This is a genomic window from Paracoccus isoporae (assembly GCF_900101865.1).
Lineage (GTDB): Bacteria > Pseudomonadota > Alphaproteobacteria > Rhodobacterales > Rhodobacteraceae > Paracoccus > Paracoccus isoporae.
This window is the reverse complement of sequence record NZ_FNAH01000009.1, coordinates 1-55,735: the sequence shown is the minus strand read 5'-3', so window position 1 is coordinate 55,735 and position 55,735 is coordinate 1. Positions and strand designations below refer to the sequence as shown.

General features: G+C 67.3%; 53 protein-coding genes, 1 tRNA gene, 1 other RNA gene, 1 pseudogene and 1 other annotated feature (1 of these 57 cut by a window edge). Of the genes and pseudogenes, 27 read left to right on the top strand and 29 right to left on the bottom strand.

Annotation, left to right across the window (positions count from 1 at the left end; genetic code table 11):
• Positions 1-158, bottom strand: partial view of an FkbM family methyltransferase gene (locus BLT73_RS13500; RefSeq protein ID WP_090524651.1) — the 5' end (the start) only. The gene continues 1,303 nt to the left of window position 1, outside the view; 158 of the gene's 1,461 nt are visible here — the first part of the coding sequence; it begins with the start codon at positions 156-158; its stop codon lies beyond the left edge, outside the window.
• 375 nt (positions 159-533) lie between these two features.
• Between BLT73_RS13500 and rnpB the strand changes: the two genes are divergently transcribed.
• Positions 534-908: RNase P RNA component class A (gene rnpB / locus BLT73_RS13495), an RNA gene on the top strand.
• A gap of 134 nt (positions 909-1,042) precedes the next feature.
• Positions 1,043-1,210, top strand: coding sequence for a 50S ribosomal protein L33 (gene rpmG, locus BLT73_RS13490; protein ID WP_011750518.1), 168 nt, complete (start codon positions 1,043-1,045; stop codon positions 1,208-1,210).
• A gap of 103 nt (positions 1,211-1,313) precedes the next feature.
• Here rpmG and lnt read toward each other — a convergent pair whose 3' ends face one another.
• Both lnt and BLT73_RS13480 read right to left on the bottom strand, forming a co-directional pair.
• Complete coding sequence (lnt, locus tag BLT73_RS13485) at positions 1,314-2,864, bottom strand: apolipoprotein N-acyltransferase (protein ID WP_090524649.1); 1,551 nt, start codon at positions 2,862-2,864, stop codon at positions 1,314-1,316.
• 645 nt (positions 2,865-3,509) lie between these two features.
• Positions 3,510-5,117 (bottom strand): annotated as a pseudogene (locus BLT73_RS13480) (DEAD/DEAH box helicase); the annotation flags it as partial.
• 210 nt (positions 5,118-5,327) lie between these two features.
• On the opposite strand from BLT73_RS13480, the gene BLT73_RS13475 reads away from it, so the two are divergent.
• Both BLT73_RS13475 and BLT73_RS13470 read left to right on the top strand, forming a co-directional pair.
• Positions 5,328-7,460: a sodium:proton antiporter gene (locus BLT73_RS13475; protein ID WP_090524776.1), complete on the top strand. Its 2,133-nt coding sequence runs from the start codon at positions 5,328-5,330 to the stop codon at positions 7,458-7,460.
• A gap of 121 nt (positions 7,461-7,581) precedes the next feature.
• Positions 7,582-9,210: a DUF4139 domain-containing protein gene (locus tag BLT73_RS13470; RefSeq protein ID WP_090524645.1), complete on the top strand. Its 1,629-nt coding sequence runs from the start codon at positions 7,582-7,584 to the stop codon at positions 9,208-9,210.
• Here the strand turns inward: BLT73_RS13470 and BLT73_RS13465 are convergent, their stop codons facing one another.
• From BLT73_RS13465 to tkt, 3 genes are all read right to left on the bottom strand, one after another.
• Complete coding sequence (locus BLT73_RS13465) at positions 9,211-10,119, bottom strand: lysophospholipid acyltransferase family protein (RefSeq protein ID WP_090524643.1); 909 nt, start codon at positions 10,117-10,119, stop codon at positions 9,211-9,213.
• Complete coding sequence (locus BLT73_RS13460; protein WP_090524641.1) at positions 10,103-11,032, bottom strand: DMT family transporter; 930 nt, start codon at positions 11,030-11,032, stop codon at positions 10,103-10,105. Before BLT73_RS13460 ends, BLT73_RS13465 begins: the two co-directional genes overlap by 17 nt.
• A gap of 68 nt (positions 11,033-11,100) precedes the next feature.
• Positions 11,101-13,119, bottom strand: coding sequence for a transketolase (gene tkt / locus BLT73_RS13455; protein WP_090524639.1), 2,019 nt, complete (start codon positions 13,117-13,119; stop codon positions 11,101-11,103).
• 338 nt (positions 13,120-13,457) lie between these two features.
• Between tkt and BLT73_RS13450 the strand changes: the two genes are divergently transcribed.
• The 6 genes from BLT73_RS13450 (at position 13,458) to glpK (ending at position 18,352) form a co-directional block, all read left to right on the top strand.
• Positions 13,458-14,165 (top strand): 50S ribosomal protein L21, encoded by a 708-nt coding sequence (locus BLT73_RS13450; RefSeq protein ID WP_090524774.1) that lies wholly within the window; start codon positions 13,458-13,460, stop codon positions 14,163-14,165.
• 3 nt (positions 14,166-14,168) lie between these two features.
• On the top strand, positions 14,169-14,441 hold the full coding sequence (rpmA, locus tag BLT73_RS13445; RefSeq protein ID WP_090524637.1) for a 50S ribosomal protein L27: 273 nt from the start codon (positions 14,169-14,171) through the stop codon (positions 14,439-14,441).
• A 107-nt stretch (positions 14,442-14,548) separates the two neighbouring features.
• Positions 14,549-15,103, top strand: coding sequence for a GNAT family N-acetyltransferase (locus BLT73_RS13440; RefSeq protein ID WP_090524772.1), 555 nt, complete (start codon positions 14,549-14,551; stop codon positions 15,101-15,103).
• A gap of 277 nt (positions 15,104-15,380) precedes the next feature.
• Positions 15,381-16,274 carry an aldo/keto reductase gene (locus tag BLT73_RS13430; protein WP_090524770.1) on the top strand — a complete coding sequence of 298 codons (894 nt, stop codon included), beginning with the start codon at positions 15,381-15,383 and terminating at the stop codon, positions 16,272-16,274.
• Complete coding sequence (locus BLT73_RS13425; protein WP_090524635.1) at positions 16,271-16,762, top strand: flavin reductase family protein; 492 nt, start codon at positions 16,271-16,273, stop codon at positions 16,760-16,762. Before BLT73_RS13430 ends, BLT73_RS13425 begins: the two co-directional genes overlap by 4 nt.
• A 93-nt stretch (positions 16,763-16,855) precedes the next feature.
• Positions 16,856-18,352, top strand: coding sequence for a glycerol kinase GlpK (gene glpK, locus BLT73_RS13420; RefSeq protein WP_090524633.1), 1,497 nt, complete (start codon positions 16,856-16,858; stop codon positions 18,350-18,352).
• Here the strand turns inward: glpK and BLT73_RS13415 are convergent.
• The 4 genes from BLT73_RS13415 to BLT73_RS13400 are packed head-to-tail and all read right to left on the bottom strand — an operon-like array spanning position 18,340 to position 22,097.
• Positions 18,340-19,818, bottom strand: coding sequence for a carboxypeptidase M32 (locus tag BLT73_RS13415; RefSeq protein WP_090524631.1), 1,479 nt, complete (start codon positions 19,816-19,818; stop codon positions 18,340-18,342). The two genes, glpK and BLT73_RS13415, sit on opposite strands and share 13 nt — an antisense overlap.
• Positions 19,815-20,963, bottom strand: a complete 1,149-nt coding sequence (ctaA, locus tag BLT73_RS13410) for a heme A synthase (protein WP_090524627.1) — start codon at positions 20,961-20,963, stop codon at positions 19,815-19,817. Before ctaA ends, BLT73_RS13415 begins: the two co-directional genes overlap by 4 nt.
• A gap of 41 nt (positions 20,964-21,004) precedes the next feature.
• On the bottom strand, positions 21,005-21,487 hold the full coding sequence (locus tag BLT73_RS13405; protein ID WP_090524625.1) for a hypothetical protein: 483 nt from the start codon (positions 21,485-21,487) through the stop codon (positions 21,005-21,007).
• Complete coding sequence (locus BLT73_RS13400) at positions 21,480-22,097, bottom strand: DUF5671 domain-containing protein (RefSeq protein ID WP_090524623.1); 618 nt, start codon at positions 22,095-22,097, stop codon at positions 21,480-21,482. Before BLT73_RS13400 ends, BLT73_RS13405 begins: the two co-directional genes overlap by 8 nt.
• Positions 22,098-22,251: 154 nt before the next feature.
• On the opposite strand from BLT73_RS13400, the gene BLT73_RS13395 reads away from it, so the two are divergent.
• A tRNA-Gly gene (locus BLT73_RS13395) sits at positions 22,252-22,326 on the top strand.
• A 94-nt stretch (positions 22,327-22,420) separates the two neighbouring features.
• On the opposite strand, the gene BLT73_RS13390 is transcribed toward BLT73_RS13395, so the two are convergent.
• On the bottom strand, positions 22,421-22,669 hold the full coding sequence (locus BLT73_RS13390; protein ID WP_090524620.1) for a BolA family protein: 249 nt from the start codon (positions 22,667-22,669) through the stop codon (positions 22,421-22,423).
• Between the two features lie 70 nt (positions 22,670-22,739).
• Between BLT73_RS13390 and BLT73_RS13385 the strand changes: the two genes are divergently transcribed.
• A complete protein-coding gene (locus tag BLT73_RS13385; protein WP_090524618.1) occupies positions 22,740-23,369 on the top strand; it encodes a J domain-containing protein in 630 nt (209 codons plus the stop codon).
• 72 nt (positions 23,370-23,441) lie between these two features.
• Here BLT73_RS13385 and BLT73_RS13380 read toward each other — a convergent pair whose 3' ends face one another.
• The 4 genes from BLT73_RS13380 to BLT73_RS13365 form a co-directional block, all read right to left on the bottom strand.
• Positions 23,442-24,542, bottom strand: a complete 1,101-nt coding sequence (locus BLT73_RS13380) for an AI-2E family transporter (RefSeq protein ID WP_090524616.1) — start codon at positions 24,540-24,542, stop codon at positions 23,442-23,444.
• Positions 24,543-24,553: 11 nt separating this feature from the next.
• Positions 24,554-27,265, bottom strand: coding sequence for a DNA gyrase subunit A (gene gyrA, locus BLT73_RS13375; protein WP_176805106.1), 2,712 nt, complete (start codon positions 27,263-27,265; stop codon positions 24,554-24,556).
• Between the two features lie 133 nt (positions 27,266-27,398).
• Complete coding sequence (locus tag BLT73_RS13370; protein ID WP_342705173.1) at positions 27,399-27,881, bottom strand: disulfide bond formation protein B; 483 nt, start codon at positions 27,879-27,881, stop codon at positions 27,399-27,401.
• Between the two features lie 69 nt (positions 27,882-27,950).
• Positions 27,951-28,547 carry a DedA family protein gene (locus BLT73_RS13365; RefSeq protein ID WP_090524614.1) on the bottom strand — a complete coding sequence of 199 codons (597 nt, stop codon included), beginning with the start codon at positions 28,545-28,547 and terminating at the stop codon, positions 27,951-27,953.
• Positions 28,548-28,678: 131 nt separating this feature from the next.
• On the opposite strand from BLT73_RS13365, the gene ypfJ reads away from it, so the two are divergent.
• The gene (gene ypfJ, locus BLT73_RS13360; RefSeq protein ID WP_090524612.1) at positions 28,679-29,521 is read left to right on the top strand and encodes a KPN_02809 family neutral zinc metallopeptidase; all 843 of its coding nucleotides are present in this window, start codon (positions 28,679-28,681) and stop codon (positions 29,519-29,521) included.
• Between the two features lie 21 nt (positions 29,522-29,542).
• On the opposite strand, the gene BLT73_RS13355 is transcribed toward ypfJ, so the two are convergent.
• Positions 29,543-29,728, bottom strand: coding sequence for a hypothetical protein (locus BLT73_RS13355; protein WP_090524610.1), 186 nt, complete (start codon positions 29,726-29,728; stop codon positions 29,543-29,545).
• Positions 29,729-29,775: 47 nt separating this feature from the next.
• Here BLT73_RS13355 and BLT73_RS13350 point away from each other — a divergent pair, with 47 nt between their 5' ends.
• Positions 29,776-30,225, top strand: coding sequence for a type II toxin-antitoxin system RatA family toxin (locus BLT73_RS13350; protein WP_090524608.1), 450 nt, complete (start codon positions 29,776-29,778; stop codon positions 30,223-30,225).
• Here BLT73_RS13350 and BLT73_RS13345 read toward each other — a convergent pair.
• Positions 30,216-30,776: a carboxymuconolactone decarboxylase family protein gene (locus BLT73_RS13345; RefSeq protein WP_090524764.1), complete on the bottom strand. Its 561-nt coding sequence runs from the start codon at positions 30,774-30,776 to the stop codon at positions 30,216-30,218. The genes BLT73_RS13350 and BLT73_RS13345 overlap by 10 nt on opposite strands.
• Positions 30,777-31,066: 290 nt before the next feature.
• Here BLT73_RS13345 and BLT73_RS13340 point away from each other — a divergent pair, with 290 nt between their 5' ends.
• The 3 genes from BLT73_RS13340 (at position 31,067) to BLT73_RS13330 (ending at position 35,457) form a co-directional block, all read left to right on the top strand.
• Positions 31,067-32,038 (top strand): TAXI family TRAP transporter solute-binding subunit, encoded by a 972-nt coding sequence (locus BLT73_RS13340; RefSeq protein WP_090524606.1) that lies wholly within the window; start codon positions 31,067-31,069, stop codon positions 32,036-32,038.
• A gap of 138 nt (positions 32,039-32,176) precedes the next feature.
• Positions 32,177-35,017: a TRAP transporter permease gene (locus BLT73_RS13335; RefSeq protein ID WP_090524603.1), complete on the top strand. Its 2,841-nt coding sequence runs from the start codon at positions 32,177-32,179 to the stop codon at positions 35,015-35,017.
• A gap of 14 nt (positions 35,018-35,031) precedes the next feature.
• Positions 35,032-35,457, top strand: coding sequence for a universal stress protein (locus BLT73_RS13330; protein ID WP_143025682.1), 426 nt, complete (start codon positions 35,032-35,034; stop codon positions 35,455-35,457).
• Positions 35,458-35,658: 201 nt separating this feature from the next.
• On the opposite strand, the gene BLT73_RS13325 is transcribed toward BLT73_RS13330, so the two are convergent.
• The 4 genes from BLT73_RS13325 to trpA form a co-directional block, all read right to left on the bottom strand.
• On the bottom strand, positions 35,659-36,144 hold the full coding sequence (locus BLT73_RS13325) for a hypothetical protein (RefSeq protein ID WP_090524600.1): 486 nt from the start codon (positions 36,142-36,144) through the stop codon (positions 35,659-35,661).
• Positions 36,145-36,212: 68 nt separating this feature from the next.
• Positions 36,213-36,929, bottom strand: coding sequence for a TerB family tellurite resistance protein (locus tag BLT73_RS13320; RefSeq protein WP_090524598.1), 717 nt, complete (start codon positions 36,927-36,929; stop codon positions 36,213-36,215).
• A gap of 81 nt (positions 36,930-37,010) precedes the next feature.
• Positions 37,011-37,502, bottom strand: a complete 492-nt coding sequence (locus BLT73_RS13315) for a GNAT family N-acetyltransferase (RefSeq protein WP_090524596.1) — start codon at positions 37,500-37,502, stop codon at positions 37,011-37,013.
• Between the two features lie 42 nt (positions 37,503-37,544).
• A complete protein-coding gene (trpA, locus tag BLT73_RS13310) occupies positions 37,545-38,342 on the bottom strand; it encodes a tryptophan synthase subunit alpha (RefSeq protein WP_090524594.1) in 798 nt (265 codons plus the stop codon).
• Positions 38,343-38,458: 116 nt separating this feature from the next.
• Between trpA and BLT73_RS13305 the strand changes: the two genes are divergently transcribed.
• Positions 38,459-39,778, top strand: coding sequence for a GH1 family beta-glucosidase (locus BLT73_RS13305; protein WP_090524592.1), 1,320 nt, complete (start codon positions 38,459-38,461; stop codon positions 39,776-39,778).
• Here BLT73_RS13305 and BLT73_RS13300 read toward each other — a convergent pair.
• A complete protein-coding gene (locus tag BLT73_RS13300; RefSeq protein WP_245727333.1) occupies positions 39,768-40,964 on the bottom strand; it encodes an amidohydrolase in 1,197 nt (398 codons plus the stop codon). The genes BLT73_RS13305 and BLT73_RS13300 overlap by 11 nt on opposite strands.
• Here BLT73_RS13300 and BLT73_RS13295 point away from each other — a divergent pair.
• From BLT73_RS13295 to BLT73_RS13285, 3 genes are read left to right on the top strand one after another with little or no spacing between them, the layout of a single operon-like run.
• Positions 40,952-41,521: a DUF4202 domain-containing protein gene (locus BLT73_RS13295; protein ID WP_090524588.1), complete on the top strand. Its 570-nt coding sequence runs from the start codon at positions 40,952-40,954 to the stop codon at positions 41,519-41,521. The genes BLT73_RS13300 and BLT73_RS13295 overlap by 13 nt on opposite strands.
• Before the next feature lie 39 nt (positions 41,522-41,560).
• Entirely contained in the window at positions 41,561-42,535 is a 975-nt protein-coding gene (locus BLT73_RS13290; RefSeq protein ID WP_090524587.1) for a DnaJ C-terminal domain-containing protein, read from the top strand.
• Between the two features lie 4 nt (positions 42,536-42,539).
• Positions 42,540-42,875, top strand: coding sequence for a hypothetical protein (locus tag BLT73_RS13285; protein ID WP_090524585.1), 336 nt, complete (start codon positions 42,540-42,542; stop codon positions 42,873-42,875).
• Between the two features lie 330 nt (positions 42,876-43,205).
• Here the strand turns inward: BLT73_RS13285 and smpB are convergent, their stop codons facing one another.
• On the bottom strand, positions 43,206-43,679 hold the full coding sequence (smpB, locus tag BLT73_RS13280) for an SsrA-binding protein SmpB (RefSeq protein WP_090524583.1): 474 nt from the start codon (positions 43,677-43,679) through the stop codon (positions 43,206-43,208).
• 138 nt (positions 43,680-43,817) lie between these two features.
• On the opposite strand from smpB, the gene sseA reads away from it, so the two are divergent.
• Positions 43,818-44,672 carry a 3-mercaptopyruvate sulfurtransferase gene (gene sseA, locus BLT73_RS13275; protein WP_090524763.1) on the top strand — a complete coding sequence of 285 codons (855 nt, stop codon included), beginning with the start codon at positions 43,818-43,820 and terminating at the stop codon, positions 44,670-44,672.
• A complete protein-coding gene (locus tag BLT73_RS13270; RefSeq protein WP_090524761.1) occupies positions 44,672-45,853 on the top strand; it encodes an amino acid aminotransferase in 1,182 nt (393 codons plus the stop codon). The genes sseA and BLT73_RS13270 overlap by 1 nt, the downstream gene beginning before the upstream one ends.
• Positions 45,854-45,965: 112 nt before the next feature.
• Here the strand turns inward: BLT73_RS13270 and BLT73_RS13265 are convergent, their stop codons facing one another.
• From BLT73_RS13265 to ubiA, 3 genes are read right to left on the bottom strand one after another with little or no spacing between them, the layout of a single operon-like run.
• Entirely contained in the window at positions 45,966-46,298 is a 333-nt protein-coding gene (locus tag BLT73_RS13265; RefSeq protein WP_090524581.1) for a hypothetical protein, read from the bottom strand.
• Entirely contained in the window at positions 46,295-48,424 is a 2,130-nt protein-coding gene (locus BLT73_RS13260; RefSeq protein ID WP_090524578.1) for an OmpA family protein, read from the bottom strand. Before BLT73_RS13260 ends, BLT73_RS13265 begins: the two co-directional genes overlap by 4 nt.
• A gap of 45 nt (positions 48,425-48,469) precedes the next feature.
• Positions 48,470-49,417: a 4-hydroxybenzoate octaprenyltransferase gene (ubiA, locus tag BLT73_RS13255; RefSeq protein ID WP_090524577.1), complete on the bottom strand. Its 948-nt coding sequence runs from the start codon at positions 49,415-49,417 to the stop codon at positions 48,470-48,472.
• An 11-nt stretch (positions 49,418-49,428) separates the two neighbouring features.
• Here ubiA and BLT73_RS13250 point away from each other — a divergent pair, with 11 nt between their 5' ends.
• The 4 genes from BLT73_RS13250 to BLT73_RS13235 all read left to right on the top strand — a co-directional run bounded on the left by BLT73_RS13250 (position 49,429) and on the right by BLT73_RS13235 (position 52,239).
• Positions 49,429-50,145: a 16S rRNA (uracil(1498)-N(3))-methyltransferase gene (locus BLT73_RS13250; protein WP_090524575.1), complete on the top strand. Its 717-nt coding sequence runs from the start codon at positions 49,429-49,431 to the stop codon at positions 50,143-50,145.
• 220 nt (positions 50,146-50,365) lie between these two features.
• Positions 50,366-50,551: a DUF1127 domain-containing protein gene (locus BLT73_RS13245; RefSeq protein ID WP_143025681.1), complete on the top strand. Its 186-nt coding sequence runs from the start codon at positions 50,366-50,368 to the stop codon at positions 50,549-50,551.
• 237 nt (positions 50,552-50,788) lie between these two features.
• Entirely contained in the window at positions 50,789-51,370 is a 582-nt protein-coding gene (gene msrA / locus BLT73_RS13240; protein WP_090524572.1) for a peptide-methionine (S)-S-oxide reductase MsrA, read from the top strand.
• Positions 51,370-52,239, top strand: a complete 870-nt coding sequence (locus tag BLT73_RS13235) for a 50S ribosomal protein L11 methyltransferase (protein WP_090524570.1) — start codon at positions 51,370-51,372, stop codon at positions 52,237-52,239. Before msrA ends, BLT73_RS13235 begins: the two co-directional genes overlap by 1 nt.
• Before the next feature lie 241 nt (positions 52,240-52,480).
• Here the strand turns inward: BLT73_RS13235 and BLT73_RS13230 are convergent, their stop codons facing one another.
• The 3 genes from BLT73_RS13230 to BLT73_RS13220 all read right to left on the bottom strand — a co-directional run.
• Positions 52,481-53,326 (bottom strand): universal stress protein, encoded by an 846-nt coding sequence (locus BLT73_RS13230; protein ID WP_090524567.1) that lies wholly within the window; start codon positions 53,324-53,326, stop codon positions 52,481-52,483.
• 13 nt (positions 53,327-53,339) lie between these two features.
• Entirely contained in the window at positions 53,340-54,830 is a 1,491-nt protein-coding gene (locus tag BLT73_RS13225; RefSeq protein ID WP_090524565.1) for a SulP family inorganic anion transporter, read from the bottom strand.
• A 59-nt stretch (positions 54,831-54,889) separates the two neighbouring features.
• Positions 54,890-54,947, bottom strand: a sequence feature (sul1 is cis-regulatory element that is thought to sense ions involved in sulfur or methionine metabolism; They are found in Alphaproteobacteria).
• Between the two features lie 405 nt (positions 54,948-55,352).
• Positions 55,353-55,735: hypothetical protein (locus BLT73_RS13220; protein WP_143025680.1), on the bottom strand; the 383-nt coding region annotated here is incomplete at its 5' end.

Genomic DNA, 55,735 nt, shown 5'->3' with positions numbered 1-55,735 from the left:
GGAATAATTTTCTCTATTTCCTTCAGCGTCCAGCCCGGATTGCTCGCCAATTCTCGGTCGGTGAAACAGATATAGTCGGCTTTGGTCGGGAATTTTATTTCCGGGAGTGGGTAATCCCTCCCGACTGCCATCGTGTAGACGACCAGACGTTGCGTCATCCATTTTTCCTTACAACAAGATAAACGAATCTGCTCAACACGCTACAGGATTGAAGCTCAGTTATGCAGCTCTCGTAACAAGGATCGCGTTGCAATGATAGAACAAATAAGTCCGGGTCGACCCTATTTATTATCGTGGCAACAGGGCCGATTTAGTCCGCTCACACGACGTCAATTCGGATCGTTCTGCGCCCTCTTCAGCCCGACCGCTTTCGATGTCGTGGCGGAAGCGCGCCTGCGGGTGCAAGTCCGGCGTATGGCCGGCCTGTGGCCGGTGTACAGACTGTGTACGCCCCGTGCACTGGCGCTGCTCAGAATATGCGGCCCGCCCCGCTCCCTTGACCCACCCCGGAAAACCCCTCATATCCCGCTCACGCGGATGGCCGGATGACCGCGGGGGTGCGCCTTCGAGGAAAGTCCGGACTCCATGAGGCAACGGTGCCGGGTAACGCCCGGCGGGGGCGACCCCAGGGAAAGCGCCACAGAGAACAGACCGCCCAGCCGACGCGGCCGGGCAAGGGTGAAACGGTGGGGTAAGAGCCCACCGGGGGGCTGGCAACATACCCCGCATGGCAAGCCCCACCGGGAGCAATGCCGAATAGGGACCTCGTGCCGGCAACGGCAGCGCCGCCTTGCGCCAGACGGTCCGGGTAGGCAGCTTGACGCACGCAGTAATGCGCTGCGCAGAGGAATGGTCATCCAGGGGGGGCAACCCCCGGACAGAATCCGGCTTACAGGCCATCCGCGTGTCATCTCCGCCCGGCCGCCCGGTATTCTCGGTCTGGCCGTGTTTTGCGGTTGACACGGGCCGGGTGATCGCTAAATAGCGGGCTTCACGAATTTCCACGGTGGCCGCTCGGCGCCGCCGCAGCAGGAGAACCACGATGGCGAAGCCGACGACGATCAAGATCCGTCTGAACTCGACGGCCGGGACCGGGCATTTCTATGTCACCAAGAAGAATGCCCGCACCATGACCGAAAAGATGACGGTCAACAAATACGACCCGGTTGTGCGCAAGCATGTCGAATACAAGGAAGGCAAGATCAAGTAAGATCGCCTGACCTGTCCGACACCGAACGAACCGCGCCCCCGGCGCGGTTTTTTCATGCAAGCTGCCGTGCGTGTCGCATCGCGAGGTGCCGGGAAATGCGGGTTCAGACCCGGCGGACACGCCGCAGCGCGCCGAAGCCCAGCACGATCAGCGCCGCGAAAAGCACCGGCAGCGGCCCGACCCGCATCCAGACCGTGCGCGGCAGCGGCGCGGGCAACTCGGCGTCGATGTGACCCACCGCACCGAGCGGCAGGCTGTCGGTGATGCGCCCGTAGGGATCGATGGCGGCGGTGATGCCGGTATTGGCGGCGCGCATCAGCGGCAGACCCGATTCGATGGCGCGAAGCTGGGCCTGCGCGAGATGCTGATACGGGCCGGAGACGGTGCCGAACCACGCGTCATTGGTGATCTGCAACAGCCATTCCGCCCCCTCGACCGTCCTGAGATGCTGCGGGAAGATCGCCTCGTAGCAGATCAGCGGCTGCACGGGCGGCAGGGATTGCGGGCTCAGCACGTCGGGCCCCTGTCCGGGCACATAGCCGAAACCCTGCTGCGCCGCGAAGGCCCCGATGCCGAAGCGCGACAGCGCCTCGCCCCAGGGCATGTATTCGCCGAAGGGGACGAGGTGGAACTTGTCATAGATGCTGCGGATGCCGCCGCCGGGGGCGATCTCGACCAGCGAGTTGTAATAGCGCGTCTGCTCGGCGCGCTGAATGCCCATCAGCACCGGGGCACCGGCGACATCGCTCAGCACCGGCAGGGCGTCGCCGGCATGGTTCAGCAGGAAGCTGACGGCGGTTTCGGGCCAGATCACCGCGTCGGGGCGGGGCGCGCCGGGGCTGGCGGCGCTTTCGGTCAGCAGGCGGTCCCAGAAGACCTGGTTCCAGTCCGGGTCCCATTTCAGCGCCTGTTCGGCATTGGGCTGCACCAGCCGCAGCAGCTTCCCGGTGCCGGCCACATCCTGCGCCGCAGGCGAGGACAGGCGGAGACTGCCGACGGCCCAGACCGCGGCGATCAGAAGCAGGGCGGCGGCCGCGCCGGGCAGCAGCCCGCGCCAGCCCGCCGGGCGGTTGGCGGCCAAGAGAGCGGGCAGGGCGGCGGCGCAAAGGCTGATCGCGCTCAGCCCGATTGCGCCCACGACGGACGCGGCCTGTGCGACCGGCGTCTCGATCCAGACGTGACCCAGCAGCGCCCAGGGAAAGCCGGTGAAGATCCAGCCCCGCAGCCAGTCCGACAGAAGCAGCGCCGCGGCCAGCATGGCGGCCCGGACAGCGGGTTCGGGCGGGCCGATCCGCAGCGCCGCCCAGCAGGGCAGCGCCCAGAACAGCGCCCCGCCGAGCGCCATCAGCAGAATCGCGAAGGGGGCCATCCAGCCATAGATCTCTGGCTGCACCAGGAACGGCTCGACGATCCAGCTCAGCGACAAGGCGAAATACCCGGCGCCTGCGGCCAGAAACTGCCGGAAGCCTTGGCGGGCAGTCGGCTGATGCGCGCCGCGCAGCAGGATGAGGGACAGCGCAACGAGGCTGAGCGGCCACAGCCCCCACGGCGCCTGCCCGGACGCCACGGCCAGCCCGAGCGCCAGATCGGCAGCCAGGGATATCAGCGCCCGGCGGCGCGATCCGGCGCTGCGGGGCGTTGGGTGCGGCGTCATGCCGGGGGCTCAGCCGTCCGTGGAACCGGGGTCGCCCCCGTCACCGGCCGGCTGTGCCGCGCCATCGCCGGCCGTGCTGTCCGCCCCGGCGTCGTCGGCCGCGGGCTTCTTGCGGCTACGCGTGGTGGCGGCGCGACGGCGCGGCTTGGGCGCAGCATCGGCCGCCTCATCGCTGTCTGCTTTGGTCTCTGCCGCAGCCTCGTCCGTCTTGGCCGCAGGCTTCTTGCGCGGGGCGCGGCTGCGCTTTGGCTTGGGTTCCGCCTCGGGCTGATCCGCTCCGGCCTCGGTCTCGGCTGCGCTGCCGTCCTCGCCCGCCGCTTCGGCCTCCTTGGCCTTGGCGCGGCTGCTGCGGCGCGGGCGCTTGGCGGGTTTCGGCTGCTCCTCGGCGGGGTCGGCCGGCGTGTCGGCGGGGGCCGCGTCCTCCGCTTGCGCTGCCTCGGCTTCGGCCTTCTTGCTGCGCCGACGCCGGGCGGGTTTCTTTTCCTCGGGCTGGGCCGCTTCAGCGGCCTCTGCCTCGCTCGGCGCCTTGCCCGATTCGCCCTCGGCGCCATCCGCAGGCGTCGCCGCCTGATCCGGCGACACCGAGTCCGCCTTGCGGCTTCTGCTGCGGCGCGCGCGGGGTTTCGGGCCCGAATTGTCGCCGCCCGTCTCGCCATCCGCACCCGATTGCTGCGGCGCGTCATCGGTGCTGTCGGCGCGGTCGATCGCCGCCTCGGTTGCGGCAAGCGCGACGGAGAAGCTCTGCTTGAGGAATTCCGGGACGTGATCGCCCATTCCGGTCACGGCGGGACCGTGATCGCGGCGGCGATTGTCGCCGCGGCCGGATCTGCGGTTGTCGCCCCGGCTCTCGGCGCGGTTGTCGCCGCGGCGATCCTCCTGCCGCTCGCCCCGGCCGCCACGATCATGGCGACGCTCCTCGCGCGCGGGGGGGGCGGTGTCGTCGGCCGGCCGCGCGGGCTCGGCGGTCGCATTGCTCACATTGGCATCGGGGCCGCTGTCCTGCGCCGCGCGCTCGCCCCGGCGGCTGCGGCTGCGCGACCGGCCGCCCTTCGCGTCACGGTCATTGCCGCGCGGGGCCGAGCGGGCGTTCTCCGAGAGCGAGAACCCGTCCGGCGGGTCCATCCGCGGCAGGGCGTGCTTCACCAGGTTCTCGATGCCGGAGAGATATTTCTCATCCGCGGGCGTGGCGATGGAATAGGCCGTGCCCTGCCGCCCGGCGCGGCCGGTGCGCCCGATCCGGTGGACGTAATCCTCGGCATGAGAGGGCAGGTCGAAATTGAACACATGGCTCACCGCCGGAATGTCCAGCCCCCGTGCGGCCACGTCGGACGCCACCAGGAAGCGCAGCGAGCCGTCGCGGAAGGATTCCAGCGTGCGGGTGCGCTGCGACTGATCCAGATCGCCGTGGATCGGGGCCGCGTCCAGCCCGTGCTTCTTCAGCGACTTGGCCACGATATCGACTTCGGTCTTGCGGTTGCAGAAGATGATGGCGTTTTTCAGCCCCTCGCCCTCGGCCTCGATCAGCGCACGCAGCAACTCGCGCTTCTGCTTGGCGGTCTGGTCGCGGCGGGTGGGGGTGATCTCCACCAGCTTCTGGGTGATGGTTTCGGACGTCGTGGCCTGGCGCGCCACCTCGATCCGCTCGGGCGAGTGCAGGAAGGTGTTGGTGATCCGCTCGATCTCGGGCGCCATTGTGGCACTGAAGAACAGCGTCTGGCGGGTGAAGGGGGTGAGCTGGAAGATGCGCTCGATATCGGGGATGAAGCCCATATCCAGCATCCGGTCGGCCTCGTCCACGACCATCACCTCGACCCCGGTGAGCAGCAGCTTGCCGCGCTCGAAATGATCCAGCAGCCGTCCCGGCGTCGCGATCAGCACATCGACGCCGCGGTCGATCAGCTTGTCCTGTTCACCGAAGGAGACGCCGCCGATCAGCAGCGCCTTGGTCAGCCGGGTATGCTTGGCGTAGATGTCGAAATTCTCGGCCACCTGGGCGGCCAGTTCCCGCGTCGGGCACAGCACCAGCGACCGCGGCATCCGCGCCCGCGCCCGGCCCCGCGACAGCCGCGTGATCATCGGCAGGGTGAAGCTGGCGGTCTTGCCGGTGCCGGTCTGGGCAATACCCAGCACGTCGCGGCCTTCAAGCGCCACGGGGATGGCGCCCGCCTGAATCGGAGTGGGATTGTCATAGCCCGCTTCGGCAATCGCCTTGAGGACTTTCGGGTCGAGCTTGAGGTCGGAAAACTTTGTCATTCGCGTCCATACGCTGCGCTGTTCGGCACAGATGAAAAAATGGGACGCAATTTCACGCCCCTCGTCTGCCCGCCGGATGCGGACAGGTTTGCCCTAGCCGAATAGGCGTCGGTCGTCAATATTGGCAGAAAATCGGGCCGTCGCTGCGACATCTCTGGAACAGAATCGCAGGTTTGGCGGTTGCGCCGCAGAAAATCGGGGGACATGCAGATGGCAACAGAGATATCCGGCGGGTTGGGCCCGGTCGAGGCATTCGCGCTCGTGGGCGTCGTGGGCGTCGGCGCGCAATGGCTGGCGTGGAAGTTCCGGCTGCCGGGCATCGTGGTGCTGTTGCTGGCCGGGCTGATCCTGGGGCCGTTCACCGGCATCTTCATCCCCGAACGCGATATCGGCGATCTGGTCAGCCCGATGATCTCGCTGGCCGTGGCGGTGATCCTGTTCGAGGGCGGGCTGACGCTGAACTTCAAGCAACTGGCCGATGCCGCACCGGGCGTGCGCCGTCTGGTGCTGATCGGCGCGCCGCTCGGCTGGCTGCTGTCCTCGCTGGCGCTCGCATATATCGCCGGGCTGAGCTGGCAGTCGGCAATCGTGTTCGGCGGCGTGATGATCGTGACCGGCCCGACTGTGATTGCCCCGCTGCTGCGCACCGCTCGGCTGTTCAACCGCCCCGCCCAGCTTCTGCAATGGGAAGGCATCGTGAATGACGCGGTGGGCGCGCTCGTTGCGGTCATAGCACTTGAGGTGGTCCTCGTCCGCCAGCAGGAGCTGAGCGCCGCCGATGCGATCTGGACCGTGGTGTCGGGCGTGGTCTTCGCCTGCCTGGTGGGCTTTGCGGCGGCCATGGCGGTGGTCAAGGCGTTCCGGGAATCGCTGGTGCCGGAATACATGAAGGTGCCACTGCTGTTCGTTCTGGTGCTGGCGGCGTTTGCCATGGCGAACATGGTGCTGCACGAATCCGGGCTGCTGGCGGTCACGGTGATGGGGCTGATCATCGCAAACGCCAACCTGCCCTCCTATGCCGAGATCTACCGCTTCAAGGAGCAGGCGACGACGCTGCTTCTGTCGGGGGTGTTCATTCTGCTGGCGGCGGGCGTGAATTTCGAGATGCTGGGCCTGCTGAACTGGCGCAGTGCGCTGTTCATCGTGGCGGTGATCCTGCTGGTGCGCCCGGCCACCGTCATGGCCTCGCTGGCCGGCACGCCGATCCCGTGGAAGGAACGGCTGCTGGTGGCCTTCACCGGGCCGCGCGGGGTGGTGCTGCTGGCGATCTCCGGCATCTTTGCGGAACGGCTGGTGGCCGAGGGCGTCTCGGACGGCGCGGTGCTGCAGCCGCTGGCCTTCGTGCTGGTGCTCAGCACGGTGGTGCTGCACGGGTTCAGCCTGAAGCCGCTGGCGCAGAAACTCGAACTCAGCTCGGGCGAGACGCCCGGCATGATCGTGGTCGGCGGCTCGGCCTTCTCCACCGGGCTGGCCACGGCGCTCATCAACGCCGATGTGAAGGTGCTGATCACCGATCCCAATCGCGGCATGCTGCGCTCGGCGCGCGAGGGCGGGGTGCCGACCTATTACGGCGACATCCTGTCGGAGGCGGCGGATCACGGGGTGGAGTTCATCTCCTATTCCACCATCCTCGCCGCGTCGGACAACGACGCCTACAACACGCTGGTGGCGACCGACCTTGCACCGGAATTCGGCCGCGATTCGATCTGGCAGATCTCGCGCGCCAAGGAAGACCGCGCCCGCCATTCCCTGCCCAACCAGCTTGGCGGGCAGGGCATCAATGGCGGCCGGACGCTGGCGCAATATCTGGAACTGCTGGCCGAGGGCTGGATTTTCCGCACCACGCGGCTGACCGAGGAATACACCTATGACGACTGGAAGGAATTGCGCGAGGGCGCGATCCCGCTGGCCATCGTCGAGGACAACACGGTCCGCTTCGTCGGCCGCGACGAGGAGATCGAGGGCGCGCCGGAGATGCGAATCATCTCGCTGATCCCGCCCGAGATCGCCGAAAAGATCCGCCGCGAATCCAACGACGTGTCCAAAGAACGCCAGCAGGCGCGCGAGGAGGCCGAGGCGGTCCGCAAGGGCGCGGGCTCCGGCAGCCAGAGCGCGGAGACGGCGCGCGACCCCGCCGATGCCTCCGATGACGAAGTGCTGGACGAGACCGGCGCGGAACCCGATGACGATGGCGGCTCCGAGGCCGAGGCCGAGGCCGGGAACGGGCATGGCAGCGAGATGGCCCGGGACCGCGGCGCCTATTTCGGCGGCACCGACAACGGCGAAGGGGCCGAAGACACGGCGCGGCCGACCGAAACCGACAAGGAAAGCGACCGGGGCTGACATCTGGCTCCGGTGCTGCGCGCGGGGCGGCGCACACGGTGACGTGACCGCGCGTGGCCGCTCGTCAATTGCCAGACCCGGCTTGCGCACGGCATGCTTCCGTCAAAAGCGGAGGAAAATCATGCGGCTTGCCATTCTCGTGCTCACCGGGCTGACCGCCTCACCCGTGCTGGCGGAGCGCATGGAACTGTCCGCGCCGGTGCGGGAGGCCACGCTCTATCCGCAGGGGGCGAGCGTGACGCGCCTGGCCCAGACTGACCTGCCGCAAGGCAGCCATGAGATCGTCATACCCGGACTGCCCGACGGTATCCGGCCCGACAGCCTGCGCATCACCGCAGATGGCGCGCGGCTGGGGGCGGTCAGCCTGCAGCGCGGCCGCGCGCTGCCCGGAACGGCGCCGGACAGCGCGTCGGTGCAGGAGGCGCGCGACGAGGTAGCGCGGCTGGAACGCGCGCTGCGCGAACGCGATGCGCGGGTGGCGGCGATCCGGGCCGAGGCCGAGGCGGCGGAGGATCTGATCGGCTTCCTGCGCGGGCTGGCCCAGTCCGACAGCGCCGCCGAAGGCGACGTGGCCGCCCTGGCCGATACGGTGGGCGCGCGGATGCTGGCGGCGCGGCGCGACGCGATCGCCGCTGAGACCCGCGCCCAGGCCGCAGCCCAGGGGCGCGAGGCCGATGTGCAGGCGCTCGATCGCGCACGCGCGCGGCTCGACGCGCTGCAACAGCCCGAGCAGACGCCGCGCAGCACGCTGGTCATGGCGGTGGAGGGGCAGGGCGGGCCCGCCCGCTTCCGCATCACGGCCGAGGTCGATCAGGCCGGATGGGAGCCGGTCTATGATCTGCGGCTCGATCAGCCCGCGCGCCGCCTGACGCTGGAACGCGGGCTGATGCTGCATCAGGCCAGCGGCGAGGACTGGGACGATGTCTCGGTGATCCTGTCGACGGCGCGGCCGTCCGGGCAATCGGCGCCCAGCGAACTGCATCCCCGCCATGTGCGCATCATCGACCCCGCGGACCCCGTCTTCTCCGCACGCGCCATGCCGCAGGCGGAGATGGCGATGGCCGGGGCGGCTGCGTCGGACATGGCGATGCCCATGCCGGTGCCTGAGACGGCGAAGCTGGACCATCTGGGGGCGACTGCGATCTATCGCTATGACGCGCCGGTCGATCTGCGCGACGGGGTTGACGCGCTGCGGCTGGTGCTCGACCGGCGCGATCTGCCGGTGGAGGCTCTGGTAGCGGAGGCGGTCCCGGCGCGGGATTCAAGCGCTTATCTGGTGGTGGACAGCGAGAATGCGCTCGACGAGGTGATCCTGCCCGGCCCGGTCACGCTTTACGCCGATGGCGCGATGGTCGGGCAAGGCGACCTGCCACTGACCGCGGCGGGCGACGACATGAAGCTGGGCTTTGGTGCCATTGACGGCATCGTTCTGGAACGCCGCGTGCCCGACCGCGAGAGCGGCGGGCGAGGGGTGATCCGCCGCTCCTCCGGGCTGGCTGAATCGGTGCTGCTGACGGCGCGCAACCTGACCGGCCGGGAATACGATCTGCGGCTGATCGACCGGGTGCCGGTCTCCGAACAGACCGATCTCAAGATCGATTGGCAGGCCAGCATCCCGCCCGGCGAAACCGACCCGGAGGGGCGGCGCGGCCTGCTGGTCTGGGATCTGGATTTGCCCGCGGGCGAGACGCAGGAGATCAGGCTGGACATCTCGATGAGTTGGCCCGAGGAGATGGAACTGATCGAGTAATCAGCCGCGCCGCCGCTTCTTCCAGCGGCGATGCACCCAGAACCACTGGCCGGGACGGGCGCGGATCCGCGCCTCCAGATCGTCGTTCAGCGCCTGCATCATCTGCTGCGCGGTGGTGTGATCGACCGGCCTGCCGACCTCGACCACGAAGCTCAGCCCGTCCGGTTGCCTGATGCCGTAGATCGGCACCAGCAGCGCGTCATAGCGCAGGGCAAGCTCCGCCGGGGTCAGCACGGTGCGGGACGGCAGGCCGAAGAATTGCAGCTCGGTGCCGTCCTGCACGAACTGGTCGAAGCCGAGCGCCAGCATCCCGCCGCCGCGCAGGAATTTCAGCATCGCCGCGAAACCGGCGCGGCCGCGCGGAAAGACCGGCTCGGAAATTGCCCGGATGGCCGGGATGTAATGGGCATTGAAGGCGTCGTTGTTCATCGGCCGGTAAAGCGCACCGACCGGCCAGCCCCGCGCCGACAGCGCCGCGCGCATCGCGTCGTAATTGCCGAAATGCGCGCAGGCGAGGATGACCGGCCGTTCCGCCTGCGCCGCGTCGGCGAGCGCATCCAGCCCCGGTCCGGTCAGCGGATCGGCGGCGGCAATGCGGTCGGTGAAGGCGCGGCCGCTGTAGATTTCGGCCATGGAGCGGCCGGCATTGTCCAGCACGTCGCGCGCGATCTGGCGGCGTTGCGGCGCGTCGAGCTCCGGCATGGCTAGCGACAGATTGGCCCGCGCCCGCGCCGTCCAGCCCGCCAGCGGCCCGAGGGTGCGCGAGAAGAACCAGCCGACCAGCCCGATCCGCTGGCGATAGGGCAGCAGCCGCGCCAGCCCCATCACCGCCAGAAAGGCGGCATTGCCCAGACGGTCGGTCGCGCTGACCCGCTCCTCGCTCTCCGTATCTTCACCCGTGTTCGGCAAGCTTCTTCTCTCGCGACCAGATATAGATCCCGGCGCCTACGATCAGCACCGCGCCGAAGATTGTCCAGAGATCGGGCAGCACCCCCCAGAACAGCCAGCCCCAGACCCCGGCCCAGATCACCCCGGTATAGCCGAAGGGCGCGATGGCCCCGGCCTCGGCCAGCGAGAAGGCGCGGATCAGCAGCGCCTGCGACGCCGCGCCGAACAGGCCGATCAGCCCGTACGCCCACAGATGCTCGGTCTGGATCGCATCCCAAAAAAATGGCACGGCGGCGCTGCTGGCGATGGCCCCGACCACCACCGACCAGATCAGCGATGTGCCAAGCGCGTCATGGCGCACCATCCGGGTCAGCAGCGCACCCGCCGCAAAGGTGAACGCCCCGATCAGCGGCAGAAGCGCGGCGGGGTGGAACACGCCCAGCCCCGGCCGGATGATGATGAGCGCCCCGATCATCGCCGCTACGATCCCCGCGATGCGCCGCCAGCCGATCCTCTCGCCCAGAAACAGCGCCCCGCCAAGCGTGATGAGGACCGGGTTGAGGTCCATGATCGCCGTCGCCTCGGCAATGCCGATATATTGCAGCGAGGTGAAGAACAGCGAGACCGAGGCCAGCTGCGTCATCGCCCGCCAGAACTGGAACATCGGCCGGCGCGCGCGCAGCAGCGGAAAGAAACGGGCGCGATAGACCAGCAGGACCACCGCGAGATTGCCCATGAACCGGGCCCAGACAACCTGCGGGGCAGAGTAATACTGACCCAGATACTTGGCCGTCGCATCCATCAGCGTGAACAGGAAGATGGCCGAACACAGGATCAGGATGCCGCGCGTCTGATCGCCGCCGGGATGCCGCCGCGATCCGTCACGCTCGCGGCCAAACAGCGCGAAGGCACCAGGAAGGGGGCGCAGCGCCATCAGGAAGTTGCAGCGAAATCAGTTCGCTGCAACAGAGGTTTCACGTGATCTGCACGGTTCCGCGCCACTTACAGCAGCGCCTTGGCGGTTTCGGCCACCGCGTCCGGCGTGATGCCGAACTCCTCGTAGAGCTTCGGCGCGGGGGCCGATGCGCCGAACCCGTCCATGCCGACAAAGCCCGCGCGCGTATCGCTGCCGCGTTCGCCCATCAGCAGCCAGTCCCAGCCCTGGCGCACGCCGGCCTCGACGGCGACGCGCACGGTGTCGGCGGGCAGCAGCGTCTCGCGATAGGCGGCGTCCTGTTCGCGCAGCAGTTCCATGCAGGGCACCGACAGCACGCGGGTGGGAATGCCCGCCGCTTCCAGGATCTCGCGCGCGTTCACCGCGATCTCGACCTCGGAGCCGGTGGCCATCAGGATCACCTTCGGCGCGGCCGAGGCTTCGCGCATCACGTACGCGCCCTTGGCCGACAGGTTCTCGCCCGCCTCTTCCCGCAGCAGCGGCAGGTTCTGCCGCGACAGCGCCATGACCGAGGGCGCGTCCTCGCTGTCGAGCGCGATCTCCCAGGCCTCGGCGGTCTCGATCAGGTCGCAGGGGCGCAGCACCATGGTGTTCGGCGTGGCGCGGCACAGCGCCAGGTGCTCGATCGGCTGGTGGGTCGGCCCGTCCTCGCCCAGACCGATGGAGTCGTGGGTCATCACGTAGATCGTGGCGATCCCCATCAGCGCCGACAGCCGCATCGCGCCCCGCGCGTAATCGGTGAAGGTCAGGAAGGTGCCGCCATAGGGGCGGAAGCCGCCATGCAGGAAGATCCCGTTCATCGCCGCGGCCATGCCGTGTTCGCGGATGCCGTAATGGATATAGCGCCCGGCCCGGTTCTGGACGTCGAAAATCCCGAGATCGGCGGTCTTGGTGTTGTTGGAGCCGGTCAGGTCGGCCGAGCCGCCGAACATTTCCGGCAGGGCGGGGTTGATGACTTCCAGCACCATCTCGGAGGCCTTGCGGGTGGCGACCTTGTGCTGCCCGGCGAGCGCCTGCTCCTTCAGCGCCGCGATGGCGGGGCCGAGCTTGCCGTTCGATTCGCCCGAGATGCGGCGGGCGAACTCGTCGCGCTTGTCCGCCTCCAGCCCGTCCACGCGGTCGTTCCAGCCCTGCCGCGCCTCGGCCCCGCGCCGGCCGATCTCGCGCCAGTCCGACAGGATGTCGTCGGGGATGATGAACTCCGCATGGTCCCAGCCGTAATGGCGGCGGGTGGCGGCGATTTCCTCGTCCCCCAGCGGCGAGCCATGCGCGCCGGACGTGCCCTGCTTCTTTTCCGAGCCATAGCCGATCACGGTCTTGCAATCGACCAGGGTGGGGCGGCCATCGCTGTCCTTGGCGGCGCTCAGCGCGCGGTCGATATCGGCGGCGTCATGGCCGTCGCAGGACAGCACGCGCCAGCCCGACGCCTCGAAACGCGCCCGCTGATCGGTGCGGTCGGACAGCGAAACCGCGCCGTCGATGGTGATGTCGTTATTGTCCCAGAGCACGATCAGCCGGCCCAGCTTCTGTGCGCCCGCAAGCGCGATCGCCTCCTGGCTGATGCCTTCCATCAGGCAGCCATCGCCGGCGATGACCCAGGTGCGGTGATCGCACAGCGCCTCGCCGAACTCGGCCCGCATGGCTTCCTCGGCAATGGCGAAGCCGACCGAGGTGGCGATGCCCTGACCCAGCGGTCCGGTGGTGGTCTCGATCCCTTCGGCATGGCCGTATTCGGGATGGCCCGCGGTGATCGAGCCCCATTGCCGGAAATTCTTGATCTGCTCCAGCGTCATCTGCTCATACCCGGTCAGGTAGAGCAGCGCATAAAGCAGCATCGAGCCGTGGCCCGCCGACAGGATGAACCGGTCGCGGTCGAACCAGTTCGGTGCGCTGGCGTCGAATTTCAGGTGGTTGCGGAACAGAACGGTCGCCACGTCGGCCATGCCCATGGGCATGCCGGGATGGCCGGAATTGGCGGCCTGAACGGCGTCCATGGCCAGCACGCGAATGGAGGTGGCAAGGTTCCAGTGCTGCGGGTCAGCGTTGCGGCGTGCTTGGAGATCCATGGCGATGTTCCTTTGAAACGAGCGTGCGCCCCTGATAGCAGAGGTTGACCGGGTTTCAAGCCGCCCTGCGCAGGCCGGGCGGTGAAGACGTGCCGCTCGGTGACGTTCCGGTAAGGCGGGCGATCGGGCGGGCCGGGATCGCGCCCGGCGCGCGCGCCGCTTGACTATCCCCGCCGAATCCGCCATATCACCCGGACCCGGCCGGGCATCCGCCCTTGGCCGGTACGTTATTTTCAACCATCACCCCAGATCAGGGTGCGCTGTCCGAAGGCGGGGATTTCCCCGAAAACACCAGCAATTGCTGGGGCCGCAGGATGCGGGATACGAAGGAAGAAGCGATGTTCGCAGTTCTCAAAACGGGCGGCAAGCAGTACCGCGTTCAGGCGGGCGATACGCTGCGCGTCGAGAAGCTGGCGGCCGATGCCGGTGAGACCGTCCAGTTCAACGAGATTCTGATGGTCGGTGCGACCGTCGGCGCGCCGCTGGTGGAAGGCGCCGCGGTGCAGGCCGAGGTGATCGACCAGATCAAGGCCGACAAGGTCATCACCTATGTCAAGCGCCGCCGCAAGCACAGCTCGCAGCGCACGCGCGGCCACCGCCAGCAACTGACCCTGCTGCGCATCACCGAGGTGCTGGAGACGGGCGGCGACAAGTCGGGCGTCAAGGCAGCCATCGGGGCGCGCACCGCGGGTGCCTCCTATGTCGCGGAGGCAGAGCCCGCACCCGCCAAGAAGGCGGCCAAGCCCGCCGCGAAGAAGGCCGAGGCAGCCGCCGAGGACGCGCCGAAATCCGCCGGCACCCGTCCCGCGAACCTGCTGAGCGAGGCCCGCGAGGGCGGCGCCGACGATCTCAAGCAGATCTCGGGCGTGGGTCCGAAGCTGGAAGGGCTGCTGCACGAGAACGGCGTGTTCCATTTCGACCAGATCGCGGAGTGGAAGAAGGCCGAGATCGAATACATGGACGACCAGCTGGCGTTTCATGGTCGCATCGAACGCGACGACTGGATCAAGCAGGCCAAGGAACTGGCCAAAGGCAAGAAGGACTAAGTCATGGCACATAAGAAAGCAGGCGGTTCGTCCCGCAACGGCCGCGACTCGGCTGGCCGTCGCCTGGGCGTGAAACTCTATGGTGGCCAGGCGGCCATCGCGGGCAACATCATCGTGCGCCAGCGCGGCACCACCTGGTGGCCGGGCGCCAATGTCGGCATGGGCCGCGATCACACGCTGTTCGCGCTGACCGATGGTGAAGTGACCTTCAAGAAGGGTCTCAAGGGCCGCACCTATATCTCGGTCATGCCCGCCAACGCAGAGGCCGCCGAGTAAGCCGATATTAACCCGGCAGAGATAGGGGGGATCGGCGCAAGCCGGTCCCCCTTGGTCGTTTAAGGGTCTGGGCGATCTGCCCGTGGAGGAGTGACGAGACGATGAATATGCACGCGGATGCCGCAGCGGAACTGGTCCGGGAACAGCCTGTCATCACCACCGAGCGGCTGGATCTGCGACCGCTGCGCCCGTCCGATGTGGGGCTGATCGCGCATTACACCGCCGATCGCCGCGTGGCCGAGGGCACCCGTGCCATTCCCCATCCCCTGCCGCCCGGCGCGGCGGACGGCTTCGTCGCCCGCGCCATGGACCCGGAGCGCAGCGAGGATGTCTGGGCCATCGACGGCGCGCGTCACGGCCTGGGCGAGGTTCTGGGCGTCGTCTCGCTGACCCGGATGGAGGATTCGCAATCCGAGCTGGGATTCTGGGTCGGCGCCGGGTTCTGGAATACCGGTTTCGCCAGCGAGGCGGTGAGCGGGCTCGTCTCGGTCAACCCGCATGGCGCGCGCACGCTGTTTGCCGAGGTGTTCCAGGATAATCCCGGCTCCGCCCGCGTGCTGACGAATTGCGGTTTTGCCTATCTGGGCGATGCCGAAAGCTGGTCGGTCGCGCGCAACAACCGTGTCCCGACCTGGACCTATCTGCGGCGCATGGCGGGCTGAGACCCACGAGACCACGGCTGACGGCCAGGGCGCGCTACGCCGCCGGCGCATCATCGGCGCGCCGGCCCGCGCGGCAGGCTCCATCGATCCCCGTCCCGCCCGGCCGCATCCGAACGCCGCGCCGGATTCCCGCGAATACACGTTGAATCTCCCCGCCCGCGACGGTTAACACTGGCGCGTAGGGCCGGGCCGCCTGCCGGATCCGGCCTTGCCGGTTCATCTGCGGCCCGGACAGACCCCGCATGCGGCGCAAGCTGGAAAGGGACAGAAGATGGATATGGAGCGGATTCCCATCGCCGACGGTCTGGCACTCAGCCGCATCGCCTATGGCATGTGGCGGATCGCCGATGATGCCGATACCAGCCCGGCCCATGTGCAGGCCAAGATCGAGGCCTGTCTGGAACAGGGCGTCACCACGCTGGATCAGGCGGATATCTATGGCGACTACACCGCCGAGGCGGTGCTGGGTGCGGCGCTGAAGGCCGCGCCGTCGCTGCGCGACCGGGTGGAGATCGTGACCAAATGCGGCATCGTCGCCCCCGCCGGACGCCACAAGGCGGCGCGGGTCAAGCATTACGACACCTCGGCGGCACATATCGCCACGTCGGTCGAGCACAGCCTGCGTGACATGGCCACGGACCATATCGACCTGCTGCTGATCCACCGCCCCGACCCGATGATGGACGCGTTCGACACCGGGCGCGGGCTGGATCAGCTTGTCGATTCGGGCAAGGTGCGCGCGGTCGGCGTGTCGAATTTCCGGCCCCATGACGTGGAACTTCTGCAATCCTGCATGACCCACCCGCTCTGCACCAACCAGATCGAGCTGTCGCTGGCCGCGCATGAGCCGTTTGGCAATGGCGATCTGGCCTATCTGCAACGCGAGGGAATGCTGCCCATGGCCTGGTCGCCGCTGGCGGGCGGGGCGCTGTTCGCCGGGGTGCGCCCGGCGCTGATCGAGGCGCTGCGCGACATGGCGGCCGAAAAGGATTGCGAACTCAGCGCGCTCGCCGTGGCCTGGCTGCTGGCGCATCCGGCGGGCATCCTGCCGGTGATGGGCACCAATACGCTCGACCGGATCCGGCAATTCTCGGACGCGCTGAAGATCGAGATGAGCCGCGAGGACTGGTTCCTCCTCTACACCGCCGCCCTTGGCCATGAGGTGCCATGACGGTCTTTGCCCCCGACCACGCCCATGCCCGCGAATTCCGCGACGCGCTTGGCAGTTTCGCGACCGGCGTGACGGTGGTGACCATCGCCTCGCCGCGCGGCCCCCAGGGGCTGACTGCGAACAGCTTTGCCTCGCTGTCGCTGGCGCCGCCCCTGGTGCTGTGGTCGCCGGGCAAGTTTTCGCGCCGCCACGACCTGTTTGCCGAGGCTGGGCATTTCAGCGTCCATGTGCTGGCGGATGGCCAGAAGTCGCTGGCCGACCGCTTCACCCGCGGCGGCGATCAGTTCGCGGGGCTGGAGGTGACGCGCTCGCCCGAGGAGGTGCCGGTCATTCCCGGCGTGCTGACCCGGTTCGACTGCGCCCGCGAGGCCGCGCATGACGCGGGCGACCACACGTTGGTGATCGGCCGGGTGCTGCGGGTGGAGACGGGCGAGGGCGCGCCGCTGGTCTTTGCGCAGGGGCAATGGGGCCGGCATCTGCCCGGTTGACGCGGCGCGCGGCTTGACCTGCCGCCCCGGCCGGGCGACCACTTGGGTTCGGGCGGCCAGGGAGAGGCCGCCGGGATCAGGGAGGGAGACGCCATGACCATTCTCGCCATCGACCAGGGGACCACCTCGTCCCGCGGCATCGTGTTTTCCGACGATCTTGAGGTTCAGGGCAGCGCGCAGCAGGAATTCGAGCAGCATTTCCCGCAATCGGGCTGGGTCGAGCATGATCCGAAGGACATCTGGACCACCACCGCCGCCACCGCGCGGGGAGCGATCGAGCAGGCGGGTGCGCCCCGCATCGATGCGATCGGCATTACCAATCAGCGCGAGACCACGCTGATCTGGGACCGCGACAACGGCCGGCCGATCCACAATGCCATCGTCTGGCAGGATCGCCGCACCGCCGAGGCCTGCGCCCGGATGAAGGCCGACGGGCAGGAGGCGCAGGTCACCGATGTCACCGGGCTGCTGCTGGACCCGTATTTCAGCGCCACCAAGATCGGCTGGATCCTCGATCAGGTCGAGGGCGCGCGCGAGAAGGCCGAGGCGGGCAAGCTGGCCTTCGGCACGGTGGACAGCTACCTGATCTGGCGGCTGACCGGCGGGCGCAGCCATGTCACCGACGCCACCAACGCCGCGCGCACCATGCTGTATGACATCCGCAAGGGGGAATGGTCCGAGGAGATGTGCCGGATGTTCGGCGTGCCGATGGCGCTTCTGCCGGAGGTGCGCGATTCGGCGGCGGAGTTCGGCGTGACCCGCGCCGATCTGTTCGGCCGCGAGGTGCCGATCCTGGGCGTGGCGGGTGATCAGCAGGCGGCAACGGTCGGGCAGGCCTGTTTCGCGCCGGGCATGATGAAATCCACCTATGGCACGGGCTGTTTCGCCCTGCTGAATACCGGTGCGGATGCGGTGCGCTCCGAACACCGGCTGCTGACCACCATTGCGTATCAGTTGGACGGCAAGCCCAGCTACGCGCTCGAAGGCTCGATCTTCATCGCCGGCGCCGTGGTGCAATGGCTGCGCGACGGGTTGAAGATCATCCGCGAAGCCTCTGAAACTGCTGAATTATCGAGGAACGCAGATGACGGGCAGGAGATCGTGATGGTCCCCGCCTTCACCGGGCTCGGCGCGCCCTATTGGCGGCCCGAGGCCCGCGGCGGGGTGTTTGGCCTGACCCGCAACACCGGCCCGGCGGAATTCGCCCGCGCCGCGCTGCGCTCGGTCGGGTTCCAGACCCGCGACCTGTTGCAGGCGATGCGCGCCGACTGGCCGGATGCGGGCGATGCGGTGCTGCGCGTCGATGGCGGCATGACGGCAAGCGAGCCCGCGATGCAGTTCCTGGCCGATATCCTCGGCGCGCCGGTGGACCGGCCCGAGAACACCGAGACGACCGCGCAGGGTGCTGCCTGGCTGGCCGGCTACAAGGCCGGGATCTGTCCGGGGCCGGAGGAATATGCCCGCGCCTGGCGGCTCGACCGCCGCTTCGAGCCGCAGATGGACGAGGCGGCGCGGCACCGCCACATCACCGGCTGGACCCGCGCGGTGGAGGCGGTGATCGCGATGACCGGCGACGATCAGAGCCCGTAGATCGCGCTGAATTTCGTCTCCAGATAGTCCAGCAGCGGTGCTGCGGTGACGGCATCCCCGCTGGCCCGCTCGATCAGTTCGACCGGCGGGATCAGGCTGCCGTGGCGGTGCACATTCTCGCGCAGCCATTCGACCGCAGGCGTCGCATCGCCTTCGGCCAGCGAAGCATCCAGATCGGGCAGCGCCTCGGTCATGGCGCGGTTCAGACAGCCCGCATAGACATTGCCGAGCGCGTAGGTCGGGAAATAGCCGAACAGCCCCACCGCCCAATGCACATCCTGCAACACGCCGTTGGAGGGCCGGTCCACGGCGACGCCGAAATCCTTCAGGAAGCGCGCATTCCACGCCTCCTCCAGATCCGCGACATCCAGCCGGCCGGCAATCAGGTCACGCTCCAGATCGAAGCGCAGCATGATGTGCAGGTTGTACTGCACCTCGTCCGATTCGGTGCGGATATGGCCGGGCGTGACGCGGTTGACGCTGGCATAGAACGCCTCCGTGTCGGTGATGCTCAGCCCGTCAAACGCCTCGGACATGCGGCCGAACAGCCAGCCGGTGAAGGCCCGAGACCGGCCTAGCTGGTTTTCCGCGATGCGGGACTGCGATTCATGCACACCCAGCGAGACACCGCGCCCCAGCGGGGTGAAGGCGTAATCGCTGTCGATGCCCAGCTCGTAATTGGAATGGCCGACCTCGTGGATGGTGGAATAGAGGCAGTTGAAGGGGTCATCCGTCACGACGCGGGTGGTGATGCGGCTGTCCTGCCACCGGCCCGAGCTGAACGGATGCACCGCCAGATCAAGGCGACCGCGCGTCCAGTCATAGCCGAAGGCGGTGGCGCATTGCCGCGCGAGGCGAAGCTGGGTCTCGGCCGGGAACTGACCGTCCAGCTTCGGCGGCGGGTGATCCGCGCCCAGAAGATCGTCGCGAAGCTGCACCAGGCGGGGCCGCAACTCCGCGAAGATCCGCGAGATGCCGGCGGCGGTCGCGCCGGGTTCGTAGTCATCCAGAAGCGCGTCATAAGCGTCACCGCCATCGGCAAGCGCCGCGGCCTCCTCGCGCTTGAGCATCAGGATCTCGGACAGGGTCGGCAGGAAGGCCGCCAGATCATCCGCGGCCCGCGCCTCGGCCCAGATCCCCTGCGCGAGCGATGTGGTCCGCGCCAATTCCGTCGCCAGCCGCGCCGGGATCCGGGTCTGGCGGTCGTAATCCCGCGCGATCAGCTCCAGCATCCGCGCATCTTCGGCGTCCTCGGCCTCGCCCGCCGCATTGTCCAGCCATTCGCCGATGCGCGGATCGGTGCGGCGCTCATGCAGCACCGATTCCATCGCCGCCATCTCCTCGGCCCGCTGCTCGACCGCGCCGCGCGGCATCACCGTTTCCTGGTCCCAGCCCAGGCGTTCAGCGACCGAGGACAGTGCCTCGGTGCTGCGCTGGAATTCCATCAGCGCATCGAAATCGCTCATTTTCCGGCTCCGCGTAGCGAGGTTTCATGGGGGTAGCGGGCATGGTGGCGGGCGCGCAGGATCAGCACGAACAGCGCCACCGCGCCAAGCTGATGGATCAGCGCCAGCATCAGCGGCGAGGCGTGGATCACATTCATGATCCCCAGCAGGATCTGGACCGCCACGGCCATGATCATCACCGTGAAGGCGCCACGCGTGACCGGATGGGGCGAGCGTCTTGCGCGGAGCCAGACCACCACCGCGAAGACCGCCAGCAGATAGCCGGTCATGCGATGGACGAACTGCACGAGCGCGGGGTTTTCAAACAGGTTGCGCCAGCCCAGCTCGGGCAGCCAGATCGCGGCGGGGATCCATTCGCCGCCCATGGTCGGCCAGCCGGTATATTGCCGCCCCGCGTCGATCCCGGCCACGAGCGCGCCGATCAGGATCTGGACGAACGCCAGATGCATCAGCCCGGTGGACATGGAGAACAGCTTCGGCTCGCCCGCGCGCCGCGCCCGCATGAGCGCCGATTCCGGGCGCGAGAGATGCAGCGCATACCATGCGATCAGCCCCAATATGGCGAAGGCCAGCCCCAGATGGACCGCCAGCCGATAGCTCGCCACCGAGGTCAGCGTCGTCGTGGCCACTCCCGACGACACCATCCACCACCCGATCGCGCCCTGCAGCCCGCCAAGCGCGCCGAGGCCCAGCAGCCGCGGCGTCCATCCCACCGGGATGCGCTTGCTGGCCCAGAACCAGATGAACCCCGCCGCCCAGACCAGCCCGACCAGCCGGCCGAGCAGCCGGTGCGCCCATTCCCACCAGTAGATCTGCTTGAACCCGGCCAGATCCATATCGGGGTTCTCCTCGATATATTGCGGGATCTGCTGATAGGCCTCGAACTCGGACTGCCAGCCGGCCTCGTCCATGGGCGGCAGCACGCCGGTGACGGGTTTCCATTCGGTGATGGACAGACCCGATCCGGTCAGCCGCGTCGCCCCGCCAAGCGCGATCATCGCCACGACCAGCACGAACAGCACCACCAGCCATGCGCGGATCGCGCGCCTTGCACCCTTGGGGGCCGCGTCGATCATGCCCCCCGTGCTGGTGGCAGGGCGCGCGCTGTCCTCGGTCACATCCTGGAAGATCGGGCGTTTGGCCATGTCCGGGCTCCTCTCGCCTGGCGAAGAATTCTGGCCACGGCTTAGCGCGTGCGGGCAGGGGCGTCCAGCGGGGAGGCCGGGGCCGGGTCGGGCGCGGGTGGGGGATCGGTCTCCGCGTCGGGGTGGGGGTCGCCGAAGCTGTCCAGAAGACAGCCCGCTTCCGCGTCGAAACGCGTATTCATCAGCCGCGCCTTCAACGCCTGGGGCCGCTCGAACCCGGCGCAGATCCGCCAGTGGCGCGGGCCGGTCGGCGCATAGAGATAGGGCGCGTCCGTATAGGGATCAGCCATTCGCGGCGGCGCGGGACAGCCCGGCGTCTCTGCCGGCGCGTCGGGCAGGGTGCCGGCCTCATCAGCGCGGCAGGCGATGTGCAGCGAGATCTGCTGAAGATCCTCCCACCGGGTCATGTCGCGATTCTCCTTGCGGGCCTGGATCGGACCGCCGGAGGTTGCGAAGCCCGCCAGCACGGCCAGCCCGGCCAGGACGCAGATGGCACTCATTGCGACGGTCTTGCGGTCAGCCATCCAACTCGTCCCGGTAATAGGCCAGCACCAGCCCCGCCACCACCGCCAGCAGCAGGGACTTCGCCAGCAGCCGCGGCGTCAATTCGCCGTCCAGGAAGCTGTAAAGCGTGAGCACCAGATCGCCGAGCAGGGTCAGCGCGCAGATCAGCAGCGTGACCGAGGCGAACCAGCGGCGCACCAGCGACCGGCGGCGGCCGGGATCCTGCGCCGCCTGGATTGCGACATGGCGGTTCAGCAGGGCAAAGACCGGGGTGAACACGATCAGCGCCGCCATCGACCACCGCATCCCGCCGGAGCCTTGCGGATAAAGCGCGGCCGGATCGGGCAGTACCGCATCAATCACCCGAAAGCCGAGCGAACACAGATGCCATGCCACCACGCAAAGCGCGATGAACAGCAGCCCGTAGATCACCGCCTCGCGCGCCGAGACGTAGGCACGCGGACGCGGCACCGGCGGCAGCCCTGCCACCATCTGCCAGCCCTCCAGGGCCTCGCGGCGCTCGCGCTCTGACCAGCCGGCATCGGCAAGCGCGCGCGCGATGTCGTCGCGGTCATGGCCCGCGCCGAGTGCGGCATTGACGAAATCGGTCAGTTCGCTGTTCTGCGCCATGATCCGGCCCTCCGGCAGCGATCAGGCCGAAATCGGACGGCAAGGGCAAGTCAAAATCTTTTTTGGGTTCTGCCGGATTTTCCGCTTGCACGACCCGGCATGCTGACCTAAATGACCCCTCACCGGCGGCCACGGTCACCGGCCAGAAACGGATGCGGGCGTAGCTCAGGGGTAGAGCATAACCTTGCCAAGGTTAGGGTCGTGAGTTCGAATCTCATCGCCCGCTCCAGTTTCCAGACCGAAAAGACCGGGCCTTGCGTCCGGTCTTTCGCATTTCTGCGGTTGGATTTGCCGGAGTGTCGACATCGCGCGTCCGGCCGGGCTCACTCCTCGATCTCGATGGCGAGCGCGTGGATCACTTCGAGCAGTTCTCCCAGCGTGTGATGGATCAGCCGGTGACGCTCGATGCGGCTCAGCCCGTCAAAGGCGGGGGCGGCGATGCGGATGCGGAAATGCGTCTGCCCGCCCTCGCGCCAGCCGCCATGTCCGCGATGCTGTTCGGATTCGTCGATCACCTCCAGCTTGCTGGGCGAGAGGCGGTTAAGCGCGTTGCGAATTTCATCGGCGATCATTTGCCGCAGCCCCTTTCATCCAGACCGAAATAGCTTAGACTGCGGCACCCGAAAAGAACAAGGCGTGCGTATGAGCAACGAAGACCCATTCGGATTCGATCTTTCGGCCAAGTCGGACAAGAAGCGGCGCTCCAAGGGGCGGCGCGGCATGACGGGTGCGTTCGAGACCTCGACCCGGATCTGCGACAAGGCGGGTTGCGGGGCGCCGGGCAAGTATCGTGCGCCGAAATCACCCCGCGCGCTCGATGATTATTACTGGTTCTGCAAGGACCATGTGCGCGAATACAATCTGAACTGGAATTATTTCCAGGGCCAGTCCGAGGAGGAGTTCCAGGAGTTCCTGGACAACGCGACGGTCTGGGAACGCCCCACCAAGCCCTTCGGCAAGGCCGCGCAGGAGCAGGCCTGGGCGCGGCACGGGGTCAGCGACCCGCTGGAGATTCTGGGCGCGAACGGCACCGATCCGTCGCTGCGAAATGCCGGCCCGCGCCGCAAGCTGCCGCCGACCGAGCGGCGGGCTCTGGATATTCTTGAGGCGAAGGATGGCTGGAGCCGAACGGAAATACGAAAGCAATACAAGGCGTTGGTCAAGGTTCTTCACCCGGACATGAATGGCGGCGACCGCTCGGACGAGGAGCGGCTGGCCGAGGTGGTCTGGGCCTGGGACCAGATCAAGGAAAGCCGGAATTTCAAGGACTGAACGCGGGTCTGGCAAGGCTGATCCCACGGTGTGTACGGACGCGGCCGGAAAGATGGGGCGGGGCCCAACCGGTCAAATGCCGGCCTCGGTTTCCGGCTCCTGCGCAGCATCCTCGTCGGTCAGCCCATCATCGGGATGACCTTCGCGCGACAGCAGGATCGCGATCGGGCGCAGCCAGGGGATATGGGCGCAGACGATCATCACCGCGACCATGATCGGCACCGCCAGGAACATGCCCGGCAGCCCCCAGATCGCGCCCCAGAAGGCCAGCGACAGGATGATGCCGAAGCTGGACAGGCGCAGGGTTTGCCCCAGCAGCATCGGGTCCAGCACGTTGCCGATGGCGAATTGCACCGCCGTGCAGGCCGCCCCCACCGCGACCGATGTCGTCAGATCGGCGCTGAGCACATAGGCCATCACCACCGCGATGATCGTGGCGATGACCGAGCCGATCGAGGGGATGAAGTTCAGCGCGAAGGTCAGCAGCGCAATCGCCACCGCCAGCGGCAGCCCGGCGGTGGTGAAGATCACCCAGACAAACCCCGCCGTCACCCCGCTGACCAGCGTCTTGACCACGAGATAGCGGTTCACCCGCCGCATGATCGAGGCGATGATCTGGCGCACCCTCGCGGCCGCCGCTGCATCGTCGTCCAGCAGGCTTTCGATCTTCAGCGGAAACCACACGCGCTCCGCGAACATGAAGCCCACGAACAGGAAGATCAGCACCGCCGCCGCCAGCAGGTCGGAGGCGCCGCTGGCGGCGCTGCGCATCCAGCCGGTGACATTGGCGTTTCGGATCGCGGTATCGACCGTGCTCTGCGCCTCCGGCCCCAGCCATTCCAGCAGGGCGGGCAGGGCGGCCTGCATCTGCTCGGCATAGGAGACGGCGGTCGTGACCACCTCGTTCACCTGGCTGACCACCGTGGCCGACGCCCAGAGAAGCCCGGTCCCGATCAGCAGCAGCGCCAGCGTCGTGGCCAGCCAGTTCGGCACGCGCCGCCGCGCAATGGCGCTGATCGCGTCCGATGTCAGCGAGAAGATGATGATCGCGATCGCCAGGCAGATCAGCATGAACCGCGCCTGCACCAGCATGAACAGCAGGATCGCAAAGGCGATGATGCCCAGAAACCCGGTCTGCAGCCGCTCGCGCAGGATCTCGTTCTGTCGGTCCAATCTCGTCCCCGTCAGGATTCGGTGGTCTCGTCCACCTCATCCTCGCCCTGATCGGCGATGCGCGCAACGGAGACGACGGTTTCGCCATTGGCGGTGTTGAACACGCGCACCCCGCCGGCGGAACGCGAGCGGAAGCTGATCCCGTCCACCGGCACCCGGATCGACTGCCCGCGCGAGGTGGCCAGCATGATCTGGTCGCCCGGATCGACCGGGAAGGAGGCCACGAGCGGGCCGCCGCGCAGTGCCTTGTCCATCGCCATCACACCCTGACCGCCGCGCCCGCGCAGCGGATAGTCGAAGCTGGAGCTGATCTTGCCCGATCCCTTCTCGGTGATGGTCAGGATCAGATCCTCGGCCGCCGACATCTCGGCATAGCGTTCCTGGCTGATGCTGCCCTCGGCCGCCTGATCCTCGTCCTCATCGGCCTCCGCCCCGTCATCGAGCGCCCCGGCCACGGCGCGGCGCATCTTCAGATAGGCGGCGCGTTCGGCGGGGTCGGCGGCGAAATGGCGGATCACCGACATGCTGACCACGGTATCGCCCGCCCCCAGCCTGATGCCGCGCACCCCGGTCGAGGCGCGGCTCTGGAACACCCGGACATCGGTGGCGGCAAAGCGGATGGCGCGGCCTTTCGCCGTGACCATCATCACATCGTCCTCATCCGTGGCCATGCGCACGCCGATCAGGCTGACCCCTTCGGGCAGTTTCATCGCGATCTTGCCGTTGCGCATGATATTGGTGAAATCGGACAGCGCATTGCGGCGCACATCGCCGGCATCGGTGGCGAAGACGACCTTGAAATTGTCCCATTCCGCCTCGGGCGCGTCCATCGGCAGCAGGGCCGCGATCGAAGTGCCGTTGTCGATGGGCAGGATATTGACGAGGGCCTTGCCCCGCGCCGTCCGTCCGCCAAGCGGCAGCCGCCAGGTCTTGAGGCGATAGACCATCCCGTCCGTGGTGAAGAACAGCAATTCGGTGTGAGTGTTGGCGACGAACAGCGTGGTGACCACGTCGTCTTCCTTGGTGGCCATCCCCGACAGCCCCTTGCCGCCGCGTTTCTGGGCGCGGAATTCGGCAAGCGCGGTGCGCTTGATATAGCCGCCCGAGGTGATGGTGACGACCATATCCTCGCGCTCGATCAGATCCTCGTCGTCCATATCCCCGGCCCAGTCGAGGATCTCGGTGCGGCGCGGCACGGCGAACAGCTCGCGCACCTCCTTGAGCTCGTCCGAGATGATCGCCATGATCCGCTCGCGCGAGGCCAGGATCGCCAGATAGTCGCGGATGTCGTCGGCCAGCGATTGCAGCTCGTCGGTGACTTCCTGCACGCCAAGCTGGGTCAGGCGCTGCAGGCGCAGATCCAGAATAGCGCGGGCCTGGGTCTCCGACAAATTATAGGTGCCGTCCTCGTTCACCGGGTGGCGCGGATCGTCGATCAGCTTGAGATATTCCAGTATGTCATGGGCGGGCCAGCGACGCTCCATCAGCCGCTGCCGCGCCTCGGCCGCATCGGCGGAGGAGCGGATCGTCGCCACCACCTCATCGACATTCGACACCGCCACGGCAAGCCCGCAGAGCACATGGCTGCGCTCGCGCGCCTTGCGCAGCTCATACGCGGTGCGGCGGGCGACCACATCCTCGCGGAAGCTGATGAAATGGGTCAGAAAGTCGCGCAGCGCCAGTTGCTCGGGCCGGCCGCCATTCAGCGCCAGCATGTTCGCCCCGAACGAGGTCTGCATCGGCGTGAACCGGTACAGCTGGTTCAGCACCACTTCGGGCGTGGCATCGCGCTTGAGTTCCACCACCACGCGGACCCCGTGCCGGTCGGATTCGTCCTGCACATGGGCGATGCCCTCGATCCGTTTTTCCTTGGCCAGTTCCGCGATCTTCTCGATCATGCTGGACTTGTTGACCTGATAGGGGATCTCGTCGATCACGATGGCATAGCGGTCGCGGCGCAATTCCTCGATCCGGGTCTTGGCGCGCAGGATGACCGAGCCGCGCCCCTCCAGATAGGCCTTGCGGATGCCGGAGCGGCCGAGGATCGTGCCGCCGGTCGGGAAATCCGGGCCGGGCACGATCTCCATCAGCCGCTCGGTGGACAGGTCCGGGTTTTCGATCAGCGCCAGCGTGGCATCGACCACCTCGCCCAGATTATGCGGCGGGATATTGGTCGCCATGCCGACGGCGATGCCGCCCGCGCCGTTGACCAGCATGTTCGGGAACCGCGCCGGCAGCACCGAGGGCTCACGGTCCTTGCCGTCGTAATTGTCCTGAAAATCGACCGTGTCCTTGTCGATATCGGCCAGCAGGTAATCGGCCGGCTTGGCCATGCGCACTTCGGTATATCGCATCGCCGCGGGCGGATCGCCATCCATCGAGCCGAAATTGCCCTGACCGTCCAGAAGCGGCAGCGACATGGAGAAATCCTGCGCCATCCGCACGAGCGCGTCATAGATCGCGCTGTCGCCATGCGGGTGGTATTTCCCCATCACATCGCCCACGGGCCGTGCCGATTTGCGGTAGGGCTTGTCATGGGTGTTGCCGGTCTCGTGCATCGCGTAAAGGATGCGGCGATGCACCGGCTTCAGCCCGTCGCGCAGATCCGGGATGGCGCGGCTGACAATGACCGACATGGCATAGTCGAGATAGCTCGACCGCATTTCCTCGGTGATGTCGATCTGCGGCCCGTCATGGTGCATGACCGGGTTGTCCGGCCCCATTCCGTCATCGCCGCCGCCATCATTGCCGCCGGCAAGATCCAGATCGTCGTCTTCGGGGGTGTCCGCCACGTGTCCGCCTCAATATCTTGTTGGCGGGCGGTATAGCACCTACGCAGGCTTGGGTGCAATCACGTCAGAGGCGGATCCCGCGCCCCGTGGCCGCGCGCAGCCACAGCCCGGTCAGCACGGCCGAGCAGATCATGTTCCACCCCGCCATGGTCAGGCCGAGGAAATACCATTGCGGCTCGTCGCAGCGCACCACCGGCGCGGATTGAAGCTGCGCCACCAGATCCTCGGTGGTCATCGCGGCGAGATCGGTAATGGTGCCGGTGCAGGCGGTCGGACCCTGCCACCAGCCCTGCTCGACGCCGACATGATAGGCCGCGAAGGCGGTGGCCAGACCGGCGGCAAGCGCGCCCAGCCATCGGAGCGCCCGGGGATCCACCGCCAGCAGCAGTGCTGCGATCACCGCCGCGGCCAGATGCGGCCAGCGTTGCAGGATGCACAGCTCGCAGGGCACATAGCCGATGGACTGGAACCCGAGCGCCGCGATCAGCAGCGCCGCAGAGCCTGCGCCGGCCAGGATCGCCAGCATGCGGTCGGAAAGCGTCATCATGCCAGCCGCTTAGTCCGGCCCGCCGCCGCCCGCAAGTCGCGTTGTCGTGAGGCGCGGGGGCGCCGGCGCCTAATGCGGTTTCCAGGTGATGACGCGGTAGACATAGATCACCACCACCGACAGCACGATCAGCTTCGAGACCGGGTCGATGAAGGCTGACACCCGCTCGAACTGGTCCTGAAGGATCAGCCCGGCCACGGTCAGCAGCACCGTCCAGATGGCGCTTCCGGCGATGGTCAGCAAAAGGAAGCGCCAGAACTTCATCCGCGCAATCCCGGCCGGGACCGAGATCAGCGTGCGGATCGCCGGCAGCATCCGGCCGAAGAACACGGCCGCGCGGCCATGCCGGTCGAACCAGCCGATCGCGCCGTCTATATCGGATGGCGACATGGTCAGCACCCGGCCCCATCGCGCCGCCCACCGCTTGAGCCGCGGCGCGCCGAAGACCTGGCCCACGAGATACCACAGGCTGGTGCCCAGAACCGATCCCGCCGTGCCGGCGATGATGGTCAGCGTCAGGTCCAGCTCGCCCTCGCCCACCAGGTAACCGGCCAGCGGCATGATGACCTCGGACGGAATCGGCGGAAACACGTTCTCCGCCAGCATCAGCAAGAACACACCGGGATAGCCCCAGCCTTCGATCACGGACACGACCCATTCAAACATTCGCCAACCCCTGACAAGATCGCGCCCCGTCTCGCCCGGCTTGCGGGAACCGTCAAGCCCGCTTAGGGTTATCCCTTGCCGAAAACACGCCTTTCGCGGGCGGGAACAATGATTTGCGGGAGATCTCAGGGATGCAGTGGCGCGGGCGGCGGGGCAGCCGGAATGTGGAAGACAGGCGGGGCATGGGCGTCGGCGGCGCCGGATCGATGGGTGTCGTGGGCATGCTGGCGGTGCTGGCCGTGGGGTATTTCTTCGGCATCGACATCTCGCCCCTGGTCGGCGGCATGTCCCAGCAACAAAGCGGCGAGCCGCGCGAACTGACCGCCGAAGAGCAGCAGATGGGCGAGTTCGTCTCGGTCATCCTGGCCGAGACCGAGACCGTCTTCGGCGCCGCGCTCGACGATCAGTCGGGGCTGAACTACACCGATCCGCAGATGGTGCTGTATTCTGGCGTCACCCAATCGGGCTGCGGCGGGGCCTCGGCGCAGATGGGACCGTTCTACTGCCCGGCCGACCAGAAGGTCTATCTGGACACGGATTTCTTTCAGGTCATGGAGCGCCGCATGGGCGCGGGCGGCGATCTGGCGGCGGCTTACGTCATCGCCCATGAGGTCGGGCACCATGTGCAGAACCAGCTCGGCATCCTGCCCAAGGTCACGCAGATGCGCCAGCAATCCAGCCAGCAGGGTTCGAACGCGCTCTCGGTGCTGACCGAGTTGCAGGCTGATTGCTTTGCCGGGATGTGGGCGAAAAACTCGGCGCAGGATCTGCAGATGACGCGCGCGGATATTGGCGAGGCGATGGATGCGGCCGCCGCGGTGGGCGATGATGCGCTGATGGAAAGCGCCGGGCGCGCGGTGGTGCCGGACGCCTTCACCCATGGTTCGTCCGAGCAGCGTCAGGACTGGTTCATGCGCGGCTTCGACAGCGGCGACATGGCAAGCTGCAATACATTCCGCGAGGCCGGTCTCTGATCCGGGCGCGGCCTGACGCGATCAGCGCGGCAGGCGCGGCCCGCGACCCTGTTCCAGGGTTGCCCATTCCGGCCAGATGCCCAGCTTCTCGAGCGCGACGATGACGAGCGCGGCCGCGATCAGGCCGAAGACCAGCTTCACCATCTTCATGCTCGGCGGGCGTCTCGCCCAACGCGAGGCGCGCAGCAGCCAGATCATGTTGTTCATCAGAATCCCTTGCGTTAAGTCCGGCCAAGCCATCCACGGACCCGATATTGCCTCACCGTTCCGAAACCCGCAAACTGCCCTATGCCGCGCGCCAGATCTACGATCTGGTGGCGGATGTCGAACGCTACCCGGAATTCCTGCCGTGGAACAGCGCGGCACGGATCCGGTCGCGCGCGCCGGGACCGGACGGGTCCGAGGTGATCGAGGCCGATCTGGTGATCTCGTTCAAGGTGTTCCGCGAACGCTTCGGCAGCCGCGTCACGCTGTGGCCCGATGATCTGAAGATCGACACGGAATATCTCGACGGTCCGTTCCGCTATCTGCGCAGCGGCTGGAGTTTCCGTGATCTGGAGGCGGGCGGGTGCGAGGTCGACTTCTTCGTCGATTTCGAGTTCCGCAACGCCATCCTCGCCCGGCTGATCGGGGTGGTGTTCGACGAGGCGATGAGCCGGATCGTCCGCGGCTTCGAGGACCGCGCCCGCGCGCTTTACGGCTGATCGGGACGGGGCAACGGCCGCGCCGCCATCTCGCGCGCCACATCCGCGTCGAGCGGCGTGTCGAAGCTGCGCAGCATGAAACCCAGCACGCTGTAGAACCCGACCGTGGCGATCAGGTCCAGCATGCCCTGCGGCCCGAGCGGCGTGTCAAGCCCGGCCTGCGTCGTCCGGGACAGGCGGCGGTCGTCGAACAGCTCGTCCACGGCGCGGGCCAGCAAGCCATCCTCGCCCTCCATCTCTGCTGTGGGCCCGGCGATGCGGGCGATGCGGGCGTCCGCCATGCCGAGCTTGCGGGCGCGGTGGACGTGATGGGCCCATTCATACTCCGAGCCAAGCCGGTGCCCGGCGCGCAGGATCACGATCTCGGATTGCTGCGGCGTCAGCGATGGCTGTCTGACCAGATGCTCGCGCAGCGGCGCCCACGCGTTGAGCAGGCGCGGATGATGCGCCATGCAGCGGTAGACGTTCAGCGCCCCGGCAAAGCCGTCGCGCAGCCCGGCGGCCTCCGCGGGCCAGTCCGCGTCGTCGATCGGGCTGAAATCATGCGTCATCAGTGGGGCTTTCCGTGCGGCGTGGCGTTGCTGCCTGCCTGCCATGAAGCGGCATTTCGGCGCAATCACCTTTCCGCGGCGTCCACCCCGGCCCGGCGCGTCGCGATGCCGCAAGGATAGTTGCATCTTAATCTATCCATGGCGCTTCATGGCGCGGATTCTCGATTATAACTAATTGAAATCAATAGTTTGCAACTAATTTCTCAACTGGTTTCTCAACCGCAGTCCGCTGTTGCACTTTTGACAAAGATATCGGACGCTTGCTGCATCAGACCAACAGGGAGTCCCAAATGAGCTTCATCAAATCCGTGACGGCGGCCTTTGCCCTCGTGACCGTCGCTGGCGCCGCCTCGGCGCAGGAAGAGCGTTTCATCACCATCGGCACGGGCGGCCAGACCGGCGTCTACTACGTCGTCGGCCAGTCGATCTGCCGTCTGGTCAATCGCGACACCGCCGAGACCGGCATCAAGTGCACCGCGCCGTCCACCGGCGGTTCGGTGGCCAATGTCAACGCCATCAAGTCCGGCGACATGACCATGGGCGTGGCGCAATCCGACATCCAGTATCACGCCTATAACGGCTCCTCGCCGGAATTCGAGGGCGACAACAAGTTCGAAAATCTGCGCGCCGTGTTCTCGGTCCATCCCGAGCCGTTCACCGTGGTGGCCCGACAGGATGCCAGCATCGCCAGCTTCGACGATCTGCAGGGCAAGCGGGTGAATGTCGGCAATCCGGGCTCCGGGCAGCTGGCCACCATGCAGGTCGTGCTGGACGCCAAGGGCTGGACAATGGACGATTTCTCGCTGGCGTCCGAGCTGAAGCCGGCCGAACAGTCCGCGGCCCTGGGTGACAACAAGGTGGACGCCATCGTCTATACGGTCGGCCACCCGAACGGCTCGATCCAGGAGGCGACCTCGACCGTCGAAGCCAATCTGGTGCCGGTCGAAGGCCCCGAGATCGACACGCTGATCGAGGAAAACCCCTATTACGCCAAGGCCACCATTCCGGGCGGCATGTATGCCGGGACGGATGGCGACACCAATACCTTCGGCGTGAAGGCCACCTTCGTGACCTCGGCCGACGTGCCGGAGGATGTCGTCAACGAAGTCGTCAGCGCGGTGTTCGACAATTTCGACCGCTTCAAGGGGCTGCACCCGGCCTTCGAGAACCTCGAGCCGGAAGCCATGGTTGCGGAAGGCAATTCCGCGCCGCTGCATCCCGGTGCCGAGAAATATTACCGCGAGCAGGGCTGGATCGAGTGATCCGAACCTGACGATTTGTCGTGCTTGACAGCTCGATTCGGCGGCTCCGCTCTTGCGGCGGGGCCGCTTTTTCATGACAGTTAACTAAAATCGAGACAGAATGCCGGAAGAAACCGGTCAGTTGAGGGGAATGGGGACATGACAACCGAGAATGATCCGAAGCGCCCGCCGCCCGGCGCATCCGACCGGCAGGACCGCGACCAGATGGACGCCGCCGCCGTCGAGATGGAGGCCGCGGGCCGCGGCGGGATGAGCCAGTCCGAGCTGGACGAGCTCGTCGCCTCTTCCGACACCGGGGCGCGGACGCCTGCGGGCTGGGTCGGACGCACCATCCTGATCGTCGCCTTCTGCTGGTCGCTGTTCCAGGTCTGGATCGCCTCGCCGCTGCCGTTCATCTTCGAGTTCGGCATCCTCAACGACACCGAGACCCGTTCCATCCACCTCGCCTTCGCGATGTTTTTGGCCTATCTCGCCTATCCGGCGGAACGGACCAAGGTGCAGATGGGGCTCGCCATCGCCGTGCCGGTCATCATGACGCTGCTGTTCATCGAAGGCGCGGATGGCGGCAATGCCTGGTGGATCGTGCTGTGCGGGGCTGCGGTTCTGCTGGCGATCCTGGCCGGGTCGCCCAAGACCTGGGTGCCGCCCTGGGAATGGGCGATGGCGCTGATCTCGGTCTTCGCGGCGCTCTATATCTACATCTTCTATGACGACATCGCGACGCGGGTCGGCCGTCCGATCACGCAGGATATGGTCGTCGGCGTCATCGGCCTGCTTCTGCTGCTGGAGGTCACGCGCCGCGCGCTCGGCCCGGCGCTGATGATCGTTGCGACGGTGTTTCTGGCCTATACCTTCCTTGGCCCCTACATGCCGGAGATCATCGCGCATAAGGGCAATTCGCTTTCCGAGGTGGTGAACCATCAATGGATCACGACAGAGGGCGTGTTCGGCATCGCGCTCGGCGTCTCGACCAGCTTCGTGTTCCTGTTCGTGCTGTTCGGCGCGCTGCTGGATAAGGCGGGCGCGGGGAATTACTTCATCCAGGTTGCGTTTTCGATGATGGGCCATATGCGCGGCGGGCCGGCCAAGGCCGCCGTCGTCAGCTCGGCCATGACCGGGCTGATCTCGGGCTCGTCCATCGCCAATGTCGTCACCACCGGCACCTTCACCATTCCCCTGATGAAAAAGGTGGGCTTCTCGTCCGAGAAAGCCGGCGCGGTCGAGGTCGCGTCCTCGGTCAACGGCCAGATCATGCCGCCGGTGATGGGGGCTGCGGCCTTCCTGATGGTGGAATATGTCGGCATTCCCTATTTCGACGTGGTCCGCCACGCCTTCCTGCCCGCGACGATCTCCTATATCGCGCTCGTCTATATCGTCCATCTGGAGGCGATGAAATCCGGCATGAAAGGTCTGCCGCGCCCCTATGAGCCAGGGCCGTGGATGCGCCGCATCGTCGGGTTCGTCTTCGGGGTGATGGTCGTCTCGGCGCTTGCCATGCTGGTCTATTACGGCATGGGCTGGATCCGCCCGGCCTTTGGCGAGGCGGCGGGCTATGTCGTGTTCGCCTTCCTGACGGCTGTGTATCTGGGCCTCCTCTGGGTCGGCTCGCGCGAGGCACCGCTGGAGATCGACGATCCCAATGCCGAGGTGACGGAACTGCCGATGCCGGGGCCGACCGTGCGCTCGGGTCTGCATTTCCTGCTGCCGGTTGTGGTGCTGGTCTGGGCGCTGATGGTGGACCGGCTGTCGCCGGGTCTGTCGGCCTTCTGGGCCACGGCCTTCATGATCTTCATCCTGCTGACGCAGCGCCCGATGATGGTGATGATGCGGGGCGAGGACCGGCACGGGAATACGCAGGTCGGCACCGCGCTGCGCGCCGGGCTGAACGATCTGGTGGATGGCATGATCGCGGGCGCCCGCAACATGATCGGCATCGGCATCGCCACCGCCACGGCGGGGATCATCGTCGGCGCGGTCAGCCAGACCGGCGTCGGCTCGGCGCTTGCCGATGTGGTCGAGGTGCTGTCGGGCGGCAATCTGCTGGCGATCCTGCTGCTGACCGCGATCCTGTCGCTGATCCTCGGGATGGGGTTGCCGACCACGGCGAACTATATCGTCGTCTCGGCGCTGCTGGCCCCGGTCATCGTGACGTTGGGCCAGCAGAACGGGCTGATCGTGCCGCTGATCGCGGTGCATCTGTTCGTGTTCTATTTCGGCATCATGGCCGATGTGACGCCGCCCGTCGGTCTGGCCTCCTTCGCGGCGGCGGCCGTGTCGGGAGGCGATCCGATCCGCACCGGGGTGGTGGCCTTCTTCTACAGCCTGCGCACCGCGGCGCTGCCCTTCCTGTTCATCTTCAACACCGATCTGCTGCTGATCGATGTGGGCTGGCTGCACGGGATCTTCGTCTTCGTGACGGCGACGGTGGCGATGCTCTTGTTCGCCGCCGCGACGCAGGGCTGGTTCCTGACCCGCAACCGGATCGTCGAGACGCTGGCGCTGCTGCTGGTGGCCTTCACCATCTTCCGTCCGGGCTTCTGGATGGACATGGTGGCGCCGCCCTGGGATGACCGGCCCCCGGCCGAGCTGGAGCAGGCGCTTGGCGACGCCCCGGTGGGCGAGCCGTTCCGGCTGGTCGTGTCCGGGCTGGATCAGGTCGGCGAGCCGGTGGAGTTCCGGGTCCAGATGCCGGTCCCGGAAGGCGAGAACGGCGCGGACCGGATGGCCGCGCTCGGAATGGAGACGATCCAGAACGGCGATGAGGTCATCATCGACAATGTCGCCTTCGACAGCCCCGCCGCCGATGCCGGTCTGGACTGGGATCAGCAGATCCTGATGGTCCGTGCACCTGCGGCGGCCCCATCCAAATACCTGATGTATATCCCGGCCTTCGCGCTGCTGGCGCTCGTGGTCTGGATGCAGCGCAGGCGGGCGGGGCCTGGCCATGGCGGCGTGGCCACCGCACCGGCAGCGGCGTGAGGAAGGAGCGCGACATGTTCAACACCATTCTTCTTCCGATCGACCTTCAGCACCCGTCAAGCTGGGACAAGGCACTGCCCGCCGCGCGGCAGCTTGTCGAGGCGGGCGGCACGCTGCATCTGCTGGGCATCGTCCATGATGTCGGCAATGCCTGGGTGGCAAGCTACCTGCCCAAAGACTATGAGCAGCGCGCGCTCGAGGAGATGAAGGCCAGCCTGGGCGATTTCGTCTCGCGCGAGCTGGGCGAGATGGCGGGTGTCACCACCCATGTCGGCCACGGCCATGTGGCGGAGACGATCATCGCCACCGCGGACAGGATCGGCGCCGATCTGATCGTCATGGCCTCTCACTCGCCCGACGAGCTGCGCACCTTCCGCATCAGCAGCCAGGCCGACCGCGTCGTGCGGCACTCGCCGGTCAGCGTGATGATCGTGCGCTGAGGGGGGCAACTGTAACGGGGAGGGGGCGGCCTGGCCGCCCCCCTTTCTATCGGAGCACCACCCATAGATCGCGTCGCTGCCATATTCGGCAGAGGGCCCGCGGTCGGCCGCTGGCCCGGCGGAGCTGCGCCCCTTGTTCCGGGCCGGGTGTGCTGCGGTGCCGTGGACGAAGCCGGGACGGTCCAGCCCCGCCGCGCGGCGTTACAGCTCGGTCTGCGGGACGGGCGTGCTGTTCTCGGGCGGAGCCCATTCCTCGCCGCGACCCGGCGCGCCGTCGCCCTCATCCGGCAGCAGGCGCTGCAACTCGTCCATGTCGGGCGGGGGCGGGGCATCGGCGCGGCGGCGGATGACGATATCGCCGTTCTCCAGCCGCTCGGGGCGGTGGTAATTGCCGAAATCGTCGATCAGCGCGGAGAGTTCCCGCAAGGCCGGGCTGAACTCGTTCACCGTCCCGGCCAGCTCGTTGCCGAGCCCCTCCAGATGCGGCTGAAGCCTTCGGAAGATGCCGTCCATGGTCCGGTTCAACTCCTGCTCCAGCCCGGAGAGCGGGTCATCGCCGGGCCGTTCCGCGCCGTCAGCAGATGCAGGCGGCTGATCCTCGGCGCGCGGCATCTCCCAGTCCTGCGCGGTCAGCGGGCCGGCCAGCGACGCCGACAGGATCAGCGCGGTCATCAGTTTCGGTGCCATCTCGATATCCCGGATGTGACAATCATGCCGGATCAACCATTTACCGGCAGCGGCGGTTCCGCCTGCGCTCAGGACGGCCGCGGCGCGTGGCTTTGCCGGAATTGCTGCCAGGCATCGTTGATGGCCCGTGTGCGCGCCTCGGCCAGCCGGATCGCCTCGCGCGGCAGACCCGCCGCAATCGCCCGGTCGGGATGGTTCTTGCGCACCAACTCGCGCCAGCGGGCCCGGCCCTGTTCCAGCGTCGCATCATGCGGAATGCCCAGGATCTCGCAGGGCGGGCAGGCGGTGTCCGGGTCGTGGCGGGCGATGATGGAGGTGAGCTGCGCTTGGGTGAATCCGAAGATCTGGGCGATCTCGTCCAGCATCTCGCGTTCCAGATCATGCAGCGCGCCATCGGCCACGGCGACCAGCACCAGCCCCTCGATCACGTTTTCCAGCACCGGGTCGGCGGCCGGAAACAGCCGCGCCATGCGCCGCGCCCAGGCGTCGAACCCGGCGGTGTTCTGCCGCGCCAGGTCGAAGACGCGGGCGGCGTTCTTCTCCTCGGTGCGGGGGATGGTGAAGATGCGGCGGAACGCCGCCACTTCGGAACGCGCGACGCGGCCATCGGCCTTGGCGATCTTCGCGCCGAGCGAGATCACCGCGATGGTGAAGGCCACGGATTTTTCCGGCGGCGTGGCCGGGCTGCGCGCGCCGATAAAGGCCGCCATGCGGTCGGCGATTCGGCGCCAGAAACTGCGCGGGCGGGGAAGTTCGGGGGCAGGGCTGGTGTTCGCGGCGATCATGCTGCGGATGCTAACTGGTCTTTCGGCCCCGCGCCAGACGCGGGCAGGCGGGCCGGATGCGGATGCGCCGATCTGCCGCGCTCAGCCGGTCAGATCCTTGCCCATGAAGACGAGATCGTGCCACTGGCCGAATTTCCGCCCTGCCGCGGGGATGCGGCCCCATTCGGTGTAACCATGCCGCTGGTGAAACGCGATGGAGCGCAGGTTCGAGCCGGTGATGCCACCGATCATCAGCCGCGCGCCGCCGGTCGCTGCGTGCTGCTCCAGATGGGTCAGCAGCGCGGTGGCCGCGCCCGTTCCATGCAGGCGCGGCGCGACATTGATCGAATGCTCCATCGAATGCGCATAGCCGCCGCCGGCGCGGAACTGGCCATAGCTGGCGAAGCCGCCGATCCGGCCGTCCTCCTCCCAGACGAAGCAGCCATGCCCCGGCCCGGTCCGCTCGGTGATATAGGCGCGGATCTCGGCCTCGCTGCGCTCGGTTGGCCAGAAGGTGATGACGGTGTCGCGGATGATCGGGTTCCAGATCGCGCCGATGGCGGCTGCGTCCTCTGGTCGGGCATCCCGGATCATCCTGCGGCCCGCATCACGCGTGGCCCCGGCGCGCCCGGCCGGTCAGCCCCGATGCGCGCCATCGGCCAGCTCGCGCACGAATGCCAGCACCGTCTCGGGGCTGTCGCCCGCGCCGATCTTCTTGACGATGGCGCTGCCCACCACCGCGCCATCAGCCACGCGGGCAATGCCTTCGGCGGCCTCGGGCGTCGAGATGCCGAACCCCACCACAACCGGCAACCCGGCGGCGTCGCGGATCCGCGCGACCTCGGGGGCTACGTCTTCGGGTTTGGCCGCAGCACCGCCGGTCGTGCCGGTGACGGCCACGTAATAGACGAAGCCGGATGTGTTCGCGACCACTGCGGGCAGGCGGCGGTCGTCCGTGGTGGGCGTGGCGAGCCGGATGAAGTTCAGCCCGGCCTGCTGCGCGGGGCTGCACAGCTCGGCATCCTCCTCCGGCGGCAGATCGACAATGATCAGCCCGTCAATCCCGGCCTCCACCGCATCTGTCAGGAACTGAGACACCCCGCCCGCGCGGGCATAGACCGGGTTGTAATACCCCATCAGCACGATCGGCGTGTCGTCGTCGCGGCGGCGGAAATCGCGCACCATGTCGAGCGTCACCGACAGGCTGCCCCCGGCTTTCAGCGCCCGATGCGCCGCGGCCTCGATGGTGGGGCCGTCGGCCATCGGGTCGGTGAAGGGCATGCCCAGCTCGATGATGTCCACACCTGCGCCGGGCAGCCCGGCCAGGATCTCGGCCGAGGTCTCTCGGTCGGGATCGCAGGCCATGATATAGGCGACGAACGCCTTGCGGTCCTGGACCTTGAGCGCGGCGAATTTGCGGTCGATGCGGGTCATGCGATGTCCTTCCCTGTCGGGCATCGGTTAGCGCGGGACGCCGCCGGGATCAATCCGGGGATTGTTGGCGCCCGTTTGGCCGCGCTAGGGTTAACCGATTTCATGAGGGGTGCAGGATGTTCAGGCGCAGCGATTTTCCGGACGATTTCATCTTCGGCGTGGCCACCTCGGCCTATCAGATCGAGGGCAGCCGTTTCGGCGGGGCCGGGTCCAGCCATTGGGACACATTCGCCAACACGCCGGGCAATGTCGTCGATGGCAGCGACGGATCGGTCGCCTGCGATCACTATCACCGCTGGGAAGAGGATCTGAACCTGATCCGGGACGGGAATTTCGACGCCTACCGGTTCTCGACCTCCTGGGCGCGGGTAATGCCGGACGGGCGGAACATCAATGCCGAAGGGATGGATTTCTACGACCGGCTGGTCGACGGCATGGTCGCGCGCGGGCTGAAGCCGGTGCTGACGCTGCATCACTGGGATCTGCCCTCGCCGCTGGCTTCGCTCGGCGGTTGGACCAACCGCGATATCGCGGGATGGTTCAGCGATTACGCCCGCGCGGTGATCGGCCGGATCGGGGACCGGGTGGCGATGACGGCGACGCTGAACGAGCCGTGGTGCATCGCCTGGCTGTCGCATTTCATGGGCGCGCACGCGCCGGGGCTGCGCGACATCCGCGCCACCGGCCGGGCCATGCATCACGTGCTGCTGACCCATGGCACGGCCATTCAGGCGATGCGGGCGGACGGGCATGACAATCTGGGCATGGTGCTGAATTTCGAGACCGCCGCCCCGGCGACCGACAGCGCCGCCGACCGCAAGGGGGCGGAGGCGCAGGACGCCATCTATAACCGCTGGTTCCTCGAGGCCGCGATGGGGCAGGGCTATCCGGCCGAGGCCCTGGCGGGGCTGGAGCCGCATCTGCCCGAGGGCTGGCAGCAGGACATGGATCTGATCGCCACCCCGGTCGACTGGCTGGGGGTCAACCATTACACCCGCGCCCATTACCACCATATCTGCGGGCCGTGGCCGCATACGGAGATGGTGCCCGGACCCCTGCCCAAGACCCAGATCGGCTGGGAGATGCGCCCCGACGGGCTCTATGAGTTCATCATGCGCGCGGCAAAGGCGATCGAGGGCAAGGGGATGAAGCTCTATGTCACCGAAAGCGGCATGGCCTGGTATGACCGCGTGGTCGATGGCGCTGTGGCCGACGATGTCCGGCAGGGCTATATCCGCGATCATGTCGGCGCCGTGCAGCGGGCGATGGCCGAGGGCGTCGATGTGAAGGGGTTCTTCCAGTGGTCGCTCCTGGACAACTACGAATGGGCGCTGGGTTACGGGCCGCGGTTCGGGATTGTCCATGTCGATTACGCGACCCAGACACGCACGCCGAAAGGCTCCTATCTGATGTTCCGCGACGCGCTCAGCCGGTGAGATCGCGCGCGACGCGGTTGAGAAGCCGCACCGAGGGCGCGATCAGATCGTCGGGATAATCGTAGTTTTCGGCATGAAGCGGCGGGTGACCCGCGCCGCTTCCCAGCAGGATCATGGCAGTGCGGGCGACCTGGCCGAAGCGCCCGAAATCTTCGGAGGCGCGCATCGGCAGGTCTGCGTCCGACAGCGCGATCCCCTCGGCCTCGGCGGCGCGGGCGAAGATCGCCGCAGCCTCGGCATCGTTGACCGAGGCCGCGAAATTATCCTGCGAGTCGAACGCCGCCTCCAGCCCGTGCGCCGCTGCCCCAGCCGCGATGATGTCGGTCGCCGCCGCGCGCAGCCCCGCCATGGCGGCATCCGTGCGGCTGCGCAGCGTCACCCAGATCTCCGCATGGCCCGGCGTGATCCCGAACGCTGCCTCGCCCATGCGCTGATGAGTGATCGTGACCAGCCGGAAATCCGCATCCGCCTGACTGCCCCGCGACAGACCGATCAGCGCCGGCAGGATCGCCGCGATGGCGGGGCCAGGCGTGCGGGCCTTTTCAGGTTCGGAGGCGTGAGAGGTGGCGCCCGTCAGCACCGCCCGCAGCCCGACCGAGGCGCAGTTCATCGCCCCCGCCGCGATCAGCGCCCGGTCCTGCGCCAGTCCCGGATAGTTGTGGATGGCAAAGCCGTAATCGAAGCCGGGCAGGGCCGGATCATCCAGCATCGCGGCGGAGCCCGCGCCGTTCTCCTCGGCCGGCTGGAACAGCAGCCAGACCGTGCCGCGCGCCGGACGCTCACGCGCCAGCACCCGCCCCAGCCCGACCAGGCCGGTCATATGCCCGTCATGCCCGCAGAGATGCGCCACGCCTTCCACCGCCGAACGATGCGCGGGGCCATCCGCCTCGCGGATCGGCAGCGCGTCCAGCTCGGCCCGGAACATCACGGAAGGGCCGGGTGCGGCGCCGTGAAACGCGGCGATCACCCCGGTGCCGCCGATCCCGGTGCGGATCTCGTCCGCGCCGAGATCTTCCATCAGCGCCGCGATGCGGTCGGCGGTGCGGATTTCCCGGCCGGACAGCTCAGGCGCGCGATGCAGCGCCCGGCGCAATTCGGTCAATTCCGCGATATCGGCATGGCTCAGCATGAATCGGACATGACACGGGCCGCGCGGCGCGGCAAGATGCGGCCATGACAGAGACACGCGACCAAGCCTTCGCCCGGATCGACGCCGCCAATGCCGAGGATCCCAACATGGAACAGGGCCAGCCGGCCGAGCTTCTCTATGGTCAGCGCATGACCGAGGAGCAGCGCCGGCTCTATCCCGACGCCTCCGAGCCCTTGCAGATCGCCTGCCGGGGCCAGCATATCGAACGCTGGATGCTGCCGCGCAGCGATTTCCCCGATGACCGTAAGGGCTACCTGTCCTGGCGGACCGAGCAGGGGCGGCGCCATGCCGAGCGGGTGGCGGGGATCATGCGCGATGTGGGATATGACGCCGATCAGATCGACCGCGCCCGCAAGATGCTGACCAAGCAGGGCATCAAGCGCGATGACGAGGTGCAGGCCCTTGAGGATGTGGCCGTGTTCACCTTCATGCGGCATTACATGGGTCCGTTCTCGGAAACCCAGACCGCGGAGGAGATGGACCGGATCGTGCGGCTGACGGCGCGCAAGATCTCGGCCCCGGCACGGGCGCGGGCGCTTGCGGAATTCGACATGCCCGAGGCGCTCGCCACCCATTTCCGCTATGAACCCTGACCGCGTCCGCCGCGTTGGACGCGAAACCAAGAAGGCAGAGTGATGGACGACCCCTATCAGGCGCTCGGGCTGACCAAATCGGCGTCGCAGGACGAGATCAAGAAGGCCTATCGCAAGATCGCCAAGACCGATCACCCGGATCTGAACCCCGATCCGGCGGCGTCGGAGCGGTTCAAGGCGGCGGCGGCAGCCTATGATCTGCTGAAGGATCCCGAGCAGCGCGCGCGCTTCGATGCCGGGGAGATCGACGCGCAGGGCCAGGAACGCCCGCAGCAGCAATATTACCGTGATTTCGCCGAGCGGGGCGAGAACCCCTACCGGCAATATTCCTCGGCCGGGTATGGCGATTTCTCGGACGTGTTCGAGGATCTGTTCGGCGCCCGCGCCGGGCGCGGCGGCGGCGGGCCGGGCGCCGGGATGGGCGACGATTTCGGCGGCGGACAGCAGGATTTCGGCGGGTTCCGCCGGTCCGGAGGCGGGCAGGGTTTCGACATGCGCGGGCAGGATGTCCGCTATGATCTGGAGGTCGATTTCATGACAGCCGCGAAAGGCGGTGCGACCCGGATCACCCTGCCGGACGGCAACTCGCTGGAGGTGAAGATCCCCGAAGGGGCTGCGGACGGCCAGACCATCCGGCTGCGCGGCAAGGGCGGCGAGGGATACGGGCAGGGCGGGCGCGGCGACGCCTATCTGACGCTGCATGTGGGCGATCACCCGGATTGGCGGCGCGACGGCAACGACGTGACGCTGACCCTGCCGATCAGCCTCGACGAGGCGGTTCTGGGCGGCAAGGTTCAGGTGCCGACGCTGAGCGGGGCGGTGTCGATGAACCTGCCGAAGGGCGCCTCGACCGGGCAGCGATTGCGGCTGAAGGGCAAGGGGATCAAGGGCGGCAATCAATATGTCGAGCTGAAGGTGGTCATGCCGCCCCAGATCGACGCGGAGCTGGCTGCGTTCATGGAAGAATGGCGCGCGGGTCACGCCTATGATCCGCGCAAGGGCATGGGAGGCTGAGACGATGACACGCTACACCGCCGACGAGCTGATCGCCGCCATCGAGGATCTTACCCGGCCGCGCCTGACCCATTATGTCGAAATGCGGATGGTCAGCCCGGTGATCTCGGATCACGGCGAGACGTACCGCGAGGTGGACCGGGCGCGGGTGCAGCTTCTGTGCAGCCTGACCGAGGATTACGGGCTGCGCGACGATGCGCTGCACATGGTGATGACGGTGCTGGACGAGATGCACGGCATGCGCGGCGAGATGCAGGCGCTGATGGCCGCATTGGCCGAGGAGCCGGACGAGACGCGCGAGCGGGTGACGCTGCGCATCCGCCAGCGGCGCGGGCATTAGCGGCTCGCGTATCGGCCTCGGCAAGAGGCGACGGCCTAGCCCTACCGCGTCCGGTATACGAGCAGCAGAGGGCCAGCGTCCGGCCGCGGGCGGACGCTGGCCACGTTGCCCCGCCACGCGCTTTATCTTGCAGTCTCGCTGAACAGTTGTTCGGCGCGGATCGGCGGAGAAGCGTCCGCCCTTGGGGGCGGTCGGACGCTGGCCCGGCGGGGCTGCGCCCCTCGATTCCGGGCCGGGTGTCGATTGGGGAGATGGACACGTAACAAGGGCCGATCAGCGCCGACCCTACAGGCCGACATCACCGCGCGCTTGTGGTGACAGTCGCACTCCTCAGTAATTCTGCTTCAGCAGCCGCTGCTTCTGACGGTTCCAGTCGCGCTTGGCGGAGGTCTCGCGCTTGTCGGCCAGCTTCTTGCCCTTGGCCACGCCGATCTTCAGCTTCACCAGTCCGCGATGGTTGAAATACATCACCAGCGGCACCAGCGTCATGCCGTCGCGCCCCACCGCCGCCCAGAGACGCGACAGCTCCTTCTTCGACACCAGCAGCTTGCGGTGCCGCCGCTCCTCATGGCCGAACACACCGGCCTGCAGATAGGTGGCGATATAGGAGTTGATCAGCCACAGCTCGCCATTCTCGATGCTGGCATAGGATTCGGCGATGTTCGACTGGCCGGTGCGCAGCGATTTCACCTCGGAGCCGGTCAGCACGATGCCCACCTCGAGATCGCTCTCGATGGCGTAATCGAACCGCGCCCGGCGGTTCTCGGCGATAACCTTGTAATTCGTGTCGTCTTTGGCGGCCATGGTCGCGCAGAGATAGGGGCGGGGCGGGGCGAAGTAAAGATGCCGCCGCCCGCGCGGGTCCGCATGGCCATTGCCCCGATGCGGACGCAGCGTTACACACGCCCGAACCGCCACATGCGCCGCAGCCCGAGGATGGACATGACCGATGATGCGAAAACGCTGGTCTCGACCGACTGGCTGGCGGCGCGGCTGGATGATCCCGGCCTGCGGATCTTCGACGCAAGCTGGCACATGCCCGCCACCGGGCGCAATGCGCGGGCGGAGTTCGAGGCGCGGCATATCCCCGGCGCGCAGTTCTTCGACATCGACGCGATTTCCGACCCGGACAGCGAACTGCCGCATATGGCGCCGCAGGCGGATCTGTTTGCGGAGAAGCTTGCCGCACTCGGGCTTGGTGGCGCGCAGCAGGTGGTGGTCTATGACCATGCTGACACACACAGCGCGGCGCGGGGCTGGTGGATGTTCCGGCTGATGGGGGTCACGCAGGTGGCGATGCTGGATGGCGGTCTGGCGAAGTGGTTGGCGGAGGAGCGCGCCGTCGAAGGCGGCACGGGGGCCGAACGCAGCGGCCCTGTCACCGCACGCCGCGACGATTCGCTGATCCGCGACGCGGCGCAGGTGGCGGAGGCCTCCGCGACCGGCAGCGCCCAGATCGTCGATGCTCGCGCGGCCGAGCGGTTTCGCGGAGATGCGCCAGAGCCGCGCGCGGGGCTGGCGAGCGGCCATGTTCCCGGCGCGCGCAACCTGCCGGTCGGGCGGCTTTATCAGGCCGATGGCACGATGAAGGACGAGGCCGCTTTGCGGGCCGAATTCGACGCGGCCGGCGTCGATCTCGGCCGCCCGGTCATCACAAGCTGCGGCTCGGGGATCACCGCCGCCTCGCTCTCGCTGGCCCTCGATCGGCTGGGCCACCGCAACCACGCGCTTTATGACGGGTCATGGACCGAATGGGGCGCGCTTCCCAACGCCAAAATCGCAACCGGAGACGCATGATGTTCGGCAATCTCAAACCGCAAGCCCCCGACAAGATCCTGGCCCTGATGGGCGAGTACAAGGCCGATACGCGGCAGGGCAAGATCGATCTCGGCGTGGGGGTCTACAAGGACCCGAACGGGCTCACCCCGGTGATGCGCGCGGTCAAGACGGCCGAGCAGAAGATCTGGGAGAGCCAGGACAGCAAGGCCTATACCGGGCTGGCCGGCACGCAGGACTATCGCGACGCCATGGCCGGGCTGGTGCTGGGCGAGGCGCCTGCGGATCGTCTGGCCTCCGCCGCCACGGTGGGCGGCACGGGCGCGATCCGGCAGGGGCTGGAGCTGCTGCGCATGGCCAATCCCGACATGGTCGTCCATGTCTCGGACCCGACCTGGCCCAATCACCTGTCGATCCTGAAATTCATGGGGCAGGATTTCGTCGAATATCCCTATTTCGACAATGACACGCGCGGCGTCGATTTCGAGGCGATGTTGGACGGGATCGGCCGGGCGAAGAAGGGGGACGTGGTGCTGCTGCATGGCTGCTGCCACAACCCGACCGGCGCCAACCCCACGGCCGAACAATGGGAGGCGATTGCCGAGAGCCTGGAGAAAACCGGCGCTGTGCCGATGATCGACCTGGCCTATCAGGGCTTTGGCGACGGGCTGGACGCGGATGCGGCGGCGACGCGCATGATCGCCGCGCGGCTGCCCGAGGTTCTGATCGCGGCGTCGTGCTCGAAGAATTTCGGCATCTACCGCGAGCGCACCGGCATCCTGATGGCGCTTGGCGAGGGGGGCGAGGCGCGCGATCTGACCCAGGGCGCGATGGCCTATCTGAACCGCCAGACCTACAGCTTCCCGCCCGATCACGGCGCGCGGATCGTCTCGACCATCCTCGAGGATGCCGATCTGTCCGCCAACTGGAAAGCCGAGCTGGAAGAGGTGCGCCAGACCATGCTGGGCCTGCGCACGCAACTGGCCGAAGAACTGCGCAGCCTGAGCGGCAGCGACAAGTTCGACTTCATCGAGCATCACCGCGGCATGTTCTCGCGGCTCGGGGCCACGCCGGAGCAGGTGGCGAAGATGAAGGCGGATTCGGCCATCTACATGGTGGGCGATTCGCGGCTGAACATTGCCGGTCTGAACCGCGATAGCGTGCCGGTGCTGGCCCGCGCCATCGTCGAGGCGGGCGTCTGACCCGTCAGGCGCATCCGGCAGCAAGAAGATGACGGGACGGCGCGGCGCGAAACGCCCGCGACGTATTTCTGTCTGACCGACCGCCCGCCGACCGCCCGCCGTCTGTCCGGGGTCAGCGCGGCTTGCGCAGATGCTGGTCGATATAGGCGCGCAATTCCTCGATCTCCTGCGCGGCCTCGCTCAGCGCGGTCCGCGCATTGGCCAATTCGGTGCCGGAAAAGGCCAGCCGCTCATGCAGTGTCGCCTCGCGCTGCTTGGCCTCGTCAATCGCGGCGTCGCGGCTGCGCTCGGCCTCGTGCAGCTCCTGTGTCAGGCGCGGCAGCGCCGCCAGATCGGCGCGGCCGGGGCGGGTCAGCCGCCCGATCAGCCAGCAGGACAGCCAGCCCAGAACGAAGGCCGCGAACAGCACGAGGGCGGTGGCCAGGATGAAATCGTCGCGGGTCATGGGGCCTCCTCAGCGGCATTGGCCGCATTTTGCGGATCCTCGGGGCGGTCGGGCGGACGCGGCGTGTCGGGCGTGGCCTGCTGCACGACCGCAGGCGGCTCGATGACCGGGGCGATCTCCAGCAGGCCGGCCCCGGCCAGTTCGGGCACCAGCGGCAGCGGTGCCGGGCTGACCACCTCGCTCGCCGGCCGCGCGGCCTGCAGCGCCGCGGCCGCCGCGTCGGCGCTTGGCGTCAGCCCGGTGCGGATCGGGGCCAGCGGCAGCGGCGCGCGCACCGGGTCGGGCGAAGACAGCGTCAGCTCGATCCGGCGATTGGCTTCGCGCCCTTCCTCGGTGTCGTTCTCGGCAATCGGCCGGGTCTCGCCGTAGCCGCGGGCGGTCAGGTTGGCGACCGGCAACCCAGCGTCGCGCAGCGCACCCAGCACCGCCTGCGCCCGGTCGAGCGACAGCGCCATGTTCGAGGCATCGCCCCCCTGCGCATCGGTGTGACCGGCCAGTTCGATGCTGTAATCCGCGCAATCCTCCAGCACCGGGCGGATTTCCTCGATCACCGGGTCGATGTCGCCGGCGATGCGCGCGCCGCCCGGCTCGAAACCGATTTCCGATTGCAGCATGATCGCGTTCAGCCGGTCGACACAGACCGTGCCGTCAGGCCGGGTGATCTGCGGGTCGCGCAGCGGGTCATAGGCAATGGACATGGCGTAGGCCGCCCCTTCGCCCAGCCGGGCCGAGAGCGCCGCGAGCGCCTTTTCCGACGCCTGACGGTCGCCGCTGATGCCGGACAGCATGATCTGGTCGGCGCTGACCGTCACCCGGCCCAGATCGAGCGCGCCCATCGCGTCGAGACCGGCGAGCACCCGCAGCGCCCAGCCATCGCGCAGCGCCGGGTTCAGCTTCAACTCGCCCTCGACCGGGCCAAGCTGGGCGCGGGCCAGCGACTGCACGGTCTGGCGCATGGTCTCGTCGGGCACCACCCCGGCGATCTCTGCCGGGCCATCGGCGCCGATCGTCGCGGTGAAGCGCGGCGGGCCGTCCGCTGGATCGGCCTCGGCGCGGGTAAGGCGCAGCGTGTAGCCCGCCGGCAGCGCGGCGGAAAGTGCGGCGGTCTCCGTCTCGGCCAGTTCGGGCGTGGCGGTGGCGGGCAGAACGATCTCCACCGTCTCGTCGGTCATCTCCACCGTGCCGTCGCCCATCCGCCCGAGCGCCGCGATGACGCTGGTGACGGAATCGGTCCAACCATCCGGCGCGCCGATGCCGAGCGCGCAGGATGCCGCCGCCGGCACGTCGCCGTCACCGGGCGCGCGCAGCGCAGCGACCGCGGACAGGATGGCGTCACGCGAAGCTGCGTCGGGTGCCGCGCACTCCTCCAGCCGCAGATCCGGCCCGGAGCGCGTCAGCCGCAGCACGTACGGTGCAATCACCGGCAGCGGCGCCGCGATCTCGGTCGAGACGGACAGGCCCGGCGGCGCGGCGGAGATCAGCGCGCCTTCGAGCCGCAGCTTGTCCTCGGGCGAGGCGGCGTTGGCGTTGATGCGCACGCGGCTGGGTGCGACGGAGATCGTCCCCTGGTCGATGATCCCGGCGGCCGCGACCGCGAAATCGAGCGCGCTCCCCCAGTCCTCCGGCGGCGGAAAGGCGGCGGTGCTGGTCAGATCGGTGATCTCCGCCCCGTCCGAGACCAGTTTGCGGGCAAGCGCCTCGCGGTCGGTGCGGGCGGGCACCAGCCCGATCAGCGACAGCGTGCGGCCCTGCCGCATGAGTTCGAGCGAGAAATCCGGCGGCTCCAGCATGTCGCGCACGGCCACCGTCATCTCGTCGCGGATGCGGTGATCGTCCACCACCCCGCTGGCGGCGGTGAGCGCACGGAAGCGGGCCACCTCGTCAGGTGCGGTGCCGGAGAGCCGGACCACCAGCCCGTCGGTGCGCACCCGCGCCCAGCCTTGCCCCTCGCTGGCGAGCACGCTGCGGATCTGCTGGCGGGTGCGGGTCTCCATTGCGTCGGCGATGCGGGTCGCGGCGTCCCAGCTTGCCGCGCCGGCCGTGGCGAGCGCCAGAAGCGACAGCACCAGATAGGCGCGGCCCCGGCGCGGTGTCTCGGTCACGGAGAAATTTCGCTGTTCATCCATGCGGTTGGGTTACTCAGCACAGGCTGGCTTGTAAATCGCCCGGCATCACACGATTCCGGCAAGACAGAGGGCGGCGGCAAGAATCAGCCCGGCATCGCGGTTCGAGCGGAACAGCATGAGCTGGCGGTCGGCGTCGCCCAGATCCAGCCGCCGAAGCTGCCAGACCAGATGGGCGGCGAACCCGGCCAGCCCGGCCATGGCGATGATCCAGCCCGCGCCGCCCACGCCGCTGGCCGAGATCGCGACCGCCAGCAAGATGACCGCGCAGACGCCGAATGCCAGCAGCCAGCGATGCGTGTCGGCGCCGAACAGCCGCGCGGTGGATTTCACCCCGATCAGCGCATCGTCCTCGATATCCTGATGCGCATAGATCGTGTCGTAGAACACCGTCCAGGCGATGCCGCCGAACCAGGCGATGATCGGCGCCAGGTCCAGCCCGCCGCGATGGGCGGCATAGGCCAGCATCACCCCCCAGTTGAAGGCGATGCCCAGAAAGATCTGCGGCCACCAGGTGAAGCGCTTGGCGAAGGGATAGATGGTGACCGGCAGAAGGCTCAGCACGCCCAGCCAGATCGCCGCGCCGTCAAGCGTCAGCAGCACCGCCAGCCCGATCAGCAATTGCGCCGCCAGCCAGAACAGCGCCCCGCGCAGCGTGACCTGGCCCGACGGGATCGGGCGCTTGGCCGTGCGATCCACCGCGCCGTCAATGTCGCGGTCGGTAATGTCGTTCCAGGTGCAGCCCGCGCCGCGCATGGCGATCGCGCCGATCCCGCAGGCCAGGATGATCCACAGATCCAGCCATCGCGCCCGGTCCGCCATCATCGCCAGCCCGACGCCCCACCAGCACGGCAGCAGCAGCAGCCAAGTCCCGATCGGCCGGTCCAGCCGGCTCAGCCGCAGCCAGGGTCGCCAGCCGGGCGGGGCGGAGTTGTCCACCCAGTTTCCGTTGACCGCATCGCGCACGGCGTCTGGTATTGGCAGCGCAGGTCTCATAGGAACATCCCATGTCGAAGGTCAGGCTGTTCATAGATCACCCGCTTGCTTCGGGGCAAGCCGTGCCGCTGCTCCCCGCGCAGGCGCATTACCTCTCCGGCGTGATGCGGCTCAAACCCGGCGCGGTGGTCGAGATCTTCAACGGGCGGGACGGGGCCTGGGATGCGCGGATCGTGGAGGCCGGAAAGCGCGGCGGCGCGTTGGACGTGACCGCGCAGGTCGCCGCGCAGCGCGATCCGCCCGATCTCTGGCTGATCTTCGCCCCGATCAAAAAGGCGCGCACCGATTTCATCGTCGAGAAGGCGGCCGAGATGGGCGCGGCGCGGATCGTGCCCGTTCAGACCGAGTTCACCAATGCCGAGCGCATCCGCCAGGACCGTCTGCAGGCCCATGCGGTGGAGGCGGCCGAGCAATGCGGCGGCACCTATGTCCCGGAGGTGGCCGATCTGACGCCGCTCTCACGGCTGCTGGATGGCTGGGACACGGGCCGGCGGATCCTCTGGGCGGATGAGGCGCGCGCGGGGCCGGCAGATTCGCTTGCGGGTCTCGCAGGCGGGCCTTGGGCGGTGCTGATCGGGCCGGAGGGCGGGTTTTCCCCGGCCGAGCGCGACCGGCTGCGTGACGCAGCGTTCGTGCACCCGCTCAGCCTCGGCCCGCGCATCCTGCGCGCCGATACCGCCGCCGTGGCCGCGCTGACGCTATTCCAGGCCCATCTGGGCGACTGGTGACGCTGCGTTGCAGCGAAACATGGTGACGTTTTCGAGAGGCCGTATCGCGCATTTGCGAAAATCTGTGACGAAAATGCCATGAAAAACGGTGATTTATGAGCAGATTGCATAGCGGCTTTGCAGCTTCCGGGGCTGGTTGCAGCCGCAGCATGACCCTATCTTCCGGTCATCGAAGGCGCCGCGCCAATCCCGGTGCGGCGGAGTGGAAAAGGAAGATGACATGACCACGATGAACGTCAATCTGCCGCTGACCCGCGATGCGTTCTCCCGCGCGTTCGGCGGTCTGCGCAACTGGATGGCCCGCATGCGGACCCGCGCCGAGCTGGAGCGTCTGAGCGAGCGCGAGCTGTATGATATCGGCCTGATGCGTGCCGACATCGACGATGTGGTGAACGGCCGTGCCTAAGCCGCGCGCCGCCACCCCCGTCACCCGAACCCCGGCCAGAGCGTGATGCGGCCGGGGTTTTTCTTTGCCCGCTGGCCCGCCGAGCAATGACAAGCCTCTGGTCTTTTCGCCGCCGGATCCCTTAATGAAGCGGAGATGCAGCGCGGATATGCCCGCGCAGGCAAGCCCCGCGCCGCGCGGCGGTCTGAACCGGCCCCGCCGGTCAGGCGTTGTCCGGCAGACATAAGAGGTGAGATCATGGCCAACCACGCGATTTTCGACCGTCCCATGGACGCGCCGGTGCCCAAGGGGTTCGAGCAGGCGATTTTCGGCATGGGCTGCTACTGGGGCGTCGAACGGCTGTTCTGGGAACAGGACGGTGTGTGGATGACCCAGGTGGGCTTTGCCGGCGGCACGACCGAGAACCCCAGCTATCGTGAGGTCTGCGGCGGCGGCACCGGCCATGCCGAGGTCGTCCATATCGTCTATGACCCGGCGCGGATCAGCTATGAGCATCTGCTCAAGCTGTTCTGGGAAAACCACGATCCCACACAGGGCAACCGTCAGGGCAACGACGTGGGCGATCAGTACCGCTCGGTCATCATGTATTACACCGACACGCAGAAGGCGCAGGCCGAGGCGTCGAAGACGGATTACGACAACCGCCTCGCCGTGGCCGGCAAGAAGAAGATCACCACCGAGATCCTGCCGGTCGACCATTTCTACCCCGCGCAGGAGATCGAGCATCAGCAATATCTCCACAAGGTGCCGGACGGCTATTGCAACATGCGTGGCACCGGGGTCGAGGCGGCGATGCCCGAGGGGCATGAGCTTCCCTGATGGCCACCTGGACGGCGCTGACCCATATCTCCGGCCGTGACGCGGCCGATACGCTGGCCGAACTCTGCGAGGATCTGACGCCGGAGCCGGTGGGCTCGGGTGTGTTCGAGATCGAGGACGGCTCGGATCGCTGGGAGGTGGGGATCTATTTCACCGAAGCCCCGGACGAGATCGGTCTGGCCCTTCTGGCCGCCGCGCAGGGGGCCAACCCTTTCGTGGTGAGCGAATTGCCCGAGGTCGACTGGGTCGCCCATGTGCGCCGTGAACTGACGCCCGTCGAGGCCGGGCGGTTCTTCGTTTATGGCAGCCATGATGCCGACAAGCTGCCCGACGGGGTTGAGCCCTTGCTGATCGAGGCCGCGATGGCCTTCGGCACCGGGCATCACGGCACCACCAAGGGCTGTCTGGAGGCGCTTGACCGCCTCGCGCATACTGGCTGGCAGCCGCGCCGCATCGCCGATATCGGCTGCGGCACAGCGGTGCTGGCGATGGGGGCGGCGCGGGTCTGGCCGGGGACGATCCTAGCGTCGGATATCGACGCGGTGGCGGTGGATGTGGCGGCGGCGAATGTCATCGCCAACGGGCTCGACGGCCGGGTCGTCTGTCTGGAGGCGGTGGGTTTCGACCACCCGATGCTGGACGAGGCCGCGCCGTTCGATCTGGTCTTCGCCAATATCCTGAAACAGCCGCTGATCGACCTGGCCCCGGATATGGCCCGCCATGTCGCGGCGGAGGGCAGGGCGATCCTGTCCGGCCTCCTGACCACGCAGGCCGATGAGGTCGTGGCGGCCTATGATGCCGCAGGCTTTGATCTGGAGCGCCGCGACGATCTGGGCGAGTGGTCCACGCTGGTCATGCAGCGGCTGTGAGTGGTTTTGTAAGCGCAGCAAGGGCGTCCCTATCTGCTGATGTATCACCGCTTATAGCCCGCCTGAAGCGTCAGCTTCAGGCACGCGTCTGCCCGCCCAATGGCGGGGGCGTTCCGCGCCCACCCGGTCGGACGCTTATCGTTGAGCGCGACCCTCGGTCGTGCTTCCGATCCAGCTTGAAATAAAGTTCAGGGCCGGGCGCGATCTGCACCCGGCCTCTCTCATGGCTGCCCTGCCGGGATCACCGGAACAGCACCACCGGCACCTTGCAGGCGCGGATCGTCGCCGTGGTGGTCGAACCGACGATGAGATTGCGGATGCGGCTATGCCCATGTGCGCCCATCACCACCATGTCGAACCCCTCGGCCTCGACCAATTCGCCAAGCGCGGTCTCCGGCTCGCCCGGAATGGTGCGCGACTGCACCGACAGACCGGCCCGCGACAGCGCCGCCTGCGCATCGTCCCGGCCCCGCGCCGCAGCCTCTCCGACGCTGACCAGATGCAGCGCCAGCCCCTCGAACAATGCGCTTTGCGTGATCTTCTCCACCGCGTTGCGGGACGAGGCGCTGCCATCCCAGGCGATCAGCACCGTTTCCACCGGCCGGAAGGCGCGGGAGGCGACAAAGACCGGCTTGCGGCTGCTGCGCAGGATCCGCTCCATATTCGATCCCAGGTGACCGCGCGCGAAATCCGCCGCCTCGCCGCGCTTGCCGATCACCACGACACGGGTGTCGTCCTGGCGTTCGGCCACCGCCTCGACCAGATCGCCCTGGCGAAGCTGCACCGTGATCTCGCTGATCCCGTCCTGTTCCAGCCTGTCGCGCGCATCGTCCAGAATGGCGCGGCCTCGCTGACCCATCAGCCGCGATCGCTGCGCGTCCAGCTCTGCCAACTCGTCCAGCAACGCGCTGCGCGCGCCAAGCCGGATCGCGCCGGACAGATCCTGCTTGCCATCCGCGTCCCGCCGCCCGAGCACATGCAGCAGCTCGACCGGCGCGCCGGTGCGCTGCGCGACCCAGGCGGCGTGGTCGCACACGCTCTGCGAATACTCCGAGCCGTCGACCAAAGCGATGATCTTGTCGATCATGCCCTCTCCTCCCTCAATGCGCCATCAGCTTGACCATGCCGTCAGGCTTGTCATGCAGCGCCAGCCTGTCAACGATGGTCTCGGAGGCCTCGTTCATGCCGACAATCTCGACCTCGGCCCCGTCGCGGCGGAATTTCAGCACCGCCATGTCGAGCGCCTGCACCGAGGAAATATCCCAGATATGCGCCCGCGACACGTCGATCACGACCCGGTCGAGCACCTCGCGGAAGTCGAAGGCGGCCATGAAATCCTCGACCGAGCCGTAGAAAAGCTGGCCTTCGACGAAATAGATCCGGCTGCGCCCGTCACCGCTGAGTTCCGAGCGGACGCGGAAAAGCTGCGCGATCTTGGCGGCGAAGAAGATGCCCGACAGCAGAACGCCCACCAGCACCCCGATGGCGAGGTTATGGGTCCAGACGACAGTGACCACGGTTGCCAGCATCACGATGGAGGAGGAGCGCGGATGCGTCCGCAGCGACTTGATCGACGACCAGGAGAAGGTGCCGACCGACACCATGATCATGATCGCGACAAGCGCCGGCATCGGGATCTGCGCCACCCACGGCCCCAGAAACACGCAGAAGATCAGCAGCATCACGCCGGCAAAGGCGCAGGACAGCCGGCCGCGCCCGCCGGATTTGACGTTGATCATCGACTGCCCGATCATCGCGCAGCCCGCCATGCCGCCGATGAATCCGGTGGCGGTATTGGCCAGACCCTGACCGATACATTCCTGGTTGCGGTCGGTGCGGGTATCGGTCAGCTCATCGACGAGATTCTGCGTCATCAGGCTTTCCAGCAGTCCCACCACCGCCACCGCCAGCGCATAGGGCAGGATGATCAGCAGCGTCCCGAGATTCAGCGGGATCTGCGGGATCAGGAACACCGGCAGCGAATCGGGCAGGGCACCCATATCGCCCACCGTGCGCACATCCCAGTTGAAGATCAGCGACAGCACGGTCAGCACGATGATCGTCACCAAGGGCGAGGGGATGGCGCGGGTCAGCAGCGGGAACAGATAGATGATCGCCAGCCCGGCGGCGACCAGCACATAGGTCAGCCATGTCACCCGTGCCGGGTCGAGCTCGGGCAGCTGCGCCATGAAGATCAGGATGGCGAGCGCATTGACGAAGCCCGTCATCACCGATTTCGAGACATAGCGCATCACGAAACCCAGTTTCAGCAATCCCATGCCGATCTGCAGAAGACCGGCCAGCACGGTCGCCGCCAGCAGATATTGCAGCCCGTGATCGCGCACCAGCGTCACCATCAGCACCGCCGTGGCCGCCGTTGCCGCCGAGATCATGCCCGGCCGGCCGCCGGCGATCGCCGTGATGACGGCAATCGAGAAGGAGGCGTAGAGCCCGACCTTGGGGTCCACGCCCGCGATGATCGAAAACGCGATCGCCTCGGGGATCAGGGCGAGCGCCACAACGAGGCCCGACAAAAGGTCGCGGCGGATATTGCCGGTCCATTCCTGCCGGTATCTGTCCAGTGAGATCATGTGCATTCCATTCCTGTCCGCGGTCGCGCGGGTTCGGCTGTCCGGTTCGGATCTGTTCAGTTTGTCCGGCGGATCGGCGGCCGGAAGAGCCACCCGGGGCTCGCACCCGGGTCCGGGTTTTCGCGCAAGCTCTTAGAAACACCGCGGCCAGGTTGCAAGCCCGCCGCATGGCGCGGCGCGCCCGCTGTTGCACGCATGCTGCAGCCTGACCGCCGGAGTTTTGCTGGGCGCCCGGGCGCTGCCTGACGCGGCAAGCCCGCCCGAACGGCCCCGCTCGAATGGCTCGCTATCCGTCCGCGCCGCCCGTCGAACTCTCCGACGCGGCTTGGCAAGAAACTGGCAATATCCGCTGAAGACGCACGGAGACATCTGCAGAAATACGCTGCAACTGTCAAGAACAAGGGGATTTTTTGGCTCCGGCGGTAGGGTCCGCAGAAAGTCCAAAAAAATAAAATGAAATCAAGGGCCCACCCTCTGCGAAAAAACCCTCGGACCTGCATAGTGCCCATCGCAGTGCCACAGTCAAGGGGACAGAGAACGAGCCGGGCCGTTCGCAATGGTCTTGAACAAGACATGCGGTGTATCCCAGCTGTGGAAAACAGGGGCGTTGCCCATCGAAGCAAAAAGGGGGGTATAATCGGTTGGAACGGTTGCCAAGGCCGCGCCGAACGCTGCGGCGTAGTTCGCGACCGTTGAGATGCGACTTTCCCCGCAACTTCCCATTTTGGCGATGGCAGAGCGCGATAGCCCGAGTAAGGTTGGCGATGCGGTAATCCTCCCCTTTTTAACGGGGCGTGGCTGTAGAATTCGCGCGGCCATTTTCAGCTTCATGGCGGGTGTGATCCCGCCGTTGCCCATGTTGGGACGTTCGTTGTTATAGGTCCAGAGCCATTTGGTGGCGGTCC

Bases quoted from the DNA above. Each gene is read 5' to 3' on its own strand.
- rpmG (WP_011750518.1), top strand. From the start codon at position 1,043: ATGGCGAAGCCGACGACGATCAAGATCCGTCTGAACTCGACGGCCGGG.
- lnt (WP_090524649.1), bottom strand. From the start codon at position 2,864: ATGACGCCGCACCCAACGCCCCGCAGCGCCGGATCGCGCCGCCGGGCG.
- BLT73_RS13475 (WP_090524776.1), top strand. From the start codon at position 5,328: ATGGCAACAGAGATATCCGGCGGGTTGGGCCCGGTCGAGGCATTCGCG.
- BLT73_RS13470 (WP_090524645.1), top strand. From the start codon at position 7,582: ATGCGGCTTGCCATTCTCGTGCTCACCGGGCTGACCGCCTCACCCGTG.
- BLT73_RS13460 (WP_090524641.1), bottom strand. From the start codon at position 11,032: ATGGCGCTGCGCCCCCTTCCTGGTGCCTTCGCGCTGTTTGGCCGCGAG.
- tkt (WP_090524639.1), bottom strand. From the start codon at position 13,119: ATGGATCTCCAAGCACGCCGCAACGCTGACCCGCAGCACTGGAACCTT.
- BLT73_RS13450 (WP_090524774.1), top strand. From the start codon at position 13,458: ATGTTCGCAGTTCTCAAAACGGGCGGCAAGCAGTACCGCGTTCAGGCG.
- rpmA (WP_090524637.1), top strand. From the start codon at position 14,169: ATGGCACATAAGAAAGCAGGCGGTTCGTCCCGCAACGGCCGCGACTCG.
- BLT73_RS13440 (WP_090524772.1), top strand. From the start codon at position 14,549: ATGCACGCGGATGCCGCAGCGGAACTGGTCCGGGAACAGCCTGTCATC.
- BLT73_RS13430 (WP_090524770.1), top strand. From the start codon at position 15,381: ATGGAGCGGATTCCCATCGCCGACGGTCTGGCACTCAGCCGCATCGCC.
- BLT73_RS13425 (WP_090524635.1), top strand. From the start codon at position 16,271: ATGACGGTCTTTGCCCCCGACCACGCCCATGCCCGCGAATTCCGCGAC.
- glpK (WP_090524633.1), top strand. From the start codon at position 16,856: ATGACCATTCTCGCCATCGACCAGGGGACCACCTCGTCCCGCGGCATC.
- BLT73_RS13415 (WP_090524631.1), bottom strand. From the start codon at position 19,818: ATGAGCGATTTCGATGCGCTGATGGAATTCCAGCGCAGCACCGAGGCA.
- ctaA (WP_090524627.1), bottom strand. From the start codon at position 20,963: ATGGCCAAACGCCCGATCTTCCAGGATGTGACCGAGGACAGCGCGCGC.
- BLT73_RS13405 (WP_090524625.1), bottom strand. From the start codon at position 21,487: ATGGCTGACCGCAAGACCGTCGCAATGAGTGCCATCTGCGTCCTGGCC.
- BLT73_RS13400 (WP_090524623.1), bottom strand. From the start codon at position 22,097: ATGGCGCAGAACAGCGAACTGACCGATTTCGTCAATGCCGCACTCGGC.
- BLT73_RS13390 (WP_090524620.1), bottom strand. From the start codon at position 22,669: ATGATCGCCGATGAAATTCGCAACGCGCTTAACCGCCTCTCGCCCAGC.
- BLT73_RS13385 (WP_090524618.1), top strand. From the start codon at position 22,740: ATGAGCAACGAAGACCCATTCGGATTCGATCTTTCGGCCAAGTCGGAC.
- gyrA (WP_176805106.1), bottom strand. From the start codon at position 27,265: ATGGGGCCGGACAACCCGGTCATGCACCATGACGGGCCGCAGATCGAC.
- BLT73_RS13370 (WP_342705173.1), bottom strand. From the start codon at position 27,881: ATGATGACGCTTTCCGACCGCATGCTGGCGATCCTGGCCGGCGCAGGC.
- BLT73_RS13365 (WP_090524614.1), bottom strand. From the start codon at position 28,547: ATGTTTGAATGGGTCGTGTCCGTGATCGAAGGCTGGGGCTATCCCGGT.
- ypfJ (WP_090524612.1), top strand. From the start codon at position 28,679: ATGCAGTGGCGCGGGCGGCGGGGCAGCCGGAATGTGGAAGACAGGCGG.
- BLT73_RS13355 (WP_090524610.1), bottom strand. From the start codon at position 29,728: ATGAACAACATGATCTGGCTGCTGCGCGCCTCGCGTTGGGCGAGACGC.
- BLT73_RS13345 (WP_090524764.1), bottom strand. From the start codon at position 30,776: ATGACGCATGATTTCAGCCCGATCGACGACGCGGACTGGCCCGCGGAG.
- BLT73_RS13340 (WP_090524606.1), top strand. From the start codon at position 31,067: ATGAGCTTCATCAAATCCGTGACGGCGGCCTTTGCCCTCGTGACCGTC.
- BLT73_RS13335 (WP_090524603.1), top strand. From the start codon at position 32,177: ATGACAACCGAGAATGATCCGAAGCGCCCGCCGCCCGGCGCATCCGAC.
- BLT73_RS13330 (WP_143025682.1), top strand. From the start codon at position 35,032: ATGTTCAACACCATTCTTCTTCCGATCGACCTTCAGCACCCGTCAAGC.
- BLT73_RS13325 (WP_090524600.1), bottom strand. From the start codon at position 36,144: ATGGCACCGAAACTGATGACCGCGCTGATCCTGTCGGCGTCGCTGGCC.
- BLT73_RS13320 (WP_090524598.1), bottom strand. From the start codon at position 36,929: ATGATCGCCGCGAACACCAGCCCTGCCCCCGAACTTCCCCGCCCGCGC.
- BLT73_RS13315 (WP_090524596.1), bottom strand. From the start codon at position 37,502: ATGATCCGGGATGCCCGACCAGAGGACGCAGCCGCCATCGGCGCGATC.
- trpA (WP_090524594.1), bottom strand. From the start codon at position 38,342: ATGACCCGCATCGACCGCAAATTCGCCGCGCTCAAGGTCCAGGACCGC.
- BLT73_RS13305 (WP_090524592.1), top strand. From the start codon at position 38,459: ATGTTCAGGCGCAGCGATTTTCCGGACGATTTCATCTTCGGCGTGGCC.
- BLT73_RS13295 (WP_090524588.1), top strand. From the start codon at position 40,952: ATGACAGAGACACGCGACCAAGCCTTCGCCCGGATCGACGCCGCCAAT.
- BLT73_RS13285 (WP_090524585.1), top strand. From the start codon at position 42,540: ATGACACGCTACACCGCCGACGAGCTGATCGCCGCCATCGAGGATCTT.
- smpB (WP_090524583.1), bottom strand. From the start codon at position 43,679: ATGGCCGCCAAAGACGACACGAATTACAAGGTTATCGCCGAGAACCGC.
- sseA (WP_090524763.1), top strand. From the start codon at position 43,818: ATGACCGATGATGCGAAAACGCTGGTCTCGACCGACTGGCTGGCGGCG.
- BLT73_RS13270 (WP_090524761.1), top strand. From the start codon at position 44,672: ATGTTCGGCAATCTCAAACCGCAAGCCCCCGACAAGATCCTGGCCCTG.
- BLT73_RS13265 (WP_090524581.1), bottom strand. From the start codon at position 46,298: ATGACCCGCGACGATTTCATCCTGGCCACCGCCCTCGTGCTGTTCGCG.
- BLT73_RS13260 (WP_090524578.1), bottom strand. From the start codon at position 48,424: ATGGATGAACAGCGAAATTTCTCCGTGACCGAGACACCGCGCCGGGGC.
- ubiA (WP_090524577.1), bottom strand. From the start codon at position 49,417: ATGAGACCTGCGCTGCCAATACCAGACGCCGTGCGCGATGCGGTCAAC.
- BLT73_RS13250 (WP_090524575.1), top strand. From the start codon at position 49,429: ATGTCGAAGGTCAGGCTGTTCATAGATCACCCGCTTGCTTCGGGGCAA.
- BLT73_RS13245 (WP_143025681.1), top strand. From the start codon at position 50,366: ATGACCACGATGAACGTCAATCTGCCGCTGACCCGCGATGCGTTCTCC.
- msrA (WP_090524572.1), top strand. From the start codon at position 50,789: ATGGCCAACCACGCGATTTTCGACCGTCCCATGGACGCGCCGGTGCCC.
- BLT73_RS13235 (WP_090524570.1), top strand. From the start codon at position 51,370: ATGGCCACCTGGACGGCGCTGACCCATATCTCCGGCCGTGACGCGGCC.
- BLT73_RS13230 (WP_090524567.1), bottom strand. From the start codon at position 53,326: ATGATCGACAAGATCATCGCTTTGGTCGACGGCTCGGAGTATTCGCAG.
- BLT73_RS13225 (WP_090524565.1), bottom strand. From the start codon at position 54,830: ATGATCTCACTGGACAGATACCGGCAGGAATGGACCGGCAATATCCGC.